54 protein-coding genes (1 of these 54 running past the window's edge) are annotated in these 57671 nt (G+C 57.0%); 36 read left to right on the forward strand and 18 right to left on the reverse strand.

From position 1 onward, the window contains the following. Window positions 1-329: 329 nt before the first annotated feature. Window positions 330-1733: a multidrug transporter subunit MdtD gene (gene mdtD / locus CBW22_RS04720; RefSeq protein WP_088516143.1), complete on the forward strand. Its 1404-nt coding sequence runs from the start codon at window positions 330-332 to the stop codon at window positions 1731-1733. Here mdtD and rbsR read toward each other — a convergent pair. The 7 genes from rbsR to CBW22_RS04755 form a co-directional block, all read right to left on the reverse strand. Further along, window positions 1730-2722 (reverse strand): ribose operon transcriptional repressor RbsR, encoded by a 993-nt coding sequence (gene rbsR / locus CBW22_RS04725; protein WP_369597187.1) that lies wholly within the window; start codon window positions 2720-2722, stop codon window positions 1730-1732. The two genes, mdtD and rbsR, sit on opposite strands and share 4 nt — an antisense overlap. Window positions 2723-2726: 4 nt before the next feature. Beyond that, window positions 2727-3656, reverse strand: a complete 930-nt coding sequence (gene rbsK / locus CBW22_RS04730) for a ribokinase (RefSeq protein WP_058770712.1) — start codon at window positions 3654-3656, stop codon at window positions 2727-2729. A 64-nt stretch (window positions 3657-3720) separates the two neighbouring features. Next, window positions 3721-4596, reverse strand: a complete 876-nt coding sequence (rbsB, locus tag CBW22_RS04735; RefSeq protein WP_021508171.1) for a ribose ABC transporter substrate-binding protein RbsB — start codon at window positions 4594-4596, stop codon at window positions 3721-3723. A 27-nt stretch (window positions 4597-4623) separates the two neighbouring features. Next, entirely contained in the window at window positions 4624-5595 is a 972-nt protein-coding gene (gene rbsC / locus CBW22_RS04740; protein WP_088516144.1) for a ribose ABC transporter permease, read from the reverse strand. Next, complete coding sequence (gene rbsA / locus CBW22_RS04745; RefSeq protein WP_058758228.1) at window positions 5592-7100, reverse strand: ribose ABC transporter ATP-binding protein RbsA; 1509 nt, start codon at window positions 7098-7100, stop codon at window positions 5592-5594. Before rbsA ends, rbsC begins: the two co-directional genes overlap by 4 nt. A gap of 7 nt (window positions 7101-7107) precedes the next feature. Next, the gene (gene rbsD / locus CBW22_RS04750) at window positions 7108-7527 is read right to left on the reverse strand and encodes a D-ribose pyranase (protein ID WP_088516145.1); all 420 of its coding nucleotides are present in this window, start codon (window positions 7525-7527) and stop codon (window positions 7108-7110) included. A gap of 172 nt (window positions 7528-7699) precedes the next feature. Continuing rightward, entirely contained in the window at window positions 7700-8095 is a 396-nt protein-coding gene (locus tag CBW22_RS04755) for a YgiW/YdeI family stress tolerance OB fold protein (RefSeq protein WP_058758226.1), read from the reverse strand. A 170-nt stretch (window positions 8096-8265) separates the two neighbouring features. Here CBW22_RS04755 and qseB point away from each other — a divergent pair, with 170 nt between their 5' ends. Both qseB and qseC read left to right on the forward strand, forming a co-directional pair. Further along, on the forward strand, window positions 8266-8928 hold the full coding sequence (qseB, locus tag CBW22_RS04760) for a quorum sensing response regulator transcription factor QseB (RefSeq protein ID WP_088516146.1): 663 nt from the start codon (window positions 8266-8268) through the stop codon (window positions 8926-8928). Continuing rightward, complete coding sequence (gene qseC / locus CBW22_RS04765) at window positions 8925-10256, forward strand: quorum sensing histidine kinase QseC (RefSeq protein WP_088516147.1); 1332 nt, start codon at window positions 8925-8927, stop codon at window positions 10254-10256. The genes qseB and qseC overlap by 4 nt, the downstream gene beginning before the upstream one ends. A gap of 11 nt (window positions 10257-10267) precedes the next feature. Here the strand turns inward: qseC and kup are convergent, their stop codons facing one another. Next, window positions 10268-12136, reverse strand: a complete 1869-nt coding sequence (gene kup, locus CBW22_RS04770) for a low affinity potassium transporter Kup (protein WP_021508177.1) — start codon at window positions 12134-12136, stop codon at window positions 10268-10270. A 299-nt stretch (window positions 12137-12435) separates the two neighbouring features. Here kup and ravA point away from each other — a divergent pair, with 299 nt between their 5' ends. From ravA to CBW22_RS04900, 27 genes are all read left to right on the forward strand, one after another. Further along, the gene (gene ravA / locus CBW22_RS04775) at window positions 12436-13932 is read left to right on the forward strand and encodes an ATPase RavA (protein WP_088516148.1); all 1497 of its coding nucleotides are present in this window, start codon (window positions 12436-12438) and stop codon (window positions 13930-13932) included. Further along, window positions 13929-15389 (forward strand): ATPase RavA stimulator ViaA, encoded by a 1461-nt coding sequence (gene viaA / locus CBW22_RS04780; protein WP_088516149.1) that lies wholly within the window; start codon window positions 13929-13931, stop codon window positions 15387-15389. Before ravA ends, viaA begins: the two co-directional genes overlap by 4 nt. Window positions 15390-15460: 71 nt before the next feature. Beyond that, the gene (ovoA, locus tag CBW22_RS04785; protein ID WP_088516199.1) at window positions 15461-17599 is read left to right on the forward strand and encodes a 5-histidylcysteine sulfoxide synthase; all 2139 of its coding nucleotides are present in this window, start codon (window positions 15461-15463) and stop codon (window positions 17597-17599) included. Between the two features lie 105 nt (window positions 17600-17704). Further along, window positions 17705-18166, forward strand: a complete 462-nt coding sequence (gene asnC / locus CBW22_RS04790; protein ID WP_007893613.1) for a transcriptional regulator AsnC — start codon at window positions 17705-17707, stop codon at window positions 18164-18166. Window positions 18167-18320: 154 nt separating this feature from the next. Further along, window positions 18321-18761 carry an FMN-binding protein MioC gene (mioC, locus tag CBW22_RS04795; protein ID WP_021508182.1) on the forward strand — a complete coding sequence of 147 codons (441 nt, stop codon included), beginning with the start codon at window positions 18321-18323 and terminating at the stop codon, window positions 18759-18761. 441 nt (window positions 18762-19202) lie between these two features. Then, window positions 19203-21092, forward strand: coding sequence for a tRNA uridine-5-carboxymethylaminomethyl(34) synthesis enzyme MnmG (gene mnmG, locus CBW22_RS04800; RefSeq protein WP_088516150.1), 1890 nt, complete (start codon window positions 19203-19205; stop codon window positions 21090-21092). A gap of 48 nt (window positions 21093-21140) precedes the next feature. Next, window positions 21141-21758, forward strand: a complete 618-nt coding sequence (gene rsmG, locus CBW22_RS04805; protein WP_021508184.1) for a 16S rRNA (guanine(527)-N(7))-methyltransferase RsmG — start codon at window positions 21141-21143, stop codon at window positions 21756-21758. Between the two features lie 713 nt (window positions 21759-22471). Continuing rightward, complete coding sequence (atpI, locus tag CBW22_RS04810) at window positions 22472-22852, forward strand: F0F1 ATP synthase subunit I (RefSeq protein ID WP_021508185.1); 381 nt, start codon at window positions 22472-22474, stop codon at window positions 22850-22852. Between the two features lie 8 nt (window positions 22853-22860). Next, complete coding sequence (gene atpB, locus CBW22_RS04815) at window positions 22861-23679, forward strand: F0F1 ATP synthase subunit A (RefSeq protein WP_031279833.1); 819 nt, start codon at window positions 22861-22863, stop codon at window positions 23677-23679. Window positions 23680-23728: 49 nt separating this feature from the next. Next, window positions 23729-23968, forward strand: coding sequence for a F0F1 ATP synthase subunit C (gene atpE / locus CBW22_RS04820; RefSeq protein ID WP_003849523.1), 240 nt, complete (start codon window positions 23729-23731; stop codon window positions 23966-23968). Between the two features lie 108 nt (window positions 23969-24076). Continuing rightward, window positions 24077-24547 (forward strand): F0F1 ATP synthase subunit B, encoded by a 471-nt coding sequence (gene atpF / locus CBW22_RS04825; RefSeq protein WP_021313757.1) that lies wholly within the window; start codon window positions 24077-24079, stop codon window positions 24545-24547. 14 nt (window positions 24548-24561) lie between these two features. Continuing rightward, the gene (gene atpH, locus CBW22_RS04830) at window positions 24562-25095 is read left to right on the forward strand and encodes a F0F1 ATP synthase subunit delta (RefSeq protein WP_021508187.1); all 534 of its coding nucleotides are present in this window, start codon (window positions 24562-24564) and stop codon (window positions 25093-25095) included. 14 nt (window positions 25096-25109) lie between these two features. After that, window positions 25110-26651 (forward strand): F0F1 ATP synthase subunit alpha, encoded by a 1542-nt coding sequence (gene atpA / locus CBW22_RS04835; protein ID WP_021508188.1) that lies wholly within the window; start codon window positions 25110-25112, stop codon window positions 26649-26651. A gap of 52 nt (window positions 26652-26703) precedes the next feature. Continuing rightward, window positions 26704-27570, forward strand: a complete 867-nt coding sequence (atpG, locus tag CBW22_RS04840; protein WP_021508189.1) for a F0F1 ATP synthase subunit gamma — start codon at window positions 26704-26706, stop codon at window positions 27568-27570. A gap of 63 nt (window positions 27571-27633) precedes the next feature. Continuing rightward, complete coding sequence (atpD, locus tag CBW22_RS04845) at window positions 27634-29031, forward strand: F0F1 ATP synthase subunit beta (RefSeq protein WP_021508190.1); 1398 nt, start codon at window positions 27634-27636, stop codon at window positions 29029-29031. A 24-nt stretch (window positions 29032-29055) separates the two neighbouring features. Then, the gene (locus tag CBW22_RS04850; RefSeq protein WP_021508191.1) at window positions 29056-29475 is read left to right on the forward strand and encodes a F0F1 ATP synthase subunit epsilon; all 420 of its coding nucleotides are present in this window, start codon (window positions 29056-29058) and stop codon (window positions 29473-29475) included. A 515-nt stretch (window positions 29476-29990) separates the two neighbouring features. Next, the gene (gene glmU, locus CBW22_RS04855) at window positions 29991-31361 is read left to right on the forward strand and encodes a bifunctional UDP-N-acetylglucosamine diphosphorylase/glucosamine-1-phosphate N-acetyltransferase GlmU (protein ID WP_088516151.1); all 1371 of its coding nucleotides are present in this window, start codon (window positions 29991-29993) and stop codon (window positions 31359-31361) included. Between the two features lie 180 nt (window positions 31362-31541). Continuing rightward, window positions 31542-33371: a glutamine--fructose-6-phosphate transaminase (isomerizing) gene (gene glmS / locus CBW22_RS04860; RefSeq protein WP_058775624.1), complete on the forward strand. Its 1830-nt coding sequence runs from the start codon at window positions 31542-31544 to the stop codon at window positions 33369-33371. Between the two features lie 218 nt (window positions 33372-33589). Continuing rightward, window positions 33590-34081: a fimbrial protein gene (locus CBW22_RS04865; RefSeq protein WP_088516152.1), complete on the forward strand. Its 492-nt coding sequence runs from the start codon at window positions 33590-33592 to the stop codon at window positions 34079-34081. A 28-nt stretch (window positions 34082-34109) separates the two neighbouring features. Next, window positions 34110-34604 carry a fimbrial protein gene (locus CBW22_RS04870; protein WP_176428084.1) on the forward strand — a complete coding sequence of 165 codons (495 nt, stop codon included), beginning with the start codon at window positions 34110-34112 and terminating at the stop codon, window positions 34602-34604. Between the two features lie 47 nt (window positions 34605-34651). Next, window positions 34652-35584, forward strand: a complete 933-nt coding sequence (locus tag CBW22_RS25940) for a hypothetical protein (RefSeq protein ID WP_141097290.1) — start codon at window positions 34652-34654, stop codon at window positions 35582-35584. Between the two features lie 289 nt (window positions 35585-35873). Further along, window positions 35874-36917: a phosphate ABC transporter substrate-binding protein PstS gene (gene pstS / locus CBW22_RS04875; RefSeq protein ID WP_021506928.1), complete on the forward strand. Its 1044-nt coding sequence runs from the start codon at window positions 35874-35876 to the stop codon at window positions 36915-36917. Window positions 36918-37003: 86 nt separating this feature from the next. After that, window positions 37004-37966 carry a phosphate ABC transporter permease PstC gene (gene pstC / locus CBW22_RS04880; RefSeq protein WP_031279603.1) on the forward strand — a complete coding sequence of 321 codons (963 nt, stop codon included), beginning with the start codon at window positions 37004-37006 and terminating at the stop codon, window positions 37964-37966. Then, on the forward strand, window positions 37963-38850 hold the full coding sequence (gene pstA / locus CBW22_RS04885; RefSeq protein ID WP_021506926.1) for a phosphate ABC transporter permease PstA: 888 nt from the start codon (window positions 37963-37965) through the stop codon (window positions 38848-38850). Before pstC ends, pstA begins: the two co-directional genes overlap by 4 nt. A 44-nt stretch (window positions 38851-38894) precedes the next feature. Further along, window positions 38895-39668 carry a phosphate ABC transporter ATP-binding protein PstB gene (gene pstB, locus CBW22_RS04890; protein ID WP_021506925.1) on the forward strand — a complete coding sequence of 258 codons (774 nt, stop codon included), beginning with the start codon at window positions 38895-38897 and terminating at the stop codon, window positions 39666-39668. A 14-nt stretch (window positions 39669-39682) separates the two neighbouring features. Beyond that, window positions 39683-40417, forward strand: a complete 735-nt coding sequence (gene phoU / locus CBW22_RS04895; RefSeq protein ID WP_021506924.1) for a phosphate signaling complex protein PhoU — start codon at window positions 39683-39685, stop codon at window positions 40415-40417. Between the two features lie 119 nt (window positions 40418-40536). Beyond that, on the forward strand, window positions 40537-41775 hold the full coding sequence (locus CBW22_RS04900) for an MFS transporter (RefSeq protein WP_088516154.1): 1239 nt from the start codon (window positions 40537-40539) through the stop codon (window positions 41773-41775). 231 nt (window positions 41776-42006) lie between these two features. On the opposite strand, the gene yieH is transcribed toward CBW22_RS04900, so the two are convergent. Beyond that, window positions 42007-42669: a 6-phosphogluconate phosphatase gene (gene yieH, locus CBW22_RS04905; protein ID WP_021506922.1), complete on the reverse strand. Its 663-nt coding sequence runs from the start codon at window positions 42667-42669 to the stop codon at window positions 42007-42009. Between the two features lie 151 nt (window positions 42670-42820). Between yieH and CBW22_RS04910 the strand changes: the two genes are divergently transcribed. Next, on the forward strand, window positions 42821-44134 hold the full coding sequence (locus CBW22_RS04910) for an NCS2 family permease (protein ID WP_058770726.1): 1314 nt from the start codon (window positions 42821-42823) through the stop codon (window positions 44132-44134). 27 nt (window positions 44135-44161) lie between these two features. Here CBW22_RS04910 and CBW22_RS04915 read toward each other — a convergent pair whose 3' ends face one another. Next, complete coding sequence (locus tag CBW22_RS04915) at window positions 44162-44926, reverse strand: 4'-phosphopantetheinyl transferase family protein (RefSeq protein WP_058775620.1); 765 nt, start codon at window positions 44924-44926, stop codon at window positions 44162-44164. Window positions 44927-45219: 293 nt separating this feature from the next. Here CBW22_RS04915 and CBW22_RS04920 point away from each other — a divergent pair, with 293 nt between their 5' ends. Then, window positions 45220-45729, forward strand: coding sequence for a flavin reductase family protein (locus CBW22_RS04920; protein ID WP_031279601.1), 510 nt, complete (start codon window positions 45220-45222; stop codon window positions 45727-45729). Window positions 45730-45770: 41 nt separating this feature from the next. Here the strand turns inward: CBW22_RS04920 and CBW22_RS04925 are convergent, their stop codons facing one another. The 6 genes from CBW22_RS04925 to rpmH all read right to left on the reverse strand — a co-directional run bounded on the left by CBW22_RS04925 (window position 45771) and on the right by rpmH (window position 50418). Then, entirely contained in the window at window positions 45771-46361 is a 591-nt protein-coding gene (locus tag CBW22_RS04925; RefSeq protein WP_021506918.1) for a malonic semialdehyde reductase, read from the reverse strand. 226 nt (window positions 46362-46587) lie between these two features. Then, window positions 46588-47952, reverse strand: a complete 1365-nt coding sequence (mnmE, locus tag CBW22_RS04930) for a tRNA uridine-5-carboxymethylaminomethyl(34) synthesis GTPase MnmE (protein WP_088516155.1) — start codon at window positions 47950-47952, stop codon at window positions 46588-46590. 80 nt (window positions 47953-48032) lie between these two features. Beyond that, window positions 48033-49679 (reverse strand): membrane protein insertase YidC, encoded by a 1647-nt coding sequence (yidC, locus tag CBW22_RS04935; RefSeq protein WP_021506916.1) that lies wholly within the window; start codon window positions 49677-49679, stop codon window positions 48033-48035. A 2-nt stretch (window positions 49680-49681) separates the two neighbouring features. Further along, window positions 49682-49939, reverse strand: coding sequence for a membrane protein insertion efficiency factor YidD (yidD, locus tag CBW22_RS04940; RefSeq protein WP_071813586.1), 258 nt, complete (start codon window positions 49937-49939; stop codon window positions 49682-49684). Continuing rightward, on the reverse strand, window positions 49903-50262 hold the full coding sequence (gene rnpA, locus CBW22_RS04945; protein WP_040679622.1) for a ribonuclease P protein component: 360 nt from the start codon (window positions 50260-50262) through the stop codon (window positions 49903-49905). Before rnpA ends, yidD begins: the two co-directional genes overlap by 37 nt. Before the next feature lie 15 nt (window positions 50263-50277). Next, window positions 50278-50418 (reverse strand): 50S ribosomal protein L34, encoded by a 141-nt coding sequence (gene rpmH, locus CBW22_RS04950; RefSeq protein WP_000831330.1) that lies wholly within the window; start codon window positions 50416-50418, stop codon window positions 50278-50280. Between the two features lie 601 nt (window positions 50419-51019). Between rpmH and dnaA the strand changes: the two genes are divergently transcribed. From dnaA to gyrB, 4 genes are all read left to right on the forward strand, one after another. Further along, window positions 51020-52423, forward strand: a complete 1404-nt coding sequence (dnaA, locus tag CBW22_RS04955) for a chromosomal replication initiator protein DnaA (protein WP_031279599.1) — start codon at window positions 51020-51022, stop codon at window positions 52421-52423. A gap of 5 nt (window positions 52424-52428) precedes the next feature. Then, window positions 52429-53529: a DNA polymerase III subunit beta gene (gene dnaN, locus CBW22_RS04960; RefSeq protein WP_010617831.1), complete on the forward strand. Its 1101-nt coding sequence runs from the start codon at window positions 52429-52431 to the stop codon at window positions 53527-53529. Between the two features lie 171 nt (window positions 53530-53700). Continuing rightward, the gene (gene recF, locus CBW22_RS04965; RefSeq protein WP_058758201.1) at window positions 53701-54786 is read left to right on the forward strand and encodes a DNA replication/repair protein RecF; all 1086 of its coding nucleotides are present in this window, start codon (window positions 53701-53703) and stop codon (window positions 54784-54786) included. 17 nt (window positions 54787-54803) lie between these two features. After that, entirely contained in the window at window positions 54804-57212 is a 2409-nt protein-coding gene (gene gyrB, locus CBW22_RS04970; protein ID WP_058758200.1) for a DNA topoisomerase (ATP-hydrolyzing) subunit B, read from the forward strand. Between the two features lie 42 nt (window positions 57213-57254). On the opposite strand, the gene CBW22_RS04975 is transcribed toward gyrB, so the two are convergent. After that, window positions 57255-57560 (reverse strand): helix-turn-helix domain-containing protein, encoded by a 306-nt coding sequence (locus CBW22_RS04975; protein WP_058758199.1) that lies wholly within the window; start codon window positions 57558-57560, stop codon window positions 57255-57257. Continuing rightward, window positions 57557-57671 carry the 3' end of a type II toxin-antitoxin system RelE/ParE family toxin gene (locus CBW22_RS04980; protein WP_088516156.1) on the reverse strand. 239 nt of this gene lie beyond the right edge of the window, so only the last 115 of its 354 coding nucleotides appear in the window; its start codon lies beyond the right edge, outside the window; its stop codon occupies window positions 57557-57559. Before CBW22_RS04980 ends, CBW22_RS04975 begins: the two co-directional genes overlap by 4 nt.

Raw genomic sequence — 57671 nt, forward strand, 5'->3', positions numbered from 1 at the left:
TCCTCCTTCAGAGTCAAACACTTTTTTCAGCGTTTTTCTCCGGCGGGGTGAATCGCTTCACGCCCTGCTGAGCCGCCTGCGTTGCCGCTTTGCCGTCTCAGTGGTGGCGCATTATAGGGAGTTAATCTGAAGTGACAAGCATTTCCTGAAAAAAATTGACCGAAAGCTACTTTTTTATACGAACGCGGTAAAAACAGACATTTCCCGGCCAATAATCAGGCAAATCAGCTCTCCCGGCGGCACAAATCAGCGCCATCGTCGCAGCGACCGATGCTATCCTGTTTAACTTACGCTCTTTGCTGACCGATTTTCTTCAAGAAGGATTTTCAATGATTCGCTCCGCGCGCAGTATGGCCGGCCTGCCCTGGATCGCCGCCATGGCGTTTTTTATGCAGGCTCTCGACGCCACCATCCTGAATACCGCGCTTCCCGCCATTGCCACCAGCCTTGAACGTTCCCCACTCGCCATGCAGTCCGCCGTCATCAGTTATACGCTCACGGTCGCGATGTTGATTCCGGTCAGCGGCTGGCTGGCCGATCGCTTTGGCACGCGTAAGGTATTTATTGTGGCGGTTTCCCTGTTCACGCTTGGCTCACTGGCCTGTGCGCTGTCCGGATCGCTGAGCATGCTGGTGGTTTCGCGCGTGGTGCAAGGCGTTGGCGGAGCAATGATGATGCCGGTAGCGCGTCTGGCGCTGCTGCGCGCCTATCCGCGCAGCGAACTGCTGCCGGTACTCAACTTTGTCACCATGCCCGGCCTGGTCGGACCGATTCTTGGCCCTATGCTCGGCGGTCTGCTGGTCACCTACGCCAGCTGGCACTGGATCTTCCTGATTAATATTCCTATCGGCATCGCCGGCATCTTCTATGCGCGCAAATATATGCCGGACTTCACCACGCCAAAACGCCGCTTCGATTTCGGCGGCTTTATGCTGTTTGGTTTTGGCCTGGTGCTGATCTCCATCGGCATCGAGCTGTTTGGCGAGCGTATCGTATCGCCGTGGCAGGCGGTGCTGGTGCTGGTCAGCGGCGTGATATTGCTGCTGCTCTATATTATGCATGCGCGCCGCCATCCGGCTCCGCTGATTAGTCTGCCGATGTTTAAGACACGCACGTTCTCCGTCGGGATTATCGGTAGTATTGCCGCGCGTCTCGGTACTGGCTGTATTCCGTTCCTGATGCCGCTGATGTTACAGGTAGGATTTGGCTATCCGGCGATCATCGCCGGCTGCATGATGGGCCCCACGGCGATTGGCTCGCTGCTGGCTAAATCCACCGTGACTCAGGTGCTGCGCCGCTTTGGCTATCGTAAAACGCTGGTGGGCATTACGGTTATCATCGGCGTGCTGGTCGCCAGCTTCGCGCTGCAGTCGCCGGACGGAAGCATCATCATGCTGCTGGTGGCGCTGTTTGTACTGGGCATGGCGATGTCGACCCAGTTTACCGCCATGAATACCATCACACTGGCGGATTTGAATGATGAGAACGCCAGCGGCGGCAATAGCGTGCTGGCGGTAACGCAGCAGGTGTCGATCAGTTTTGGCGTGGCGGTCAGCGCCGCCGTGCTGCGCTTTTACCAGGATTTTGAGAGCACCACGGTGCAGCAGTTCCACGCCACCTTCTTTACCATGGGTGTGATTACCGTGCTGTCGGCGCTGGCGTTTCTGATGTTACGGCCGGGGGATGGCCGTAACCTGATCGCCAACCGCGAGAAAACGCGTAAAAGCAGTTAAACCGAACCGCGCTCCACCAGCTCCGGCGTCAGCACCAGCGTTTGCTGGCTGGCGTCGGGATCGCTCATACGATGAATCAGCGTATCAATGGCCAGCTCGCCCAGCTCATCTTTCGGCTGATGAATGGTACTGAGCGGCGGCGTCAGATAGCGCGCCAGCTCAATGTTGTCATAGCCCATCACCGCCATATCCTGCGGCACGCGCAGTCCCGCCTGATACAGGGCGTGATAGACGCCTACCGCCATCGCATCGTTGCTGGTAAACACCGCCTGCGGTGGCGGATCGAGCGCCAGCAGCTGATTCATGGCGTTAAAACCGCCCTGAAACTCGAAATCGCCGTCCACCACATAGCCCGGCGGCACCGCCAGCCCACTGGCGGCCATCGCCTGATGAAAACCGTCCAGACGCAGGCGCGCCGGGGTTTTATCCAGCGGCCCGGCAATACAGGCGATACGGGTGTAACCGCGGTCAATCAGATACTGCGTGGCCAGTTCGCCGCCCAGCAGCGCATTGTCCTGAATAATATCGCCGCGCCCTTCAAATGGCGCCCAGTCCATCATCACCATCGGCACCGAAGGATAGCGATTAAGGATGTCGGCGGAGGGCAGATGGGTTTCCGTGCACATCATCAGCAGGCCATCCACGCGCTTCTGCATCAGCGTTTCAAGGCTGCGATTCATGCGCTCTTCATCGCCTTCGGTATTGCACAGAATCAGGCTGTAGCCGCGTTCATAGCAGCTGTTCTCTACACCGCGCACCACTTCCGAGTAGAACGGGTTGCTGCTGGCGGTCAGTAACATGCCAATGGTGCGCGTTTGCTTGATCTTCAGGCTGCGCGCCAGCGCCGACGGCGCGTAGTTTAATTCGCGAATCGCCTGTTCCACTCTGTCGCGCACCTGTTCACTAACAAAACGGTTGTTGTTGATAACGTGCGAAACGGTGGAGGTGGAGACGCCCGCCAGACGGGCGACATCTTTCATGGTAGCCAAGCGCTTAACCCTGTTGCTGCAGGAATGCGTCAATCTCAGTGCGCCATGGCACTGAGGGCTGTGCGCCCGGGCGCGTCACGGCAATGGCTGCCGCCGCATGGGCAAAACGAACCGCATCCTGCATCGCCACGCCTTCCAGCCGCGCGGTAATGAAGGCCCCGTTGAAGGTATCACCGGCAGCGATGGTATCCACCGCCTGCACGCTGAAGCCGGGAATACGCTGTCCCTGGCCCTGCTCGCTGAGCCATACGCCGCGCCGGCCCAGCGTAATCAATACGGTATCGATGCCTTTGGCGTGCAGCGCCTGGGCTGCCCGCGCCGCGTCGTCGTCATCATTGACGGCGATGCCGGTGAGGATTTCCGCTTCGGTTTCATTCGGCGTAATAATGTCGATCAGCGCCAGCAGCTCATCAGAGAGCTGGGTCGCCGGTGCCGGATTGAGGATCACCTGAGTGTGACTGGCGCGCGCGATGCGGGCCGCGGCCAGCACGCTGTCCAGCGGCGACTCCAGCTGCATCAGCAGCGCATCGGCCGAACGAATCACCTGCTGGTGGCGCTCCACACAGGCTGGCGTCAGCGCCGCGTTCGCGCCTGAGTAGATGCCAATGTTATTTTCGCCTTCGCCATTCACGAAGATCATCGCCACGCCGGTGGCTTCCTGCGCCACGGTTTCCACCGGAGCGGTATCAATCTGGTCCTGCTGCAGCTGCTGGCGAATACGTTCGCCGATGTCATCTGCACCCACGCAGGCAATAAAAGCAATGTCAGCGCCGGCCCGGCCAGCCGCGACGGCCTGGTTGGCCCCTTTACCGCCAAAGGCAACCTGATACTGTTTCCCGATCACCGTTTCACCCGGACGGGGAAAATGGGCGAGGTTGAGGATGTGGTCGGCGTTGATGCTGCCGAGTACCGCCAGTTTTGCGCTTTTGCTCATAGGGAGTTATCCAGGAAGTTGCGCCACCGCGAGGGTGGCGCGTTGCCATGCTTTTCTTTGGGTTTTATTTAGTAACCAGTTTCAGGTCAACCGGGTTGATCGCCTGCACTTTTTCGCCCTTCAGAACTTTATCTGCGGTATCGACGCCAATCATACCAATCTTGTCTGGCATCTGTGCAACGGTCGCGCTGAGTTTACCGGATTCTACCGCCTTCACGCCGTCCGCGGTGCCGTCAAAGCCCACCACCAGCACGTCGGTTTTGCCTGCGGTCTGCAGCGCACGCAGCGCGCCCAGCGCCATTTCGTCGTTCTGGGCAAAGACTGCCTGCACATCCGGATGCGCCTGCAGCAGGTTCTGCATCACGTTCAGGCCTTTAGTACGATCAAAATCGGCCGGCTGGCTGGCCAGCACGTTGAATTTGTGCGCATCGGCGGCCTGCTTAAAGCCTTCACCACGCTCGCGGGCAGCGGAAGTGCCGGCAATGCCCTGCAGCTCGATGATTTTCGCACCGTCGCCCAGTTTCTTCGCGATGAAATCGCCGGCCATTTTGCCGCCGAAGCGGTTATCAGACGCCACGTGGCTGACAACTTTACCCTGCGCCGCCATACGGTCCAGCGTAATCACCGGGATGTTTGCCTGGTTAGCCATTTTCACGGCGTTACCGACCGCGTCAGAATCCGTTGGGTTGATCAGCAGCAGTTTGGTGCCGCGCACGGTGAGATCCTGCACGTTTGCCAGCTCTTTTGCCGGGTTGTTCTGTGAGTCGAGCACCACCAGGTTATAGCCCAGCTTATCGGCTTCTTTCTGTGCGCCATCTTTCAGCGACACAAAGAACGGGTTATTCAGGGTTGAGACCACCAGCGCAATCGTATCCTTAGCCATCGCGCCAGCACTGAGGGTGGCGCCAAGGATGACGGCCAATGCAGTTAACTTTTTCATTTCTTTAATCCTGTGTGAAGGTCAGAGTTACTTACTGCTTTTGTTATCCACCAGCACCGCCAGCAGAATGACGACGGCTTTGACAATCATCTGGTAGTAAGACGATACGCCCATCAGGTTGAGGCCGTTATTGAGGAAGCCGAGAATCAGCGCACCAATCAGCGTGCCCATAATGCGCCCTTTACCGCCCGCGAGGCTGGTCCCGCCCAGCACTACTGCAGCAATCGCATCCAGTTCATAACCGGTGCCCGCCGTCGGCTGCGCGGAAGAGAGACGCGCCACTTCGATGGTGCCCGCCAGCGCCGCCAGCAGGCCGCACAGCGAATAGACGATGACTTTAACGCGGTTAACGTTGATGCCGGACAGGCGCGTGGCCGCCTCGTTACCGCCCAGCGCATAGATATAGCGGCCGAGGCGGGTGTGATGCAGCATGTACCACGCCAGCGCGAATACTACCGCCATCAGCCATACCGGTGTCGGAATGCCCAGCGGGCGACCAATGCCGAACCAGCCAAACAGATCGGCGTTATCGCTGAAGCCGGTGTTGATCGGACTGCCGTTGGTGTAAACCATGGTGACGCCGCGCAGCAGCAGCATCATCACCAGCGTAGCGATAAACGCCTGCACCTTGCCGCGCGCCACAATCACACCGGTAATGGCACCAATAAAGGCACCGAGCGCCAGCGATGCCGCCACGGCCACCAGCGCATTAACTTCCAGCCCGACAATCGATGCCGCTACCGCGCCGGTCAGCGCCAGCAGCGAGCCGACCGAAAGGTCGATACCTGAGGTCAGAATCACCAGCGTCATGCCCACCGCCATGATGGCGTTGACCGACGTCTGCTGCAGGATGTTGAACATGTTGGGCAGCGTGAAGAAGTTCGGGCTCTGGCTGGCGACCACGGCGATCAGCACAATCAGCGCGATCAGCGATTTCTGCTCCAGCAGCCAGGCTTTGCTGAACCAGCGACGGCTGGCAGGTAAGGTTTGGATACTCATACAACTAACTCCTCGCTGTGTTGCTTACCGACCGCCGCTGCCATCAGGGATTCCTGGGTAGCCTGCTCACGGGAAAATTCGCCACTCAGATGGCCTTCATGCATCACCAGAATGCGGTCGCTCATGCCCAGCACTTCCGGCATTTCCGACGACACCAGGATGATGCTCAGCCCTTCGGCTTTAAACTGGTTAATTAACTGATAGATCTCTTTTTTCGCCCCGACATCGACGCCGCGCGTCGGCTCGTCGAGGATCAGCACATCCGGGCGCGTCATCAGGCCACGCGCAATCGCCACTTTTTGCTGATTACCGCCGGACAGCAGACCGATCGGCTGCATCATTGACGGCGTTTTCACATTGAACAGGCGGATAAAATCGCCCACCGCCAGCTGCTCTTCGGCGTGCTTCAGGCCGCCATCGGCGCGGCTGAAGTAGCGCAGCGCGGTCAGCGACATGTTCTCTTTGACCGACATCCCGAGCACCAGCCCGTCACGCTTACGGTCTTCCGAGATATAGACGATGCCGTTGGCCAGGCCGTCCTGCGGCGAGCGGGTGACAATCTCGCGGCCGTTAAGCGTCACTTTGCCGTGCGTACGCGGCAGCGCGCCGTACAGCACCTTCATTAATTCGGTGCGGCCCGCGCCCATCAGACCGGAGATGCCCAGAATCTCGCCCTTACGCAGGGTAAAGCTGACATCTTCTACGCCCGGTCCGCTAACGTGCTCGACCCGCAGCCGCACCTCGCCCGGTGTCTGATCGAGATGCGGATACTGATCCTCAAGCTTGCGGCCAACCATCATTTCGATCAGGCCCTCTTCGCTGAGATCGCCCACCGCGCGCTCGGCAATAAACTGGCCGTCGCGGAACACGGTGACATCGTCGCAAATCTCAAAGATCTCTTTCATGCGGTGGGAGATATAAACAATGCCGCAGCCCTGCGCTTTCAGCTCATTGATGACGCGGAACAGCGACAGGGTTTCGGTATCGGTCAGCGCATCGGTCGGTTCATCCATAATGATGACCTGCGACTCGAAGCTGAGCACTTTGGCGATCTCCACCATTTGCTGGTCGCCAATCGACAGATCGCCCACCAGCTTGTGGCTGCTGAAGCGCAGATTGAGGCGCTTTAACAGCGCATCCGCCGCGGCATACATCTGTTTCCAGTCGATGCGGCCAAAGCGGTTAACGAATTCACGGCCGAGGAAAATATTTTCCGCGACGGTCAGCTGCGGGATCAGGTTCAGCTCCTGATGGATGATGCCGATGCCGGCTTCCTGAGACGCTTTCGGCCCGGAGAACGTCACTTCTTTGCCCAGCCAGTGCAGCGAACCGGCGTCCATGCTGTAGATGCCAGTCAGCACCTTCATCATGGTGGATTTGCCCGCGCCGTTTTCTCCGACCAGCGCCATCACGCGCCCGGGATAGACCGCCAGCGACGCGCCGTTGAGCGCCTTCACGCCGGGAAATGATTTTTCAATTCCCCTGAGTTGCAATAACGGTTGCATAGCGGCCTCAGAAAGTGACGCCCGCGCTCAGGATGACATTCGCATACGGAGAGCACTCTCCGCTGCGAATGACCGCCTGACTGCGCTGAGTGTGTTGTTTGAACTGTTCATGGCTGGTGTAACGAACGCTAATCACATTCCCCTGGTGCTGTTGCAAGGCTTCGAGCACGGCGATCAGCTGGCTGTGGAGTTGCGGATTGTGTTGTTGGATCTCTTCCGCTATCAGGGCGCTCTCAACCTGCATCTCCTCCGTGATGACCTCCACCACCTGTAAAAAATCGGGCGTACCGGGCGTCAGCGCCAGATCGATGCGCTGTGGACCGGCCGGGATCGGCAAGCCCGCATCGGCAATCGTCAGCGTATCGGTATGCCCGAGGCGGGCAATCACATGAGAGACTTCAGCGTTTAACAGGCGACCTTTTTTCATTTATTCCACTCCACAGCGAAACGTTTCGCTGTCTGGCAGTGTATTAAATGTACATGGCAACTCAATGACGGCATCACGGAAATGTGATCGCCATCGAAACGTTTCGCTTGCGCCGGGGAAAATTTGAGTTTGGCGGGATGGCGGAGCCCGCGACGTGGCTCCGCAGGGGAGGTTACGGCAGTTTACGCACCTGTTTAACGTCCAGTTCAATCGAATTGAAATCCTTATCCAGCTCGCCGGTCAGCTCGACCTGATCCTTCGGCGTAATGGTCTGGCCGTTCCAGCGTTTGTGGTCGATCTCCACTTTCATGCTGCCGCTGCTGTCGCGGAACAGATAATCTTCATCGCCGATCTGCTTATCAAGCTGGCCGCGCACGGTGATCCAGCTGTCATCCTTCATCTCTTCGGCCTGCTTGACCGTCACCACACTGCTGTTATCGGCCTTAAAACCGCCGGCTTTAGCCTGAGCGGCTGGCGCGTTCGGGTCGACAAAGCCACCCTGCTGGGCGGCTAACACCGGGGTTGCCGCCAGGGCGATAATGGCGAACAGCGCTGCACTCTTTTTCATTTTTCACCTCATTTCCATGTCTGTGCGGATTACGGGAGCTATTTCACCACAGGGTTCTTAACAGGATCTTAAGGGAAAAAAAGAGGGGAAAAATAAGCTAAAACGGGCGAATGACGCTGTACAAGCGCGCATCTGCTTCGTATAACCCCCCAGGTAACCGGGAGAAACGCATGCGCATTTTATTAATTGAAGACGATACGCTGATTGGCGATGGCCTGAAGGTCGGCCTGACCAAACTGGGTTTCAGCGTCGACTGGTTTGTCAGCGGCGAAGCCGGATTTCAGGCGCTCAACGCGGCGCCATGGGATGCCGTGGTGCTGGATCTGTCGCTGCCGCAACGTGACGGGCTGGACATCCTGCGCCAGTGGCGTGAGCAGGGCGCGGATGTCCCGGTGCTGATCCTCACCGCACGCGATGCGCTGGACCAGCGCGTGCAGGGCCTGCAACTCGGTGCCGATGATTATCTGTGTAAGCCGTTTGCGCTGACGGAGGTGGCCGCGCGTCTGCAGGCGCTGATTCGTCGCCGTCACGGTCAGCTGCAGCCGGAGCTGCGTCACGGCAGGCTGGTGATGGCTCCCGGCAGCCACAGCGTGACGTTGGATGGCGAACCGCTCAGCCTGAAAAGCCGTGAGCTGGCGCTGCTGGAGCTGTTCCTGCGCAATCCCGGTCGCGTACTGACGCGCGCGCAGCTTGAGGAGAAGCTGTACAGCTGGGACGACGACGTCTCCAGTAATGCAGTCGAAGTGCACATCCACCATCTGCGTAAAAAGCTCGGCAGTCAGTTCATCCGCACCGTGCACGGTATTGGCTACACGCTGGGAGCGGCAGAATGAGTCTGTTCCTGCGGCTGGCCATCGGCTCTCTGCTGTTTATTATTCTGTGTGGTGCCAGTGCCACCTTTAGCGCATGGCAGCAGACGCGCGACACCGTTAATGAACTGTTTGATACCCAGCAGATGCTGTTCGCCAAACGCCTGCTGGCGCTGGATGCCAGCCGTCTGCAGGCCGCCTCGCTGCCAAAAACCAAAGCGATTTTGCGCCACCATCGCGGCGATCAGGATGACGACGCGCTGGCCTTTGCGCTGTTCAGCGCCGACGGCAAACCGCTGCTGAACGACGGCGAAAACGGCCGCGATTTGCTGTTTACAGCGGATCGTGACGGCTTCCACGATGGTCGCCTGCGTGGCGATGACGATCGCTGGCGGCTGCTGTGGCTGACGTCAGCCGATAAGCAGTGGCGCGTGGTGGTCGGACAGGAGTGGGAATATCGTGATGATATGACGCGCGATCTGGCACTGAGCAGTCTGCTGCCGTGGCTGGTAGCCATGCCGCTGATGCTGCTGTTGCTGCTGGCGCTGATGTGGTTTGAGCTGCGTCCGCTGAAACGCCTGACTGCATCGCTGCAGCAGCGCGCGCCGGATGATGCAACCCCGTTGACGCCGCAGCGCCTGCCGCTGGAGGTGAAGCCGCTGGTAGCGGCGCTTAATGGCCTGTTTGCCCGCATGGCACAGCTGGTCCAGCGCGAGCGACGGTTTACCTCCGATGCGGCGCACGAGCTGCGCAGCCCGCTGGCGGCGCTGCGCGTGCAGAGTGAGGTGATTCAGCTGGCCGGCGATGACGAGGCGATGCGTAACCATGCGCTGCAGCAGCTCGACAGCGGCATCCTGCGCGCCACGCGGCTGGTCGATCAGCTGCTGACGCTGTCGCGCGTCGAAGCAGACGATCTGCGCAGCGAATTTCAGCCGGTCCCCCTCGCGCCGTTGCTGCACCAGCTGGTGACCGAACATCAGGTACAGGCGACAGCGCAGCACACCAGGCTGACGCTGACGGCTGACGCGGAACCGGTGATGAACGGTCATCCACTGCTGCTGGGTTTACTGCTGCGCAATCTGCTGGATAACGCGCTGCGCTACACGCCGTCCGGCAGTGAGATTCAGCTGCAGCTCAGCGCGCGCAGGCTGGAGATCGCGGATAACGGACCGGGCGTCAGCGCAGAGCAGCTGGCGCGGCTGGGCGAACGCTTCTGGCGACCGCCGGGGCAGGCGCAAACCGGCAGCGGGCTTGGCTTGTCGATTGTGAAAAATGTGGCTCAGCTGCACGGCATCCGGCTGACCTTCAGCGCGGTGCAGCCGCAGGGGCTGCGCGTCACCCTCAGTTGGTGACGCGCGATGCGTCAGATTTCGACCTGAGTACCGAGCTCGATTACCCGGTTAGGCGGAATTTCAAACTGATCCGGCGCGCGCAGGGCGTTGCGCTGCAGCGCAAGGAACAGCTTGCCGCGCAGACGCAGATACCACGGGCGTTTGCCGATAATCAGCGACTCGTGTGACATAAAGAACGAGGTTTCCATCATACGGCAGTTAAGCCCTTCGAGACCGCAGCGGTGGAAAATCTCCTCGACGTTCGGCGTTTCACGCCAGCCGTAGCTTGCCACCACGCGCCAGAAGGTGGGCGACAGCTGCTCAATGGTCACGCGACGCACGTTGTGCACATAAGGCGCATCTTCGGTACGCAGCGTCAGCAGCACCACGCGCTCGTGCAGCACCTTGTTGTGCTTCAGGTTATGCAGCATGGCAAAGGGGATGACATTGAGCGCCCGCGACATGTAGACCGCCGTGCCCGGCACGCGCACCGGCGGCGACTTCTCCAGCGAGGCGATCATCGCCTCCAGCGAATTGCCATGCTCATGCATACGACGCAACAGGCGGAAGCGCTCGCTCTTCCACGTGGTCATCACGATAAACATCATCAGCGCCAGCGTCAGCGGCAGCCAGCCGCCGGAGAACACTTTGACCAGGTTAGCGGAGAACAGCGAAACGTCGATGCACAGCATCGCGATGAGAATCAGCACCACCAGGTAGCGATTCCAGTGCCAGTTCTGAATCGCCACCGTTGAACACAGAATGGCGGTCAGCACCATGGTACCGGTCACCGCAATCCCGTAGGCGGCCGCCAGATTACTGGAGTGCTCAAAGCCGACGATCACAATCACCACAGAGAAATAGAGCAGCCAGTTGATCACCGGAATATAAATCTGGCCGGATTCCTCTTCGGACGTGTGCACGATGCGCATCGGCGGCAGATAGCCAAGACGCACCGCCTGGCGCGTCAGCGAGAATACGCCGGAGATCACCGCCTGCGAGGCGATCACCGTGGCCAGCGTCGCGAGAATCAGCATCGGAATCAGCGCCCAGTCCGGCGCCAGCAGGAAGAACGGGTTTTTGATGGCCTCCGGATGCTCCAGTAGCAGCGCACCCTGGCCGAAATAGTTGAGCACCAGCGACGGCAGCACCACCACAAACCATGCCAGGCGAATCGGAAACTTACCAAAGTGGCCCATATCGGCATACAGCGCTTCAACGCCGGTGATCGCCAGCACCACCGCGCCCAGCGCGAAGAACGATACCGTTTTGTACTGAATAAAGAAGTGCAGCGCCCAGTACGGGTTCATGGCGTGCAGCACCTCAGGATTATTGATGATACTGCGCGCACCCAGCACCGCCAGAATGATGAACCACAGCAGCATCACCGGCGCAAACAGCTTACCGACAATGCCGGTGCCGTGTTTCTGAATCACAAACAGCAGCGTCAGTACCGCAATCGCCAGCGGCACAATGTAGCTATCGAGGCTCGGCGCGGCGATCTCCAGCCCTTCGATGGCCGAAAGCACGGATACTGCCGGTGTGATCACCACTTCCCCGTAGAAGAAGCTGCCGCCAATCAGCCCCATAATCACCAGAATCGCCGTGGCGCGTGCGCCGGTATTGCGGCCCGCCAGTGACATCAGCGTCAGGATCCCGCCTTCACCGGCGTTGTCGGCGCGCATCACATAACTGATGTATTTAAGCGAAACCACCAGAATCAGCAGCCAGAAGATCAGCGACAGAAAGCCAAACACCGCCTCGCGTTCCACGCCAAAGCCGAACTGACCAGAGAGACACTCGCGCAGGGTATAGAGCGGGCTGGTGCCGATATCGCCATACACCACGCCGATCGCCGCCAGAGTGACTGCGCCAAGGGACTGTTTCTTATCCGAGCTCATAAGTTGTCTTTTGTTGGAGCCGCGCAGGCCTCAGCCCGGCGCTCAGATCATCAAAAAGCGCACAGTATGCACATATTCCCGAAAAAACCTACTTTTACCGTCTGGCATTACGCCGTCTGTGCAGCGTTTTTTCGCCGAAAATCGGCGCGAAATGCGCTGAAAACCCGCGATTTGCCTCACCTCAACCTTCTGAAACAAAAAAGCTGACGGCTATCAACGCTTTCACGCATGATAAACAGTAGAGTATTGCGCTCGCCAGAATATGACGGCACCAGGATCAGAAGGACAATGATGTGATTATGGCTCAACCCCATCTTTTGGCAGAAAGAATTTCTCGCCTCAGCAATGCCCTGGAGAAAGGGCTGTATGAACGGCATCATGCCATTCGTCTCTGCCTGCTGGCAGCGCTGAGCGGCGAAAGCGTGTTTCTGCTTGGGCCACCGGGCATCGCCAAGAGCCTGATTGCCCGCCGCCTGAAATACGCCTTCCAGCACGCCCGTGCCTTTGAATACCTGATGACCCGTTTTTCCACGCCTGAAGAGGTGTTTGGACCACTGTCGATCCAGGCGCTGAAAGATGAAGGACGCTATCAGCGTCTGACCAAAGGCTATCTGCCGGATGCCGAAATTGTCTTTCTGGATGAGATCTGGAAAGCCGGTCCGGCGATTCTCAATACGCTGCTCACCGCCATCAACGAACGTCGCTTCCGCAACGGCGACAGCGAAGAGCCGATCCCGATGCGTCTGCTGGTCACCGCCTCCAACGAACTGCCGGAGGCCGACAGCGGTCTGGAAGCGCTGTACGACCGTATGCTGATCCGGCTGTGGCTCGACAATGTGCATGAAAAACAGAACTTCCGCAGCATGCTGACCCACCAGCAGGATGAAAACGCTAACCCGGTGGCGGAATCGCTGTGCATCAGCGATGAAGAGTATCAGCAGTGGCAGAAAGGCATCAGCCAGGTCAGCCTGCCCGATCATGTGTTTGAACTGATCTATCAGCTGCGCCAGCAGCTGGAGAACCTGCCAGAGGCGCCGTATATCTCCGATCGCCGCTGGAAAAAAGCCATCCATCTGCTGCAGGCCAGCGCGTTTTACAGCGGCCGCGTGGCGATTGCCCCGCTTGATCTGATCCTGCTGAAAGATTGCCTGTGGCACGACGTGGCGTCGATGCAGCTGCTGGATCGTGAAATCGATGCGCTGATGACGCAGCACGCGTGGCAGCAGCAGGCGATGCTGCACACGCTGCAGCAGATCAAAGCGCGCCGGCTGGCGCTGCAACAGCAGCAGAGCGTGGCGCAGGCGCTGACGCTGGAGAAGCACAGCGGCATGTTCAGCCGCAAACCGCACTATGAATTACCGGCCTCGATCACGGACGAACAGCTGACTCTGATGCTGCAGCAGCCGCTGACGCTGCACGACATGCAGGTCACGCACGTGGTGGTGGCACGCGATGCGCTCAATCAGTGGCTGCTGAAAGCAGGCGAGATCCGCGGCAAGCTCAACGGCATCGGCTTTGGCCAGGCGCTCGACCTGCTGGTGGATGCGCACCACTGTCTGACGCTGCGCGACGTCAGCCTGCAGTCCACGCGCCTGACGCTGCCGGGTGCCGCCAGCAGCAGCGACGTGCCGCAGGAAATCATTGAAGAGTACGACGCGCTGGAGGCCCAGCTGCGCGCGCAGCGCACGCTGTTTAGCCAGCATCAGCGCTGCCTGTTTATCAGCGACGACTGGCTGGCACGCGTCGAAACCAGCCTGCAGGATGTGGCGGAACAGCTGAAACAGGCGAGAAAATGATCTCGCTGGAGATGCTCAGCACGCTGTTGTCGATTGGCGAAACCGAGCTGATCGAAGAGCTGATCGTGGCACTGCTGGCCTCGCCACAGCTGGCGCTGTTCTTTGAAAAATTTCCGCGCCTGAAACAGGCGATGATGGGCGAGCTGCCGCGCTGGCGCGCCGAGATTGCCGCCCAGATGAAAACCACGCCGGTGCCGGACGCGCTGGCACGCGAATTTCAGCTGTTCCAGCAGATGCAGCTGCTTAGCAGCCACGCCTTCAGTGAGCAACTGCCTGCCATCATGACGCAGCTGAAAGCGCTGCCGTCCCCGTTTATCGAAGAAGCCAGCAAACTGCTGCTGCATACCGACAGCGCCCAGCTGAGCAATGCGCAGCACACGCTGTTCCTGCAGCGCTGGCGCCTGAGCCTGACGCTGCAAACCCTGACGCTGAACGAAACCCTGCTGGAAGAGCAGCGGGAACGCCTGATGGCCGAGCTGCAGCAGCGCATGGCCATCAGCGGCCAGCTGGCGCCGATTCTGACCGATGACGACGAAGCCGCCGCCGGACGCTTGTGGGATCTGAGCAAGGCACCGCTGCAGCATGGCGACTATGAGTTGATTGTGCAGTACGGCGATTTCCTCGCCCAGCAGCCGGAACTGATGAAACTGGCGCAGCAGCTGGGACGCAGCCGCGAAGCGAAATCGGTACCGTCACAGGATGCGCCGCTGGAAGCGTTTCATCAGCTGGTGCGCGAGCCGGACAACGTGCCGGAAGAGGTCAGCGGCATCCATCAGAGCGACGATGTGCTGCGTCTGTTGCCGCCGGAGCTGGCGGCGCTGAGCATCAGCGAACTGGAGCTGGAGTTTTATCGCCGGCTGGTGGAGAAACGCCTGCTGACCTACCGGTTACAGGGCGATGCCTGGCATGAGAAAGTGACGCTGCGCCCGGCCAGCCATCAGCAGCACGAAGCGCAGCCGCGCGGCCCGTTCATCGTCTGCGTGGATACCTCTGGTTCGATGGGCGGTTTCAATGAACGCTGCGCCAAAGCGTTTTGTCTGGCGCTGCTGAAGGTGGCGCTGGCCGACAGGCGGCGCTGCTACATCATGCTGTTTGCTCACGAAGTGATTGGCTACGAGCTGACCGCGGATAACGGCATTGAGCAGGCAATCCGTTTTCTCAGCCAGCGTTTTCGCGGCGGCACCGATCTGGCCGCCTGCCTGTCTGCGGTGGTCACGCGTATGGAGGGCAGTCAGTGGCAGGAAGCCGATGCGGTGATCGTTTCCGATTTTATCGCCCAGCGTCTGCCGGACGACATCGTCAGCACCATTAAACAGCGCCAGCGTCACCACCAGCAACGCTTCCACGCCGTGGCGATGTCGGCGCACGGCAAACCCGGCATTCTGCGCATTTTCGATCACATCTGGCGCTTCGATACCGGCCTGAAAAGCCGCCTGCTGCGCCGCTGGAAACGCTAATTCATCAGGCAGAAATGCTAATTTGCTATAGTGAATTACCCGCTGTGTTTAATCAGCTTACGGAGTTCACTGTGACAACCGCTCATCTTCACGATCAATTGCCTGCGCCCACCCGCACCGTCCGGCTTTCCGGCAGCAGCAGCGACGCCAAACGCGCCGAACTGCTGGCCTATTTCACCCAGACCTGGGAGCTGTATGAAAGCCTGTTCGACTGCCTCGCCGATGAGCGCGCGTACTTTAATAAAGCCATCACCCTGCGCCATCCGCTGATCTTCTACTTTGGCCATACCGCTACTTTCTACATTAATAAGCTGATGGCGGGCGGTTATCTGCAGCAGCGCATTAACGATCGCATCGAGGCGATGATGGCGATCGGCGTGGATGAGATGAGCTGGGACGATCTCGACGACAGCCATTACAGCTGGCCGGACGTGGCCGAGGTGCGCGACTACCGCGGCAAAGTGAAAACCGTGGTAAGTGAATTCATCCGCACCATGCCGCTGGAGCTGCCGATTGACTGGGACAGCCCGGCGTGGGTGATTCTGATGGGCATTGAGCATGAGCGAATTCACCTTGAAACCTCCAGCGTGCTGATCCGCCAGCTGCCGCTTGAGTGGGTAAAACCGCAGCCGCACTGGCCGGCGTGTCCGCAGGCGCGCCACAATCGTGCCTCGGTACCGGCCAATACATTGGTGGCGATGCCTGGCGGGCGCGTCACGCAGGGTAAAACCGATGACACCTACGGCTGGGACAACGAATACGGCAGCCTTTCAACGGAGCTGAAACCGTTCAAAGCCAGCAAAATGCTGGTGAGCAACGCCGAGTTCTTTCATTTTATTGCTGCTAACGGCTACAACGAACGCCGCTGGTGGGATGACGAAGGCTGGGGCTGGCGCGAATTTGCCCAGGCGCAGATGCCGACTTTCTGGGTCGGTGACATCGCGCAACCTGACGATCTCCGGCTGCGCCTGATGACCGAAGAAGTGGCGATGCCGTGGGACTGGCCCGCCGAAGTGAATCAGCTGGAAGCGGCGGCATTCTGCCGCTGGCTGGCAGAAGAGAGTGGCAAAGCGATCCAGCTGCCATGCGAAGCCGAGTGGATGCAGCTGCGCGAGCAGGTTGCCGGCGATCAGCCGGACTGGATCGACGCGCCGGGCAACATCAATCTTGCCCGCTGGGCCTCTTCCTGTCCGGTAGACCACTTTGCCCAGGGTGACTTCTTCGACATCGTCGGTAACGTCTGGCAGTGGACCACCACGCCGACCAACGGCTTTGAAGGCTTCAGGGTACATCCGCTGTATGACGATTTCTCCACGCCCACCTTTGACGGCAAACATGCGCTGATCAAAGGCGGCAGCTGGATCTCCACCGGCAACGAAGCGCTGAAATCCTCACGCTACGCCTTCCGGCGCCACTTCTTCCAGCATGCCGGTTTCCGCTACGTGGTTTCCTCGCATCAGGAGAGCATGGCGCTGAATCCGTATGAAACCGACAGCATGGTGTCGCAGTACCTCGACTTCCAGTACGGCCCCGGCTATTACGGTGTGCCGAACTACGCGGCGGCGCTGGTCGATATCGTGCTGCCGCACTGCGCACAGCGCGGCCACGCGCTGGATATCGGCTGCGCCACCGGCCGTGCCAGCTTTGAACTGGCGCGCCATTTTGCTGCGGTCACCGGCATGGATTACTCGGCGCGCTTTATCGACGTGGCGCTGCAGCTGACCTCGGGTGAGGATTTCCGTTACGTGGTGCCGGAAGAGGGAGAGCTGGTGGAGTATCGCCAGGTGCGGCTAAAAGAGTTTGGTTTCGATGAGACCCTGGCGCAGCGCATTCAGTTTGTGCAGGGCGATGCCTGTAACCTGAAACCGCAGCCCGATGGCTACGATCTGGTACTGGCCTCTAACCTGATCGATCGCCTGCGCCAGCCGAAGCGCTTCCTGCAGGACATCACGCCGATGATCCGCTCCGGCGGTTTGCTGGCTATCTCCTCACCTTACACCTGGCTGGAAGAGTTCACGCCGAAGGAGAACTGGCTGGGCGGTTTCCGTGAAAACGGTGAAGCGCTCACCACCTGGCAGGCGCTGCAACGACTGCTGCGCGATGCCTTTGAGGAGGTTGCGCCGCCGCAGGACGTGCCGTTTGTGATTCGCGAAACCGCACGTAAGTTCCAGCACACACAGGCCCAGCTGACGCTGTGGCGTAAGCGCTAAAAAGCGTGCAGACAGCGGCAGCTCCGCTGTCTGCGCCTTGCCTGTCCCGCTAATTTGCTGCACATTCTCCCTGTTCAGAGAAGAAGAACCTAATGAGGATGGATGATGGCGGAACACCTGCAACTGGATAATCTCGACCGCGGCATTTTAAATGCGCTGCTGCAAAACGCGCGCACCGCGTACGCCGAACTCGCCAAGCAGTTCAACGTCAGCCCCGGCACGATTCACGTGCGCGTCGAGAAGATGCGTCAGGCGGGGATTATTCTGGGTACGCGCGTGGAGATCGATCCACGGCAGCTCGGATTTGATGTCTGCTGTTTTATCGGCATCATTTTGAAAAGCGCGCGCGACTATCCGGCCGCGCTCAGCAAGCTGGAAGCGCTGGACGAAGTGGTGGAAGCCTGGTACACCACCGGCCACTACAGCATTTTTATTAAAGTGATGTGCCGCTCCATTGACGCGCTGCAGCAGGTGCTGATCAACAAGATCCAGACCATTGATGAAATCCAGTCCACCGAAACGCTGATCTCCCTGCAAAACCCGATCATGCGCACCATCAAGCCGTGATCGGCTTCCCCGCTGTGCATAACCTTATCCCAGGCGGATCGCTTTTGTGATGCGCCTTGTCGCCTGATGCTATCGGCGATTAACCCTGTTTTCCACAGGTGGATCACCGCTTGATCACAGCGTACAATGCTCGCCTTTAGTGCGGGAGAGCATCATGGCCGATATTACCTTAATCAGTGGCAGTACCCTTGGCAGCGCCGAATATGTCGCTGAACATCTGGAAGAGAAACTGCAGGAAGCGGGCTTTTCAACCGAACTGCTGCACGGACCCGAGCTGGATGAGGTGCCGCAGGAGGGCGTCTGGCTGATTGTCAGTTCAACGCACGGTGCCGGCGAACTGCCGGACAACCTGCTGCCGTTTTATGAAGCGCTGCAGGAGAGCCAGCCGGATCTGTCAGGCGTACGCTTTGGCGCAGTGGGTATCGGTAATCATGAATACGATCTGTTCTGCGGTGCGATCAAACTGCTGGAGACGACGTTAACGCAGCTGGGCGCCAAACGTATTGGCGATCGGCTGGAGATCGACGTGCTGGAACATGAGATTCCGGAAGATCCGGCGGAAGTGTGGGTTGCCAGCTGGCACCCGCAGATTTAAGACGATCTTTGCTGGTCGGGGATCGGGTATTTGTGTCGATCCCCAGTTGATTCCGCTGTTTTATCGCCTTTTACCTGCGTCGCTCTGTGGATAAGATCCGTTATTTCATGCGTATAACCAGTAGTTATCCAAAGAACAACCGCTGATGCTTTTTTACGCTGTGCATAAGTAGCAAAGTTGATCTCAGCTTATACGGATCAGGATCACCGATCATTCACAGTAAACGATCCTCACTAATCCCCTGTTGCCACAACGCTTTTCCGGGTTATCAACAGCCAGGGGCGATCCTAATAAGAGATCTAACAGAGAGATCATATAAAAGACTTAAGATCCTTTCTTTTAAACCGCAGGATCCCGCGACTTTCGCCCTGAACAGAATTTCAGTAGAATCCACCGCCCAGGGCAACGATCCCTGTCCGAACACTAACGAGGACCCACTTCATGTTTTATCCAGATCCTTTTGACGTCATCGTAATCGGTGGTGGTCATGCGGGCACAGAAGCCGCGATGGCCGCTGCCCGAATGGGTCAGCAAACCCTGTTACTCACCCATAATATTGATACGCTGGGACAAATGTCCTGTAACCCGGCGATCGGTGGCATCGGGAAAGGACACCTGGTTAAGGAAGTGGATGCCTTAGGCGGTTTGATGGCCGGCGCGATCGATCAGGCCGGTATTCAGTTTAGGATACTAAACGCCAGCAAAGGCCCGGCGGTGCGTGCTACGCGTGCACAGGCAGACCGGGTACTGTATCGCCAGGCGGTACGCACTGCGCTGGAAAACCAGCCGAACCTGATGATTTTCCAGCAGGCGGTTGATGATCTGATTGTGGAGAACGATCGCGTTGTCGGCGCCGTGACCCAGATGGGCCTGAAGTTCCGGGCGAAAACCGTCGTTCTGACGGTGGGCACTTTCCTGGACGGCAAAATCCACATCGGTCTCGATAACTACAGCGGTGGCCGTGCAGGCGATCCGCCGTCGATTCCGCTGGCTAAACGTCTGCGTGCGCTGCCGCTGCGCGTAAACCGCCTGAAAACCGGTACGCCACCGCGTATCGATGCCCGCACCATCGACTTTTCAGTGCTCACGCCGCAGCACGGGGATGACCCGATGCCGGTGTTCTCGTTTATGGGCCATGCCGGACAGCATCCGCAGCAGGTGCCATGCTGGATCACCCACACCAACGAGCAGACACATGAAGTGATCCGCAATAACCTCGATCGCAGCCCGATGTATGCCGGGATCATCGAGGGGATCGGGCCACGCTACTGCCCGTCGATTGAAGACAAAGTGATGCGCTTTGCCGATCGTAACGCGCATCAGATTTTCCTTGAGCCGGAAGGGCTGACCAGCAACGAAATCTACCCGAACGGTATCTCCACCAGCCTGCCGTTTGATGTGCAGATGCAGATCGTGCGCTCGATGAAAGGTCTGGAGAACGCGAAGATCGTGCGTCCGGGCTACGCCATCGAGTATGACTTCTTCGATCCGCGCGATCTCAAGCCGACGCTGGAGAGTAAATTTATCCACGGCCTGTTCTTCGCCGGCCAGATCAACGGCACCACCGGTTATGAAGAAGCGGCAGCGCAGGGACTGCTGGCCGGCCTTAACGCTGCGCGTCAGTCTGCGGACAAAGAGGGCTGGGCGCCGCGTCGCGATCAGGCCTATCTTGGCGTGCTGGTCGACGATCTGTGTACGCTGGGCACCAAAGAGCCGTATCGCATGTTTACCTCGCGTGCCGAGTATCGTCTGATGCTGCGTGAAGACAACGCCGATCTGCGCCTGACCGAAACCGGACGTGAACTCGGCCTGGTCGATGATGCGCGCTGGGCTCGCTATAACCAGAAGCTGGAAGCGATTGAGCAGGAGCGTCAGCGTCTGCGTGACCTGTGGGTGCATCCGAAGTCTGAAAACGTCAGCGAAGTGAACACGGTAATCAGCGCGCCGCTCACCAAAGAGGCCAGCGCGGAAGATCTGCTGCGTCGTCCGGAGATGACCTACGAACTGCTGATGTCGCTGCCGAGCTACGGTCCGGCGCTGGCGGATGAGCAGGCCGCAGAGCAGGTAGAGATTCAGGTGAAGTATGAAGGTTACATCGCGCGTCAGCAGGAGGAGATCGATCGCCAGCAGCGCAATGAAAACACCTTACTTCCGGCCGGCCTCGACTATCGCCAGGTGAATGGACTGTCGAATGAAGTGATCGCCAAACTCAACGACCACAAACCGACTTCCATTGGCCAGGCATCGCGTATTTCCGGCATCACGCCGGCGGCGATTTCAATTCTGCTGATTTACCTGAAAAAACAGGGCCTGCTGCGTAAAAGCGCCTGATTGACCCCCGGGGCGGGCATGCTCGCCCCTGTTAATGGAATTCTCGTCGTGATTAATAAACTCTCCCGGCTGCTGCAAGCGGCAAACATTTCCCTCTCCGATCAGCAAAAACAGCAGCTGGTGGGTTATGTCGAACTGCTGCACAAGTGGAATAAAGCCTACAACCTGACCTCGGTGCGCGATCCGCAGCAGATGCTGGTGCGCCACATTCTCGACAGCATCGTGGTAGAACCCCACCTGCAGGGTGAGCGCTTTATTGATGTCGGTACCGGACCGGGCCTGCCGGGGATCCCGCTGGCGATTGTCCGCCCGCAGGCGCACTTTACGCTGCTGGACAGCCTCGGAAAACGCGTGCGTTTCCTGCGTCAGGTGCAACATGAGTTAGGACTCACTAACGTCACGCCGGTTCAGAGCCGGGTGGAAGAGTTCCCGGCTGAGCCGCCGTTTGACGGGGTGATCAGCCGCGCCTTTGCATCGCTCGAAGACATGCTGAACTGGTGCCACCATCTGCCGGGGGCGACAGGCCACTTTTATGCGCTGAAAGGCGTCAGGCCGGATGACGAAATTGCCGCGCTGCCTGCCGGCTTCGCCATCGAAAAAATTGCGCCACTGCGGGTGCCGGAACTGGAAGGTGAGCGTCATCTGGTGGTGATCAGGCGGCAATAGTCGCGCAAACGGTGTGGATTTATCGCGATTCATGCCGTTTGGCTTAGCGCAGCAGCCGGCTAAAAAAACAGCGGTTGAACGCGTCACGATAAACGCTTTTATTCAATAGGGCAGGGGAAGCGGGTTAACATCCGCCGCGGAAATTATCCGAAAACCTCTGTTACATTTAACGAATAATTCACATTTCATTATCAGTTACATCACTTTAACCGCTGTATTTACTGTGCCGAATAGTCACGGCGGAAAATATAACCCTGCAATAAATTGGCGGACGTAATATCAGTTTTACGTTTTTATTGCGGTGGGTGATGTCAATAGAGTGTTTTTATCGAAAATCTGGCGCTAATCCTGGAGCAATAATTCTATCTTACTGATAGAAAAGTAAATTACGGGTTTCATTAATTGCGCGGCAGGGGTTAAAAAGCAAATTATCGCTGCCGGGGGTGCTTATAATGTGATCTGAAGCACGCTTTAAAAGCAAGTCTGACGGGCAATTTCAAGCCTGTTTCGCCAGGCTGGCCGAAGCGGATGTTTTGAAAAATAGCCCTCCAGAAAGAAATTTAAATAATTGTTCACCTTTTCGCTACTTACCGATTGAAATCGCAGGTGCGGCCCGTATAATTTGCACGGCTTTTGCTGCTTGACTCAAAAGAGTAAAGGCAGTCTTATACGACACGCGACATACCCCGTTCGGGGCAGGAGAGTTAAGCGTCATGTCAGTGTCTCTTTACAGTGTGAAATTAGCCCGAACCGTGCTGGTGATCCAGCTGGTGACCTTTGTCGTAATCGGTGCGCTGTTTGCCCTGAAAGATGTCACCTGGGGCGCCTCTGCCATCGCGGGTGGTGCGGCAGCCTGGCTGCCAAACGTACTGTTTATGTTTTTAGCCTGGCGCCTGCAGGATCAAACTCCGGCAAAAGGGCGTGTCGCCTGGAGCTTCGCCTTTGGTGAAGTGCTCAAGGTGTTTGCCACCGTTGTTTTTCTCGTTGTGGCGTTAGGTGGATTTGGAGCGGTCTTCTGGCCACTCGCAATCACCTGGTTATCGGTGCTGGTGGTACAAATCGTCGCGCCGGCTGTAATTAACAACAAAGGGTAAGAGGCATCATGGCCGCAGGAGAGATCTCAACGCCGCAGGAATACATAGGTCATCATCTGACACATCTTCAGATGGACCTGCGTACTTTCGAGCTGGTGAATGCACACGACGCGCCAGCAACGTTCTGGACGTTAAACCTGGACTCCATGTTTTTCTCTGTTGTACTGGGACTGGTGTTCCTGGTGCTGTTCCGTAAAGTGGCGAAAAGCGCCACCAGCGGTGTGCCAGGGAAAATGCAGGCGGCTATCGAGCTGGTCGTTGGCTTTGTTGATAGCAACGTCCGCGACATGTACCACGGTAAGAGTAAAGTTATCGCCCCGCTGGCTCTGACGATTTTCGTCTGGGTCTTCCTGATGAACTTCATGGATCTGCTGCCTATCGATTTGCTGCCGTTTATCGGCGAGCACTATCTGGGCCTGCCGGCGCTGCGCGTCGTGCCGTCTGCAGACGTGAACATCACGCTGTCTATGGCGCTGGGCGTATTTATTTTGATTCTGTTCTACAGCATCAAAATGAAAGGTGTAGGTGGCTTCGCCAAAGAGCTGACGCTGCAGCCTTTTAATCACCCGATCTTCATCCCCATCAACCTGATTCTTGAAGGTGTTAGCCTGCTGTCTAAACCGGTTTCGCTCGGTCTGCGACTGTTCGGCAACATGTATGCGGGTGAGCTGATCTTTATCCTGATTGCCGGTCTGCTGCCGTGGTGGTCGCAGTGGGTGCTGAATGTGCCATGGGCCATTTTCCACATCCTGATTATTTCGCTGCAGGCTTTCATTTTCATGGTCCTCACGATTGTCTATCTGTCGATGGCATCTGAAGAGCATTGATTTTTATCTCAACAACTTAGCTTTTAACTGAAACAAACTGGAGACTGTCATGGAAAACCTGAATATGGATCTGCTGTACATGGCTGCCGCTGTGATGATGGGTCTGGCGGCAATCGGTGCTGCGATCGGTATCGGCATCCTCGGAGGTAAATTCCTGGAAGGCGCAGCGCGTCAGCCGGATCTGATTCCTCTGCTGCGTACGCAGTTCTTTGTTGTAATGGGTCTGGTGGATGCAATCCCAATGATCGCTGTTGGTCTGGGTCTCTACGTGATGTTTGCTGTCGCCTAAAGCCTGTAGCCGTGGTTCACTCATGGCACGCAGTGTGATGAGGAACGGATTCTGCCGTTTATCGCTGATAGCGGCAGAGCAAGTTAACTTAATAAGAGGCATTGTGCTGTGAACATTAATGCAACAATCCTCGGCCAGGCCATCGCGTTCATCCTGTTTGTCGCGTTCTGCATGAAGTACGTATGGCCGCCGATTATGGCTGCCATCGAAAAGCGCCAGAAAGAAATTGCTGAAGGCCTTGCTTCTGCTGAACGCGCGAAGAAAGATTTGGATCTCGCGCAGGCCAATGCGACCGACCAGCTGAAAAAAGCCAAAGAAGAAGCTCAGGTCATTATCGAGCAGGCGAACAAACGCCGTGCCCAGATTCTGGACGAAGCCAAAACTGAAGCTGAGACTGAACGTAACCGCATCGTGTCTCAGGCGCAGGCAGAAATCGAAGCCGAGCGCTCACGTGCACGTGAAGAGCTGCGTAAGCAAGTCGCGCTGCTGGCCTTAGCTGGCGCCGAGAAGATCATCGAACGTTCCGTGGATGAAGCTGCTAACAGCGACATCGTTGATAAACTGGTCGCTGAACTGTAAGGAGGGAGGGGCTGATGTCTGATCTGATTACTGTAGCTCGCCCCTACGCCAAAGCAGCTTTTGACTTTGCTGTTGAGCATCAAAGTATCGACCGCTGGCAGACCATGCTGGCGTTTGCCGCAGAAGTGGCTCGCAACGAACAGATGGCAGAACTCCTTTCCGGTGCATTGGCACCGGAAGCCTTGTCTGCTTCTTTCAACGCAGTCTGTGGTGATCAACTTGATGAACACGCTCAGAACCTGATTAAGGTTATGGCGGAGAACGGACGTTTGACAGCGCTTCCAGCGGTACTGGAACAGTTCATTCAACTGCGTGACGCTTATGAAGCGACAGCCGAAGTTGATGTGATCTCCGCCAGTGCGCTGAGTGACAGCCAGCTGAGTAAAATCAGCGCCGCGATGGAAAAACGTCTGTCACGCAAAGTTAAGCTGAATTGCAAAATTGATAAGTCTGTAATGGCAGGTGTGGTTATCCGTGCGGGTGACCTGGTGATTGATGGCAGCGTGCGCGGCCGTCTTGACCGTCTGGCAGACGTCTTGCAGTCTTAAGGGGACTGGAGCATATGCAACTGAATTCCACCGAAATCAGCGAACTGATCAAGCAGCGCATTGCTCAGTTCAATGTCGTGAGCGAAGCTCACAACGAAGGTACTATTGTTTCTGTAAGTGACGGTATCATCCGCGTACACGGCCTGGCCGATGTGATGCAGGGTGAGATGATTGCTCTGCCGGGCAACCGTTACGCTATCGCACTGAACCTCGAGCGTGACTCTGTAGGTGCAGTAGTGATGGGTCCGTACGCTGACCTCGCCGAAGGCATGAAGGTGAAGTGTACTGGCCGTATCCTGGAAGTGCCGGTTGGCCGTGGCCTGCTGGGCCGCGTGGTTAACACCCTGGGTGCACCGATCGACGGTAAAGGCGCTATCGACAACGATGGCTTCTCACCGGTTGAAGTGATTGCACCAGGCGTTATCGACCGTCAGTCAGTCGACCAGCCTGTTCAGACCGGTTACAAATCTGTCGATGCGATGATTCCAATCGGCCGTGGCCAGCGTGAGCTGATCATCGGTGACCGTCAGACCGGTAAAACTGCGATGGCCATCGACGCCATCATCAACCAGCGCGATTCTGGCATCAAGTGTGTCTACGTCGCGATCGGTCAGAAAGCCTCTACCATCTCTAACGTGGTACGTAAGCTGGAAGAGCACGGTGCGCTGTCTAACACCATCGTGGTTGTCGCTTCCGCTTCTGAATCCGCTGCGCTGCAGTACCTGGCTCCGTATGCCGGTTGCGCGATGGGTGAATACTTCCGTGACCGCGGTGAAGATGCGCTGATCGTGTATGATGACCTGTCTAAGCAGGCTGTTGCTTACCGTCAGATTTCTCTGCTGCTGCGCCGTCCGCCGGGTCGTGAAGCATTCCCGGGCGACGTGTTCTACCTCCACTCTCGTCTGCTGGAGCGTGCATCACGCGTTAGCGCTGACTACGTTGAGCGTTTCACCAACGGTGAAGTGAAAGGCCAGACCGGTTCTCTGACTGCGCTGCCGATCATCGAAACCCAGGCGGGTGACGTTTCTGCGTTCGTTCCGACCAACGTAATCTCGATTACCGATGGTCAGATCTTCCTGGAATCGAACCTGTTCAACTCCGGTATCCGTCCAGCCGTTAACCCGGGTATTTCGGTATCCCGTGTTGGTGGTGCTGCACAGACCAAGATCATCAAGAAACTGTCCGGTGGTATCCGTACCGCGCTGGCACAGTATCGTGAACTGGCAGCGTTCTCTCAGTTCGCTTCCGATCTGGACGATGCAACGCGCAAACAGCTGAGCCACGGTCAGAAAGTGACCGAACTACTGAAGCAGAAACAGTATGCACCGATGTCTGTTGCACAACAGGGTCTGGTACTGTTCGCTGCCGAGCGCGGCTTCCTGAACGACGTTGAACTGGCGAAAATCGGCAGCTTCGAAGCCGCTCTGCTGGCGTTCGCCGATCGCGAACACGCGGAGCTGATGGCTGAAATCAACCAGGCGGGTAACTACAACAACGAAATCGAAGAGAAGCTGAAAGGCCTCCTCGAAACGTTTAAAGCAACCCAGTCCTGGTAATGTCTGGCGGCTTGTCTGAAAAGGCAGGCCGCAAGGCTTTGAGGAGAAGCTAATGGCCGGCGCAAAAGAAATACGTACCAAGATCGGAAGCGTGAAAAACACGCAGAAGATCACCAAAGCGATGGAAATGGTCGCCGCCTCCAAAATGCGTAAAACGCAGGAACGCATGGCGGCCAGCCGTCCGTATGCAGATACCATGCGCAAAGTGATTGGTCACCTTGCTCTGGGTAATCTGGAATACAAGCACCCTTACCTGGATGAGCGCGACGTTAAGCGCGTCGGCTACCTGGTCGTTTCGACTGACCGCGGGCTTTGTGGTGGTTTGAACGTTAACCTGTTCAAAAAATTGCTGGCAGAAATGAAAGGCTGGTCTGATAAAGGCGTGCAGAGCGATCTGGCGATTATCGGTTCCAAAGGCGTTTCTTTCTTCGGCTCTGTAGGTGGCAACGTCGTGGCTCAGGTTACCGGCATGGGCGATAAGCCTGCGCTGTCCGACCTGATCGGCCCGGTAAAAGTGATGTTGCAGGCTTATGATGAAGGCCGCATCGACAAGCTGTATATCGTCAGCAATAAGTTTAATAACACCATGTCTCAGACTCCGACCATTACCCAACTGCTGCCGTTACCGCCAGCGGAAGGTGAAGAAGAGATGAAGGCGAAGACCTGGGATTACCTGTACGAACCCGATCCGAAAGCGCTGCTGGATACCCTGCTGCGTCGTTATGTCGAATCGCAGGTTTATCAGGGTGTGGTGGAAAACCTGGCCAGTGAGCAGGCTGCACGTATGGTGGCCATGAAAGCGGCAACCGATAACGGCGGAAACCTGATCAAAGAGCTGCAGTTGGTGTACAACAAAGCTCGTCAGGCCAGCATCACTCAGGAACTTACCGAGATCGTCTCGGGAGCCTCCGCGGTTTAACCAGGCATATATCCCGTCGCGCGAGCGCGGCCGGATATTCTCGTATTAGGTAGAGGATTCAAGATGGCAGCTGGAAAGATTGTCCAGATTATCGGCGCCGTAGTTGACGTCGAATTCCCTCAGGACGCGGTACCGCAGGTATACAGCGCTCTCGAGGTAAAAAATGGTGATGCTCGTTTGGTGCTGGAAGTTCAGCAGCAGCTGGGCGGTGGCGTGGTGCGTACCATCGCCATGGGTTCTTCTGACGGCCTGAAGCGCGGTCTGGAAGTCACCGACCTGAAAAAACCTATCCAGGTTCCGGTTGGTAAAGCAACACTCGGCCGTATCATGAACGTGCTGGGTGAGCCAATCGACATGAAAGGCGACCTGAAAGAAGAAGACGGCAGCGCTGTAGAGGTTTCCTCTATTCACCGCGCAGCGCCTTCTTATGAAGATCAGTCAAACTCGCAGGAACTGCTGGAAACCGGTATCAAGGTTATCGACCTGATGTGTCCGTTCGCGAAGGGCGGTAAAGTCGGTCTGTTCGGTGGTGCGGGTGTGGGTAAAACCGTAAACATGATGGAGCTGATCCGTAACATCGCGGCTGAGCACTCAGGTTATTCGGTCTTTGCCGGCGTGGGTGAGCGTACTCGTGAGGGTAACGACTTCTACCACGAAATGACGGACTCCAACGTTATCGATAAAGTAGCGCTGGTGTATGGCCAGATGAACGAGCCGCCGGGTAACCGTCTGCGCGTAGCACTGACCGGTCTGACCATGGCGGAAAAATTCCGTGATGAAGGCCGTGACGTTCTGCTGTTCATCGACAACATCTACCGTTACACCCTGGCCGGTACAGAGGTTTCTGCACTGCTGGGTCGTATGCCATCGGCGGTAGGTTATCAGCCAACGCTGGCTGAAGAGATGGGTGTGCTGCAGGAGCGTATTACCTCCACCAAGACCGGTTCAATCACCTCCGTACAGGCCGTTTACGTTCCTGCGGATGACCTGACTGACCCGTCACCAGCAACCACCTTTGCTCACTTAGACTCAACCGTTACGCTGAGCCGTCAGATCGCGTCACTGGGTATCTACCCGGCCGTTGACCCGCTGGACTCTACCAGCCGTCAGCTGGATCCGCTGATCGTCGGTCAGGAGCACTACGACGTCGCGCGTGGCGTTCAGTCGCTGCTGCAGCGTTACCAGGAGCTGAAAGACATCATCGCCATCCTCGGTATGGACGAGCTGTCTGAAGAAGACAAACTGCTGGTGGCACGTGCGCGTAAGATTCAGCGCTTCCTGTCTCAGCCGTTCTTCGTAGCAGAAGTCTTCACCGGTTCTCCGGGTAAATACGTGACGCTGAAAGACACCATCCGTGGCTTCAAAGGCATCATGGAAGGCGAATTCGACCACCTGCCAGAGCAGGCGTTCTACATGGTCGGCGCGATCGAAGAAGCTGTCGAAAAAGCGAAGAAACTGTAATAACGGTTTCCCAGGAGGAGTGGTATGGCTATGACTTATCATCTGGACGTGGTCAGCGCGGAGCAGCAAATGTTCTCCGGTCTGGTGCAGCGTATCCAGGTGTCAGGTAGCGAAGGTGAGCTGGGTATTTACCCGGGCCACGCCCCGCTGCTGACTGCCATCAAGCCTGGTATGATTCGCATCGTTAAACAGCACGGCGAAGAGGAGTATATCTACCTCTCTGGCGGCGTGCTGGAAGTACAGCCGGGCAGCACGACCGTTCTGGCCGACACTGCAATTCGCGGTGAAGACCTCGACGAAGCGCGCGCGCTGGAAGCGAAACGTAAAGCAGAAGAGCACATGAACAGCAGCCACGGCGACGTGGACTATGCTCAGGCCTCTGCGGAGCTGGCGAAAGCTATCGCGAAACTGCGCGTCATCGAGCTGACCAAAAAAGCGATGTAATCAGGCTTTATGCGTCACGAAATGCCAGCCCCCGGGCTGGCATTTTTTTTGCCTGCTGCCGGTGCGCATAAATGCGCGCCCTGTAAAAACCTGTGCAATTACCCGGCATGATCGCCATTTATGGCGACGAATCTGCCGGTGCGCATAAATGCGCACCCTACGAATAGCTATGCTGGTGCCCTGTATGAACGCCATTCATGGCGACCAAATGTCGGTACGCATAAATGCGCATGCTGTCCAAAACCGCACAATTACCCCGTAGGGGCGCCATTTATGGCGACCAAATGTCGGTGCGCATAAATACGCACCTGTCCAAAACCGCACAATTACCCCGCAGGGGCGCCATTGATGGCGACCGAACATGGCACAACGCCCTTACCTTATGCCCTCCCCGGCGACCCGTGCTGGCCACTCACCGCCGCTCATCCTCTTCCGCTAATTTCGCACGGAGAAAAATGTAGTAATCTCAGGGGTAAACCTTACACTTTCGAAAGCTAAATTGAGTCAGGATAGTTATGTCGACAAGCGCAATGAGCGTGGTGATCCTCGCCGCTGGCAAAGGCACCCGCATGTATTCCGATCTGCCCAAGGTGCTGCACAGCCTGGCAGGTAAACCGATGGTGCAACACGTTATTGATGCCGCTACCGGCCTCGGCGCACAGCAGGTGCATCTGGTCTACGGCCACGGCGGTGAATTGCTGCGGGAGAAACTGGCGCATAACCCGCTGAACTGGGTGTTGCAGGCGGAACAGCTCGGCACCGGCCATGCCATGCAGCAGGCGGCACCGTTCTTCGCCGATGACGAAGATATCCTGATGCTGTACGGCGATGTCCCGCTGATCGCCCAGGAAACCCTGCAGCGTCTGCGCGACGCCAAACCTGCTGGCGGCATCGGGCTGCTCACCGTGGTGCTGGATAACCCCACCGGCTACGGACGCATCGTGCGTGAAAACGGCACCATCACCGGCATCGTCGAGCAAAAAGATGCGTCAGCCGAACAGCTGAAGATTCAGGAGATCAACACCGGCATCCTGATTGCCAACGGTGCCGACCTGAAGCGCTGGCTGGCGCAGCTCAACAACCACAATGCGCAGGGTGAATTCTACATCACCGATATCATCGCCATGGCGCATCAGGAAGGCCGCGTGATCAACGCAGTGCACCCGACGCGTATCAGCGAAACCGACGGCGTGAACAATCGTCTGCAGCTTTCCACCCTGGAGCGCACTTATCAACGCGAGCAGGCAGAAAAGCTGCTGCTGGCTGGCGTCATGCTGCGCGATCCGGCGCGCTTCGATCTGCGCGGTACGCTGCAGCACGGTCGTGATGTCGATATTGATACCAACGTGATCATTGAAGGCAACGTCACGCTGGGCCATCGGGTAAAAATCGGCGCTGGCTGCATCATCAAAAACAGCGTGATTGCCGATGACTGCGAAATCAGTCCTTATTCGGTGATTGAAGATGCCACGCTGGCCGCCGCCTGCACCGTCGGGCCGTTTGCGCGCCTGCGTCCGGGCAGCGAACTGGCTGAACAGGCGCACGTCGGCAACTTCGTCGAGATGAAGAAAGCGACGCTGGGCAAAGGCTCAAAGGCCGGCCATCTGTCGTATCTCGGGGATGCGGAGATTGGCGCGGGCGTGAATATCGGTGCCGGCACCATTACCTGCAACTACGACGGTGCCAATAAGTTTAAAACCATTATCGGCGACAACGTGTTTGTCGGCTCGGACACCCAGCTGGTGGCTCCGGTCAGCGTGGCGGCGGGCGCCACCATCGCCGCCGGCACGACGGTGATGAAAGACGTTACCGCTGCCGATCTGGTCTATAACCGCAAAGAGCAAAATCAGAAGTCTGGCTGGCAGCGTCCGGTTAAGAAAAAATAAATGTCAGGGCCGGCAAAGATCGGCCCGGTATTAAAAACCCGACATATTTCGGTTTTCAGGCAGCTAACGCACCTGCAACCTGGAATAGGAAGGGATCTCCCCCACTCTCTACAAGGCTCGGGGAACAATCAGGTCAGATGACAACGCAATGGCCGAAAGCCATGACGTCAGGAAATTACTATGTGTGGAATTGTTGGTGCAGTAGCGCAGCGTGATATCGCAGAAATTCTGCTGGAAGGGCTGCGTCGTCTTGAGTATCGCGGTTATGACTCTGCCGGTCTGGCGGTTGTCGATCGCCAGGGCCACATGACGCGGTTGCGTCGTCTGGGTAAAGTGGCCAATCTGGCAGAAGCGGCGGAACAGCAGCCGCTTATTGGCGGAACCGGCATCGCGCACACCCGCTGGGCGACGCACGGTGAGCCGTCGGAAGCCAATGCGCATCCGCACGTCTCAGAGCACATTATTATTGTGCACAACGGCATCATTGAGAACCACGAACCGCTGCGTGAACAGATGATCGCACGCGGTTATCGCTTTGCCTCCGAAACCGACACCGAAGTGGTGGCACACCTGGTGCACTGGGAGCAGAAACAGGGCGGTACGCTGCGCGAAGTGGTACTGCGGGTGATCCCGCAGCTGCGCGGGGCGTATGGCATGGTGATCATGGATAGCCGCGATCCGTCGGTGCTGGTGGCTGCACGTTCCGGCAGCCCGCTGGTGATTGGCCGCGGCGTGGGCGAAAACTTTATCGCTTCCGATCAGCTGGCGCTGCTGCCGGTGACCCGCCGCTTTATCTACCTCGAAGAAGGGGATATTGCCGAAATTACCCGCCGCGAAGTGACGATTATCGATCGCCACGGTAACCAGGCACAGCGCGCGGAGATCGAATCCAATGCGCAGTACGATGCCGGCGACAAAGGCGTTTACCGTCATTACATGCAGAAAGAGATCTACGAACAGCCGAACGCCATCAAAAATACGCTGGCCGGCCGCTTCCATGACGGCATTGTTGATCTCAGCGAGCTGGGCGCTAATGCGGAAACGCTGCTGAGCCAGGTGGAACATATCCAGATCATCGCCTGCGGCACCTCTTACAACTCCGGCATGGTGTCGCGTTACTGGTTTGAGTCGCTGGCCAACATCCCGTGTGACGTGGAGATCGCCTCCGAATTTCGCTATCGCAAATCGGCGGTGCGTAAAAACAGCCTGCTGATTACCCTGTCGCAATCCGGTGAAACCGCCGATACGCTGGCAGCGCTGCGCCTGTCCAAAGAGCTGGGCTATCTCGGTTCGCTGGCCATCTGCAACGTGGCGGGTTCGTCACTGGTGCGTGAGTCAGATCTGGCGCTGATGACCAAAGCCGGCACCGAAATCGGCGTGGCCTCGACCAAAGCGTTCACCACCCAGCTGACGGTACTGCTGATGCTGGTGGCGAAGCTGGGCCGTCTGCACGGCATGCGCGCTGACACCGAGCACGAGATCGTCCATGCGCTGCAGGCACTGCCGAGCCGCATTGAACAGATGCTGGCGCAGGATAAAGTGATCGAGAACCTGGCCGAAGGCTTCTCTGACAAGCACCACGCGCTGTTCCTTGGCCGTGGCGATCAGTATCCGATTGCCATGGAAGGGGCGCTGAAGCTGAAAGAGATATCCTACATCCACGCCGAAGCCTATGCGGCGGGCGAACTGAAGCACGGTCCGCTGGCGCTGATTGATGCCGATATGCCGGTGATTGTGGTGGCACCGAACAACGAACTGCTGGAGAAGCTGAAATCCAACATCGAAGAGGTACGCGCGCGCGGCGGTTTGCTGTACGTGTTTGCCGACCAGGATGCCGGTTTCAGCGACAGCGAAGGCATGAAAATCATCCCGCTGCCGCACGTTGAAGAGGTGATTGCCCCAATCTTCTACACCGTGCCGCTGCAGTTGCTCTCCTACCACGTGGCGCTGATCAAAGGCACCGACGTCGACCAGCCGCGTAACCTGGCGAAATCGGTGACGGTTGAGTAATTAATAACGTTGTTTTTGTCATTAAAAAGGGTTGGTGCAAATGTGAATTGGCGCTAACCCTTTTTCTCAATAACTTATTGAATTTAAAAGATTAATGATTTGTGAATTGCTGAGTGATAATAATTCACAAAGAATGACTTCGTCTCCACCCCCTTTTCCCGTTTAATATCATTCTGCTTCCTTACCTTGTGTTGCTATTATTAATTTCCGGATGAACTATGAAAACTCATAGTGCCAGTTGGCTACTCATTTCATGTTTGTTTTTTGCATGCTTAGCAAACGCAGCAAGCAACACTATTTTAAATATTACAGGTATAGTTCAGGCCACGGCAAACTGCAGCGTTAATAATGGAAATCCTGTAAGTATAAAATTCGATAATGTCGCGACCGACCAGATTAACGGAGTGAATTATTCGAGGCCAGTAAATTTTACATTAAAATGTGTCAACTTACCATCACCCTCCCTGAAAGTTCGGTTGACCGGTACCGGTGCTGCCTTTGATAGCACTTCATTAAAGACGTCGGTTGATGACCTTGGAATCGCTTTCACTGACAGGAATGGTGATCGTATGGCTCTCAATGCTACCTGGCAAAATTTTAATTACGCTACACAACCGACAATAAACGCGGTACCGGTAATGCGTGCTGGAGCGACTCTGACTACGGGAGGATTTACTGCATCGGCCACCCTGGTTATAGAGCTGCAATAATCCTGATTAAAAAATGAGGGTGTACCTTGTGTCCCGATATATAAATATATCTCTGACTTTTTTAATAACCCTTGCAAGTCATCCATTAGCATTGGCCTGGAATGCACAAGTGAACTTTAGCGGTACTTTGGTAAGGCCTCCGTCCTGTATCATTAACAACGATACACCAATTGATTTGGATTTCGGCGATAATTTATTAACTACCCGAATTGATGGAATTCACTATCGTCAGCCGCTTAACTGGACATTAGTTTGTCGTGATAACCCATCCAACAGCATGCACCTGCGTATTACTGGCAGTGGCGCTAGTTTTGACGCTACAGCTTTGGCTACAAATGTTAATGGACTGGGTATACGTTTCTCCCAGGGGGCTGCTAATACAACGTTAAAACTAAATGACTGGTTAGACTTCACCTATCCAACTCTTCCGGTTTTAACTGCGATACCCGTAAAAGACCCATCGGTGAAGTTATCTGGCGGTACTTTTACTGCCGGGGCTACGCTGATTACTGAATTTCTTTAAAGTAGCTGAATGATGAATTGTTGAAAGTAAGATGAAAAGGATAATGAATGCCAGCCAGAATAACTCCTCTGGGTAGGAGAAATTTAGTAGCGACACCCTTGTTTTTATTGACTGGCGACGGAATAGCAAAGATAAAAGATAAGATGAAATTCATTTTTTTTACTGATTTTATTAAAGCTAGCCTTGGCTTAATAACTTTGGTGTTAATTTTTCAATTATCTTTTATCTCGGCTGCGCATGCAAAAATATATCTATCGATTACCAAAGTCACGGCTAATGCTGACTGTAATAAACGCTGCTACGAAGTCAAGGGAGATATGATTTGGACCCCTGAAGAGGATGGTCATGCCGTTCCTCAGGAGGGGCGCTTCCCTACATGGACTCTGCAATCCGTAGTGAATGGGGTGGTTCAACCATTGGTTGGAGCTGGTTTTCCATTTTGTACATATCAGGGTTATGCAACTGTTGGTGAGGTTCGTAGGGCATGCAACAGAACCCACTTTTCACAAATGAATAATAATCAGACCGGGCAGCCTCCTGTAGGAGCGAAGTTCTGTTTTAGGATTCTGGACGGCAACGATATGCCGTTGCCAGAGAATGTCATTACCTGGGAGTGTGCTCCCCTTCCGCCGCCAGATATTACTTGTGATATTGGAGGGCCTTATACCATCGATTTTGGGACAATTGATGTTACCTCTCTCAGTGGTCGTGCTGGATCTATTTATGTCCGGGCAAGCTGTACCAGTAACGTGAGTGCGACGATTAAGCTTATTCCTTCTGATGGAAAGAATACCGTAACACTGTTACCCGGACTTTTTGGTACGCTCAGTGTAGATGGTCAGCCTGGCGCGACTGGTTCTCGCAAAACGGTGGGACCAGCGGGGGCAAATTTCGAGCTGACAACTACTTTACAAACAAGTGGAACCGTAGCGCCAGGAATCATGAGAGGTTCGGCTATTGTTCGTATTGAGGTTAACTGAGTACGGGATGTCTTCAGCTATACCAGGCGTATAATGGAGTTTGCCTGAAAACTGCAAACCACCGGTACGCCGCAGGTTGGCACCTTTGACAAGGTTTACCTGCTGCAGGCCACCATTCAGTAATCCGCTTCCTTTATAGTGATGACAATCGCCGCGCCGGTGATTGTCATATTACTGTCACAATTCGTACATTTCACTGTCATCAAACTGTCCTATTTTGCCTCCAGCAGCAATCACTGACTCTTACTAAAACGGCGTCAAGCCTGATTTTTAATCCCCTGGAGGGAACATGACACTGATGCGTAGCACCGTAGCCCGAATTCTCGCCGCCACCTTCGCAGTAAGCGCGGTTTCTGCTTTTGCAGCCACCGACCTGACAGGCGCAGGCGGGACGTTCCCGGCACCGGTTTATGCCAAGTGGGCAGCAGAGTATCAGCAAGCCACCGGTAGCAAAATCAACTATCAGGGTATTGGTTCCTCGGGTGGCGTGAAGCAAATCATCGCCAAAACCGTGGATTTCGGTGCGTCCGATGCGCCGATGAAAGAGGAAGATCTGCAGAAAAATGGCCTGTTCCAGTTCCCGACGGTGATCGGTGGCGTGGTGCTGGCGGTGAACATTCCCGGCGTTAAATCTGGTGAGCTGACGCTCGACGGTAAAACGGTCGGCGACATCTATCTCGGCACCATCAAAAAGTGGAACGATCCGGCGATCACCAAACTGAACCCGGGCGTGAAGCTGCCAGACACCAACATCAACGTGGTGCGCCGCGCGGATGGTTCCGGCACCTCTTTCGTCTTCACCAGCTACCTGTCTAAAGTGAACGAGACCTGGAACAGCAAAATCGGTAAAGGCAACACCGTCAACTGGCCAACCGGTCTGGGCGGTAAAGGTAACGACGGCGTGGCCGCGTTTGTACAGCGTCTGCCGGGCTCGATTGGCTATGTAGAGTATGCCTACGCCAAACAGAACAACCTGACTTACACCAAACTGGTTGATGCCGACGGCAAGCCAGTGGCACCGAGCGAAGCCAGCTTTGCGAACGCCGCCAAAGGCGCTGACTGGAGCAAATCCTTTGCCCAGGATCTGACCTTCCAGAAAGGCAACGATGCATGGCCGATCACCTCAACCACCTTCATCCTGATCTACAAAGAGCAGGCGAATGCGGAGAAGGGCAGTGAAGTGCTGAAGTTCTTTGACTGGGCGTACAAAGGCGGCAGCAAAACCGCTACGGCGCTGGATTACGCTGCGCTGCCAGAGAGCGTAGCGAATCAGATTCGTGCTGCCTGGAAAGCCAACATCAAAGACAGTTCCGGTAAAGCGCTGTACCAGTAAGTGTATGACCCGGCCAGCGCCCGCGCTGGCCAGCCTGATGGGCGGCCTCGTTGCCGCCCTGATTACCCTCTGAGATCGAGAATTCTATGGCTGCCACTAAGCCGACGTTTAAAGCACCGGGCAAGCAAGGCGACATGATATTCGGCGCGCTGGTGAAGCTCTCCGCGCTGATCGTGTTACTGCTGCTGGGTGGCATTATCGTCTCCCTGATTTTCTCCTCCTGGCCGAGCATTCAGAAATTTGGCTTCTCCTTTCTGTGGACCAAAACCTGGGATGCGCCAAACGAAGAATTTGGTGCGCTGGTGCCGATTTACGGCACCCTCGTAACCTCACTGATTGCCTTAATCATCGCGGTGCCGGTGAGTTTCGGTATCGCCCTGTTTCTGACCGAACTGGCGCCAAACTGGCTGCGCCGTCCGCTGGGTACCGCGATTGAGCTGCTGGCGGCCATTCCCAGCATCGTGTACGGCATGTGGGGTCTGTTTATCTTTGCTCCGCTGTTCGCGGAGTATTTCCAGACGCCGGTTGGCGACGTGCTGGCAAATATCCCGATCGTCGGCGCGCTGTTCTCCGGTCCGGCCTTCGGCATCGGCATTCTGGCGGCGGGCGTGATCCTCGCCATCATGATCATCCCTTACATCGCCTCGGTGATGCGCGATGTGTTCGAACAGACGCCGGTGATGATGAAAGAGTCGGCCTACGGCATCGGCTGCACCACCTGGGAAGTGATCTGGCGCATCGTGCTGCCGTTCACCAAAAACGGCGTAATCGGCGGCGTGATGCTGGGTCTCGGCCGCGCGCTGGGCGAAACCATGGCGGTCACCTTTATCATCGGTAATACCTACCAGCTGGACAGCGCGTCGCTGTTTATGCCCGGCAACAGTATCACCTCGGCGCTGGCGAACGAGTTCGCTGAAGCCGAATCCGGCGTGCACGTGGCGGCGCTGATGGAGCTGGGCCTGATTCTGTTCGTGATTACCTTTATCGTTCTGGCGATCTCCAAACTGATGATCCTGCGTCTGGCGAAAAGTGAAGGAGCCCGTTCATGACAGCAATTGAAATGCAGGCGCGCGCCGAGCTGGAAGCCTCGCGCCGTAAAATGCAGGCGTGGCGCAGCACCAAAAACAAAATTGCCCTGACGCTCTCGCTGCTGACCATGGCGTTCGGCCTGTTCTGGCTGATCTGGATTTTGTTCACCACCGTCACGAAAGGGATCGATGGCCTGAGCTGGACGCTGTTTACCGAATCCACGCCGCCGCCCAACACCGCGGGCGGTGGTCTGGCGAACGCCCTGGCGGGCAGCGGCCTGCTGATCTTCTGGTCCACCTTCTTTGGCACGCCGCTGGGCATTCTGGCGGGTATCTACCTGGCAGAATATGGCCGCAAGCACTGGCTGGCGGAAGTGATTCGCTTCATTAACGACATCCTGCTGTCCGCGCCCTCGATTGTGGTCGGCCTGTTCGTGTACACCATCGTGGTGGCGCAGATGCAGCACTTCTCCGGCTGGGCCGGTGTGATAGCGCTGGCGCTGCTGCAGGTGCCCATCGTGATTCGTACCACCGAGAACATGCTGCGGCTGGTGCCGGACAGCATGCGTGAAGCGGCTTATGCGCTGGGCACGCCGAAGTGGAAGATGATCTCGGCGATTACGCTGAAAGCCTCGGTCTCCGGCATCATTACCGGTGTGCTGCTGGCGATTGCGCGCATTGCCGGTGAAACCGCACCGCTGCTGTTCACCGCGCTGTCGAACCAGTTCTGGAGCACCGACATGATGCAGCCGCTGGCCAACCTGCCAGTGACCATCTTCAAATTCGCCATGAGCCCGTTTGCCGAATGGCAGAGCCTGGCGTGGGCGGGTGTGCTGATTATTACGCTGTGCGTGCTGCTGCTGAACATCGTGGCGCGCGTGATTTTCGCCAAAGGCAAACACTAATTTTCCGGCGCGGCTTCGGCGGCGCTGCACATGAGAGATGAGCAATGAGTATGGCAACTCCTTCTGCCGGTAAAATTCAGGTGCGCAATCTGAACTTCCACTACGGTAAGTTCCACGCGCTGAAGAACATTAATCTGGATATCGCCAAAAACCAGGTGACGGCGTTTATCGGTCCGTCGGGCTGCGGCAAATCCACCCTGCTGCGCACCTTCAACAAAATGTACTCGCTCTATCCGGAGCAGCGTGCTGAGGGTGAAATTCTGCTGGATGGCGACAACATTCTGGCATCGCATCAGGATATCGCCCTGCTGCGCGCGCGCGTCGGCATGGTGTTCCAGAAGCCGACGCCGTTCCCGATGTCGATTTATGACAACATCGCCTTTGGCGTGCGACTGTTTGAGAAGCTGTCGCGTGCCGATATGGATGAGCGCGTGCAGTGGGCGCTGAGCAAAGCCGCGCTGTGGAATGAAACCAAAGACAAGCTGCACCAGAGCGGTTACAGTCTCTCCGGCGGTCAGCAACAGCGCCTGTGCATCGCGCGCGGCATCGCGATTCGCCCGGAAGTGCTGCTGCTGGATGAGCCATGTTCGGCGCTGGACCCGATCTCCACCGGACGCATCGAAGAGCTGATCACCGAGCTGAAGCAGGATTACACCGTGGTCATCGTGACCCACAACATGCAGCAGGCGGCGCGCTGTTCCGATCACACGGCGTTTATGTATCTGGGCGAGCTGATTGAGTTCAGCGACACCGACACGCTGTTTACCAAGCCAGCGCAGAAGCAGACAGAAGATTACATCACCGGTCGTTACGGCTGATTCAGGAGAGAAACATGGATAATTTAAATCTGAACAAACATATCTCCGGTCAGTTCAACGCGGAGCTGGAGCACATTCGTACCCAGGTGATGATCATGGGTGGCATGGTGGAGCAGCAGCTTACCGACGCCATCACCGCGATGCATAACCAGGATGGCGAACTGGCACGCCGGGTGATTGACGGTGACCAGAAGGTCAACATGATGGAAGTGGAGATTGATGAAGCCTGTGTGCGCATCATCGCCAAGCGTCAGCCTACCGCCAGCGACCTGCGTCTGGTGATGGCGATCATCAAAACCATTTCGGAGCTGGAACGCATCGGCGACGTGGCGGAGAAGATCAGCCGTACCGCGCTGGAGAAGTTCGGTCAGCAGCATCTGCCGCTGCTGGTGAGCCTTGAGTCGCTCGGGCATCACACCGTGCAGATGCTGCACGACGTGCTGGATGCCTTCGCGCGCATGGATCTCAACGAAGCCATTAAGATCTACCGCGAAGACAAAAAGGTGGATAAAGAGTACGAAGGTATTGTGCGCCAGCTGATGACCTACATGATGGAAGATCCGCGCACCATTCCCAGCGTGCTCACCGCGCTGTTCTGCGCGCGCGCCATCGAGCGCATCGGTGACCGCTGCCAGAACATCTGCGAAATTATCTTCTATTTCGTGAAAGGTCAGGATTTCCGTCACGTGGGCGGTGACAAGCTGGATGAACTGCTGTCGGGCGACGACGGCAGCAATAAACCCTCCTGATTGACGTGATGACTGCCTGTTAGCGCTGAGGCTGACAGGCAGTGTGCTTGATTTCTGCCTGTTCTCAACCTGCCGCTCTCTTTATACTTGGCGCACATTTTTCTGCCAGGTGCTGTTTTATGTCCTCTGCAAATAACAACAAAACCGCCGTTACGCCGGCGAAAGCGATGGTGGCTGCCGTTAGCGGCTATGCCATGGATGGATTTGATCTGCTGATTCTGGGCTTTATGCTGCCGGCGATCAGCGTGTCTCTGGCGCTGGATGCGTCGCAGGCCGGTTCGCTGGTGACCTGGACGCTGATCGGCGCGGTGGTCGGCGGCATTGTGTTTGGTCATCTGAGCGATCGCTACGGCCGCATCCGCATTCTGACCGTGACGATCCTGATGTTCTCGCTGTTCACCGGGCTGTGCGCCGTGGCGCAGGGCTACTGGGATCTGCTGGCGTATCGTACGCTGGCCGGCATGGGGTTGGGCGGTGAGTTTGGCATCGGCATGGCGCTGATTGCCGAAGCCTGGCCGAAGGAGAAGCGCAACCGCGCCTCGGCGTGGGTCGGTATCGGCTGGCAGCTCGGCGTATTGCTGGCGGCCTTTATCACGCCGCCGCTGCTGAGCGTGATTGGCTGGCGCGGTATGTTCCTGGTTGGCCTGCTGCCGGCACTGGTGTCGTTTGTGATTCGCCGCAGTATGGGCGAGCCGGAAGCCTTCACCCGCCATGTGGAAAAAGCCCCACAGCTCTCCTTTTCCGCGCGCATTAAACTGCTGTTTGCCGATCGCGCCACCAGCAAAGCCAGCCTCGGCATTTTGATTCTTTGTTCGGTGCAGAATTTTGGCTATTACGGCCTGATGATCTGGATGCCAAGCTATCTCTCTTCCAGCTTCGGCTTCAGCCTGACCAAATCCGGCCTGTGGACGGCCGTTACGGTGGTGGGCATGACGTTCGGCATCTGGCTGTTCGGCGTACTGGCGGACCGCTTTGCGCGCTGGAAGATTTTCCTGCTGTACCAGTTTGGCGCCGTGGCGATGGTGGTGGTTTACGCCCAGCTGCGCGACCCGACGGTGATGCTGTTTACCGGTGCCATCATGGGGATGTTTGTTAACGGCATGATTGGCGGCTACGGCGCGCTGATCTCGGACACTTTCCCACCGCAGGCGCGCGCCACTGCGCAGAATGTGCTGTTCAACCTTGGCCGCGGCGTCGGCGGTTTTGGCCCGCTGGTGATCGGCATGCTGGCCACGCATATTTCGTTCACCGCTGCGATTACGTTGCTGGCGCTGATTTACCTGCTGGATATTGTCGCCACGCTGTTCCTGCTGCCAAAAAGCCAGGGCAATGAGGATTCGCTGGGCGCGATTGGGTGATTTTTTCCCTCACCCTAACCCTCTCCCGCAAACGGGAGAGGGAACCGCTCAGTGCGGTTTCATAAACCTGTTCTTCACTTTTAACACCCGCTCGATCGGCGCTTTCTCCCACAAACGGGAGAGGGAACCGCTCATTGCGGTTTCACAAACCTGTGCTTCACCTTAACACCCGCTCGATCGGCCCCTTCTCCCGCTGGCGGGAGAAGGCTGGGATGAGGGGGCTGCGCGCACTTACCTGACCACATCCCAGCCACGCGCACGCCACAGCGCTGGCAGCTGCGCCATATCGTCAAAACGCGTCACCAGCGGGTGATCAATCACCGGATTGTGTGCATCGGCACAATAGTAAAACACCGGTATGCCAGCGGCGATGCCAGCCCGCGCGCCAGCCTCTGAATCATCCACCAGAATGCACTTTTCAATCGGCACCTGCATCTGTTCCGCCGCGTGATACATCAGCTCCGGATCCGGCTTCCAGTGATTAATGTCATAGCCGCTGTACAGGCGTCCGCTCAGATACGGCAGCATGCCGGTCAGCCCCAGTGAATGCTCCATCTTCTTCACCGTACCGTTCGACACCACGCACATCGGCACCTTCACGCGCTCCACCAGCGCTCTGGCGCCGGCAATCGGCTGCAGATCAAGATCAAACAGGCGCGCCACTTCCGCGCGGTAGGCACTCTCCACCTCAGCCAGCGGCAGCGTCACCTGATGCTGTGCCGTCACATCGCGGATGATGTCGTAAAGCTTCACCCCTTTGTACTGCTCAAACATCTGCTGTAGCGAGAGTTCGATACCGTAACGGGCAAAGGTGTTGACGTAGGACTGCGTGCAGATCACTTCGCTGTCGACCAGCGTGCCGTCGCAATCAAAAAAGATACATTCAACTGACATCGCGCCTCATCCTTTTAGTAAACAATAAGCTGTCACTCTAGCGCACTCAGCGCAGAAAGCGACCCCAGGCAACCGGTTGCGAAAAATCAGTGTTTTGCGGCGCTAAAGGCTATAGGATACGCGGCGATAAATTTTTCATCGGAACAGCGAAATGAACGAGCAGGGCCTTTTGCAGCGTATTTTCAGGCTGCAGGAACACGGAACCACCGCGCGCACCGAAGTGATTGCCGGTTTCACTACTTTCCTGACGATGGTGTACATCGTCTTCGTTAACCCGCAGATTCTTGGTGCCGCAGGCATGGACACCCAGGCGGTGTTTGTCACCACCTGCGTGATTGCTGCGTTCGGCAGCATCCTGATGGGGCTGGTGGCCAATCTGCCGGTGGCGCTGGCACCGGCCATGGGCCTCAACGCCTTCTTTGCCTTTGTGGTGGTGGGTGCGATGGGCTACTCGTGGCAGGTTGGCATGGGTGCAATCTTCTGGGGCGCGCTGGGGCTGCTGATCCTGACGCTGCTGCGCGTACGCTACTGGATGATCGCCAATATTCCGCTCAGCCTGCGCGTGGGCATCACCGCCGGTATTGGTCTGTTCATCGCCATGATGGGGCTGAAAAACGCCGGCATTATTGTGCCCAACGCGGACACCATCGTGACCGTCGGCAACCTGGCCTCGCACAACGTGCTGCTCGGCGCGCTCGGCTTCTTTATCATTGCGATTCTGGCGTCGCGCAATATCCACGCGGCGGTGCTGGTTTCTATTGTAGTGACCACCGCGATCGGTCTGCTGCTGGGCGACGTGAAGTTTACCGGGCTGTTCGCCGCGCCGCCGGCCATCACCTCGGTGGTCGGCCAGGTCGATATCAAAGGCGCGTTCAACGTGAGCATGGCGGGTGTGATCTTCGCCTTCATGCTGGTCAATCTGTTTGACTCATCCGGTACGCTGATTGGCGTAACCGATAAAGCGGGCCTGACCGATGAGAAAGGTACTTTTCCGCGCATGAAACAGGCGCTGTACGTGGATAGCATCAGCTCCGTCACCGGTTCGCTGATCGGCACCTCTTCGGTGACGGCGTACATCGAAAGCTCATCCGGCGTGGCGATTGGTGGCCGTACCGGCCTGATGGCGGTAGTGACCGGCATCCTGTTCCTGCTGGTGATGTTCCTGTCGCCGCTGGCAGCCATGGTGCCCGCCTATGCGGCGGCCGGCGCGCTGATTTATGTCGGCGTACTGATGACGGCTTCGCTGGCGCGCGTGCGCTGGGACGATCTCACCGAAGCGGTGCCGGCGTTTGTCACGGCGGCGATGATGCCGTTCAGCTTCTCGATTACCGAAGGTATTGCGCTCGGTTTTATCTCTTACTGCGTGATGAAACTCGGTACCGGACGCTGGCGTGAAATCAGCCCGTGCGTAGTGGTGGTGGCGCTGCTGTTTGTGCTGAAAATCGCTTTTATCGACGCGCACTAAACGCAACAGGCCGCGGGTGCGGCCTGGTTATCCGGGATGCCTGACTTCCGGCTGACTGGCGACACGCTCGCCGGGCAGACTGGTGAGGCGCAGGGTGCGCGGCCCGATGTTGGGTTTGCTCATCTCCACATCGCGCAGCGACTGCCACTGCTGCTGCGCATCAATCTCCCACAGCCGTAAACGCTCAGTGCCGGGCGACAGCGCGCAGGACCACACCAGCGTCGGCTCGGCATCACACACCGCCTGAATATCGGGATAGACGCTGGATCGCAGCCGGCCGGCCGCCGGATGCAGCCGCAGCGCATCAATACCGCTGTTGGCTTCGCCGGTCAGTTTGAGGATGCTCTGGCGTAGCGTCCAGATCTGCGTCACCGCTTCCATAAAATCCTGCTGGGCGTTAATCCACGCCTTTTCACCCGATGACAGCCCCTGCGTGAGGGCATCCTGCGCCTGACGGCTATGCGCCCGGACGATTTCCATATCCAGGCCCGCGCGCCCGCCTTCTTCCGCCAGCAGCACGCCGACCATATTACCGGCATAGGAGATACTGAAGTCAGGCAGATTAGGATCGGCAAAGCAGGGACGACCGCTGCTGCTGGCGATCAGCGGCGGCAGGTCACGAATACCATAGACGCGCAGCATCAGCTGGGCCAGCAGCGCGCGTGCGGCAAGAAAGCGGCCGCGGCGCTTATCAGGCAGGTGCCCGGCGCTGGTCATCACATCCTGTGGAACCCGCATGGTATCTGGGGTGAGGGGCGGGTTAACCACCCAACGAACAAAATGACTAGCCATCTGTCGCTCCGTGAAAATGGTCGGATAATCATCAGGGCTATTGTAAGAATTTTCTCATGGGTTTGCATCCGGCTTACGCTGGATAGCCAGTAAATTCAGATAAGGACGAGGCGAATCTCATTGCCATGAGCTGCAATTGAATATGAGGCTTTTGCACATTGGTGTCGGATGGGGTGCCGAAGCGGCGGATGTGGTGTAGGATTTGGACAGGAAAGAGCTGCACAATGAAGTGCTTAAATTATTCACCTATCTGCCAATCGTGCGCATCGCAAACCATGCACGTCGGAGTTGTTATGTCTGTTACCTCTCTTGCTCGCCAGGAATCGATCTCGCTGGATGAATTTCGTCACGGCATGCGCCGTCTCACTGCCGGTGTCTCGCTGGTGACCACCTCATCCAGCGGAGAAAAGTTCGGGCTGATCGCCACCTCGGTCAGTTCACTGGCGGCGGAACCGCCCAGCCTGCTGGTCTGCGTTAACCGCAGCGCATCAAGCCACGATGCCATTCTGCAGGCGGGCTACTTTGCCGTGAACGTTCTGCGCGAGCAGCACGATGACCTGTGCGCGCAGTTCAGCTCGCCGACGCGCCGTGCTGAGCGTTTCCAGAGCGGTGAATGGCAAACCCTTAATACGGGCGCGCCCGTGCTGGCTGATGCGCTGGTGAGCTTCGATTGTCAGCTGGAAAAAACGGTGGAGTGGAACACCCACAGCGTGCTGCTGGCGCGTATCGTGGGTATTGCGCTGCCGGGCGAAGCGACAGCGCCGATGGTCTACTTCAACAGCGGTTTTCACTCGCTGGGCTAAGTCATGGCGCAGCGCGTCGTGCGGCTGCGCTGCTTAACGCATCAGGCAAATTTGCTGGCTTCGTCAAAGCTCAGACGCGGCAGGCGCGGATGCAGTTTGCTGGCTTCGCCATAGCCGAGGTTGATCAGTAAGTTGACCTGCCAGTTATTTTCGCTGAAGAACGCGGCGTTAACTTTAGCCGGATCAAAACCGGACATCGGGCCGGCATCGAGTCCCAGCGAGCGGGCCGCCAGAATCAGATAGCCCGCCTGCAGGCTGCTGTTGCGAAACGCGGTCTCTTTGGCCAAATCCGGGCTGCTGGTAAACCAGCTGCGTGCATCGCCATGCGGGAACAGTTTTGGCAGTGCTTCATAAAAGGTCGGATCCCACGCCACAATCACCGTCACCGGTGCCGCCATGGTCTTATCCACATTGCCTGAGGAGAGCGCCGGTTTCAGCTTCTCTTTACCTTCCTGAGACGTCACGAACACAAAGCGGCCTGGCGAGCAGTTGGCTGAGGTCGGCCCCAGCGCCGTCAGCGCATAGAGCTGCTTCAGCACCTCCTGCGAAATCGGTTTATCCTGCCAGTAGCTATGGGTGCGGGCTTCAGTAAACAGCGCGTTCAGCGCCACGCTGTCGAGCGGTGTACTCATGTTTCTCTCCTGTTCAGGCAACAACCTGCGCCTGATTTTTAGCATGAATAATGGATGTGGCCGCTGCGTTTACGCGGCGACCCTCAACCGTTATACGACAAAGGCGAGGGCGCGCCAAATAACAAAGATGTATGTTGGTAGCGATTCCGGTGCGCCTAAATGCGCACCCTGCAGCATCGTATGAATCCCCTGTAGGGGCGCCATTTATGGCGACCTGTGACGGCGACTATTTACCAATACAAAAGCTGGAGAAAATCCGGCCCAGCAGATCGTCGGAGGTAAACTCGCCGGTGATTTCGCTCAGCGCCTGCTGCGCCAGCCGTAGCTCTTCGGCCAGCAGTTCGCCCGCCCAGGCTCCCAGCAGCTGCTCTTTGCCCTGCTGTAAGTGAGTGGCTGCTAACTCCAGCGCCTGCAGATGGCGGCGACGCGCGAGGAAGCCGCCTTCCATATTGCCGGCGAAGCCCATGCTCTGTTTCAGGTGCTCGCGCAGCGTATCGACGCCAGCACCGGTGCGCGCCGACAGGCGAATAAGTGAGTGGCCATTTACTTCTGTCAGGCCCAGCGTTTCACCGGTCATGTCCGCTTTATTACGTACCACGGTAATCGGCAACGCAGCCGGTAAGCGCGCTACGAAATCAGGCCAGATGGCGGCGGCTTCAGTGGCGTCAGTCGTGGTGCCATCCACCATGAACAGGACGCGATCCGCCTGCTCAATCTCCTGCCAGGCGCGTTCAATGCCGATACGTTCCACTTCGTCGCTGGCTTCACGCAAACCGGCGGTATCGATGATGTGCAGCGGCATGCCGTCGATGTGGATGTGCTCGCGCAGCACGTCACGCGTGGTGCCGGCGATATCCGTCACAATCGCTGCTTCGCGTCCGGCCAGTGCGTTGAGCAGGCTCGATTTTCCGGCGTTGGGACGACCGGCAATCACCACCTTCATCCCTTCACGCAGCAGGCTGCCCTGGCGCGCTTCGGCGCGGACGCCGTTGAGATCGCCGATCACCGCATTCAGCTGCGCTTCGATTTTGCCGTCGGAAAGGAAGTCGATCTCCTCATCCGGAAAATCAATCGCTGCTTCCACATAGATGCGCAGGTGAGTAAGTGCTTCCACTAACGCATTAACGCGCAGTGAAAAGGCACCCTGCAGCGAGTTGACGGCGGAGCGGGCGGCCTGCTCGGAGCTGGCATCAATCAGATCGGCAATCGCTTCTGCCTGCGCCAGGTCGAGCTTGTCATTCAGAAAGGCGCGTTCCGAGAACTCGCCCGGCTGCGCAATGCGCACACCCGGCAGCGCCACAATGCGCTTCAGCAGCAGATCGAGAATCACCGGACCGCCGTGGCCCTGCAGTTCCAGCACATCTTCGCCAGTAAAGGAGTTCGGACCCGGGAACCACAGCGCGATGCCCTGATCCAGCACGCTGCCATCAGCATCGTTAAAGGGCAGATAGTCGGCGTAGCGCGGCTTTGGCAGCTTGCCCAGCACGGCCTGCGCCACCTCAGCGGCTTTGCCACCGGAAATACGCAGAATACCGACGCCACCACGGCCGGGAGGCGTCGCCTGGGCAACAATAGTGTCACTGTGGCTCATAAGTACCTTCTTCCAAAAAAAACAGGGAGGCATAAATGCCGCCCCTGGAGATGTTGCGTCCTGCTCAGCGTTGCCGGGCGTTACGCTTTCTTCTTGTCGCGGCTGTGTAAACCACGCTTTTCCAGCCCGCGATAAATCAGCTGCTGCTGGAGAATGGTTACCAGGTTGCTGACGATGTAGTACAGCACCAGACCTGACGGGAACCACAGGAAGAACACGGTAAAGATAACCGGCATGTAAGTCATGATCTTCTGCTGCATCGGATCGGTCACGGTGGTCGGTGACATCTTCTGAATGAAGAACATGGTGATACCCATGATGACCGGCAGAATGTAGTACGGGTCCTGCGCGGACAGGTCATGGATCCACAGTACAAACGGAGCATGACGCAGTTCAACGGAACCGGACAGCATGTAGTACAGCGCCAGGAAGATTGGCATCTGGATAACCAGTGGCAGACAGCCGCCCAGCGGGTTCACTTTCTCCGCCTTATACAGCGCCATCATCTCCTGGCTCTGCTTCTGCTTATCGTCACCCAGACGCTCACGCATGGCCTGAATCTTCGGCTGCAGCATACGCATCTTGGCCATCGAGGTGTACTGCGCTTTGGTCAGCGGGTACATGATGCCACGCACGATGAAGGTGATAACGATAATGGAGAAGCCCCAGTTACCGATAAAGCTGTGCAGGAATTTCAGCAGCTTAAACAGCGGCTGAGAGATGAACCACAGCCAGCCGTAATCCACGGTCAGATCGAGGTGCGGCGCGATAGCGGCCATTTTGTCCTGGATTTCCGGACCGACCCACAGAGTGGCACCGAGATCCTGCTGCGCGCCGGCGGCGATGGTCACAGGCGCCGACTTATAGCCGATTGCCGCCACACCGTTGCCGAGATTGCTGGTGTACAGCGTATTGTTACCCTGAGTGCGCGGCACCCATGCGGTCGCAAAGTACTGCTGCAGCATCGCCACCCAGCCGTTGCTGGTGGTGGTGTTCAGGTTCTCGTTATCGGCGATGGTATCGAATTTGTATTTTTCATACTTCGCATCGCTGGTCGAGTAAGCGGCACCACGGAAAGTGTGCAGCGCAAAGTTATTGCTGCCGGTATCGCGATGCTTCGGCAGATCGATCGTCTGCTTCAGCTGACCAAACATCGCCACTTCCAGCGGCTGCTGCGAGGCGTTATTGATGTTGTAGTCGACGTTAACCGCGAATTCGCCACGTTTGAACACGAAGGTTTTGGTGTAAACCACGCCGTTCTCACCGGTCCAGCTCAGCGGCACGCGCAGCTCGGTCTGGCCATCGGCCATCTCGAAGTGATCCTGGGAAGCGGTATACAGCGGACGTGCGCCGTTGTTCGGGTTATCCGGACCGTTACGGCCGGTTAAGCCGCTCTGCGCCTGATAAACGAAGGCCGGAGTGGTTTCCAGCAGCTGGAACGGTGCGTCTGAACCCAGTTTGTCCGGGTAAGTCAGCAGCTGTGCCTGCTCGATATCACCGCCGCGGGTATTAATGTTGAGTGACAGGACATCAGTCTTAACGGTGATCGTTTTGCCCTGGCCGCTAGCCGGCACGCCGGAAGAGGCGGCATCACCCGCTGCGCTGCTTGTGTTCTGCGTGGTCTGGGTCTGCTGTGGCTGCGGAGCGTGGTCCGTCTGCCAGGCTTGCCAGATCATAAAAGACACGAACAGAAAAGCGATGAGAAAGAGATTGCGTTGCGAATCCATCGTTAATGTTCTCTGGTATCAAAGGTTTTTGGCGGCACCGGATCGTCGCCACCCGGGTTCAAAGGGTGGCATTTTAATACGCGTTTAATCGTCAACCAACTGCCTTTTAACATGCCGAAGCGGCGTACAGCTTCCACCCCATACTGCGAGCAGGTGGGATGGAACCGGCAATGAGGTCCCAGCAGTGGGCTGATGGCGCGTTGATAAACGCGTATCAGGGCGATCAGGAGCCGCGCGCCAGGCGACAGTGACGACGCCATAATTTCTCCAACGCTTCCGTCAGTGCACGGTTATCGAGGTCAGCAATCCCTTTTTTCGCCACGATGACAAAATCCATCGGCGGCAGCTCGTGTTGACGCAAACGAAAGCTTTCACGGGTCAATCGCTTGATCCGGTTGCGTTCATGGGCGCGTTTCACGTGCTTCTTGGCGACGGTAAGACCGATGCGGGGATGCCCCAGCGAATTAAGGCGGCCGAGGATGGTGATTTGCGGCGTGCCAGCCCGAAGAGGTTGCTGGAAGACGAAAGTGAAATGAGCGGGAGTTAACAAACGTAACTCCCTGGGAAATGCGAGCTTAACCACGAGGGTTAGCTTTTATTACTTAGAAACGGTCAGACGAGCACGGCCTTTAGCACGACGACGTGCCAGAACCTGACGACCATTTTTAGTAGCCATACGAGCACGGAAGCCGTGAGAACGGTTGCGCTTCAGTACGGACGGTTGAAAAGTGCGTTTCATGGCGATTTCTACCTAAACTTGAAAAATTTCACTGGGTGACGCGTTTTCGGGCCAGTAAAACGACCGACGCCTCAATGTGTCTTTAATAAAGAGGCGGGATTGTAATAATTGTACAGTCCGGAGTCAATTTACTTCGCTGGGCGCGAGACCTGAAAACTCTGATACAGCCCGCTAATTCCGGGCATCAAAGCTTCACGCGCCAATGCCGGGTGGGGAATTATACGGGCTATAAAGGAAAGCGCAAGGATCGTCCAGGATCTTCTTGCGATCGCCGCGCCGATCGTAACGGCAAAAATGCGAGCGCGGTGGAAAATTTCTCGCTTTCAGCCTGATCCCCGCTCGCTTTTTCCGCAGACGGCGTAAACTGATGCATGCCTGGACACCCTGTGGATAAAATGGATCAAAACTGTGTAGAAAGGGAAGATCTCTGAGGCGCTTTGCGCTATGATCCGCCCTTCCGCTGACGATCCTCCTTGCGATCGCCGGGGATGACTACCGCGGATAGCGGTCGCAGGCGCTTTCTGACCGCCTGTGTCAAAAAAGACAGTTTCTATTATTAGCGCCTGAAATTCTTATCGATTTTGTACGAGTGGAGTCCGCCGTGTCACTTACGCTTTGGCAACAGTGTCTTGCCCGTTTGCAGGATGAGCTTCCTGCCACCGAATTCAGCATGTGGATTCGTCCGCTGCAGGCTGAATTGAACGACAATACGCTGGCCTTGTATGCACCAAATCGGTTTGTACTCGACTGGGTTCGGGATAAATATCTCAATAGTATCAATGGGCTGCTGAATGAATTCTGCGGTGCGAACGTGCCGCTGCTGCGTTTTGAGGTCGGCACGCGCCCGGTTGCGCCGGTGGCTGCTACGCAACCCGCCATGGCCAGCAGCGTCAGCGCGCCCGCACCGGCTGAGAATCGTCCGGCACCGGCACAGCCGCTGCGCCCGAGCTGGGATTCGGTTCCGGCACCGGCTGATGTGACCTACCGCTCGAACGTGAATAACCGCCACAACTTCGACAACTTCGTTGAGGGTAAGTCCAACCAGCTGGCGCGCGCGGCGGCACGTCAGGTGGCGGATAATCCTGGTGGCGCTTATAACCCGCTGTTCCTGTATGGCGGCACCGGCCTCGGCAAAACGCACCTGCTGCACGCGGTGGGCAACGGCATCATCGCGCGCAAGCCGAATGCCAAAGTGGTTTATATGCACTCTGAACGCTTCGTGCAGGATATGGTGAAAGCGCTGCAGAACAACGCCATCGAGGAGTTTAAGCGCTACTACCGTTCGGTGGACGCGCTGCTGATCGATGATATTCAGTTCTTTGCCAATAAAGAGCGCTCGCAGGAAGAGTTTTTCCACACCTTCAACGCGCTGCTGGAAGGTAATCAGCAGATCATCCTGACCTCGGATCGTTACCCGAAAGAGATCAACGGGGTGGAAGATCGTCTGAAATCACGCTTTGGCTGGGGATTAACCGTGGCGATCGAGCCGCCTGAGCTGGAGACGCGTGTCGCGATCCTGATGAAAAAGGCGGACGAAAACGACATCCGTCTGCCGGGCGAAGTGGCCTTCTTTATTGCCAAGCGTCTGCGCTCTAACGTGCGTGAGCTGGAAGGGGCACTGAATCGCGTGATTGCCAATGCCAACTTTACCGGGCGTGCCATCACCATCGATTTTGTGCGCGAAGCGCTGCGCGACCTGCTGGCACTACAGGAAAAGCTGGTGACCATCGACAACATCCAGAAGACGGTGGCCGAGTACTACAAAATTAAAGTGGCGGATTTGCTGTCGAAGCGCCGTTCGCGCTCGGTGGCGCGTCCGCGTCAAATGGCGATGGCGATGGCCAAAGAGCTCACCAACCACAGCCTGCCGGAAATTGGCGATGCGTTTGGTGGCCGTGACCATACCACCGTGCTTCATGCCTGCCGTAAAATTGAGCAGCTGCGTGAAGAGAGCCACGACATCAAAGAAGATTTCTCTAACCTCATTCGAACATTATCTTCCTGACGCATATGAAATTTATTGTTGAACGTGAGCAGTTGCTGAAGCCACTGCAACAGGTGAGTGGCCCGCTTGGCGGACGCCCGACGCTGCCGATCCTCGGAAATTTACTGCTGCAGGTGAATGAAGGCACGCTGCTGCTGACCGGTACCGATCTTGAGATGGAGATGGTGGCGCGCGTGGCGCTGACCCAGCCGCACGAACCGGGCGCGACCACCGTCCCGGCGCGTAAGTTTCTTGATATCTGCCGTGGTCTGCCTGAAGGCGCAGAGATCAGTCTGACGCTGGAAGGTGACCGCATGCTGGTGCGCTCCGGCCGCAGCCGCTTTTCGCTGTCGACGCTGCCAGCCAGCGACTTCCCGAATCTCGACGACTGGCAGAGCGAAGTGGAATTCACGTTGCCGCAGGCCACGCTCAAACGCCTGATTGAAGCCACGCAGTTCTCCATGGCGCATCAGGATGTACGTTACTATCTCAACGGCATGCTGTTTGAGACCGAAGGCGAAGAGTTGCGCACCGTTGCCACTGACGGTCACCGTCTGGCGGTCTGTTCGATGCCTGTCGGCCAGGCGCTGCCGAACCATTCGGTGATCGTACCGCGTAAAGGTGTGATTGAGCTGGTTCGTCTGCTGGACGGCGGTGAAACGCCGCTGCAGGTGCAGATTGGCAGCAGCAACATTCGCGCGCACGTCGGCGACTTCATCTTTACGTCGAAGCTGGTTGATGGCCGTTTCCCGGATTATCGCCGCGTGTTGCCGAAGAATCCTGACAAAGCGCTGGAAGCGGGCTGCGATCTGCTGAAACAGGCTTTTGCCCGCGCGGCAATCCTGTCGAACGAGAAATTCCGCGGCGTTCGCATCTATATCACTGAAAATCAGCTGCGCATCACCGCCAATAACCCGGAGCAGGAAGAGGCAGAAGAGATGCTGGATGTGTCGTACAGCGGCACCGAGCTGGAGATTGGTTTTAACGTCAGCTACGTGCTGGATGTGCTGAACGCGCTGAAGTGCGAAAACGTGCGTCTGCTGCTGACGGATTCGGTTTCCAGCGTGCAGATTGAAGATGTAGCCAGTCCGGCTGCGGCCTACGTCGTGATGCCCATGCGTTTGTAATAGAAAATATCGGCCTGGCTTACTTGCCATTCTGGTCCCGGGCAGTGCTCGCCCCTGGTCACATACTTCAGTATGCTCCCATGGCCTGCGCGCTGGCCGTGGCCAGACTGCCTGCGCCGCCAACGGCCTGGATTGTTAATGTTAGGCAACCCCTTCTGGCTGGATTGATTCATGGCTTTAACCCGCCTCCTGATTAAAGATTTTCGTAATATCGAGCAGGCCGATCTCACGCTGGCGCCGGGCTTTAATTTTCTCGTGGGTGCCAACGGCAGCGGTAAAACCAGCGTGCTGGAGGCGATTTATACGCTGGGCCACGGCCGCGCATTCCGCAGTTTGCAGGCCGGACGCGTAATTCGTCACGATCAGGACGCGTTTGTGTTGCACGGGCGGATTGAAGGCAGCGAGCGCGAGCTGGCGGTCGGCCTGAGTAAAAACCGCGCCGGCGACAGCAAAGTCCGCATCGACGGCAGCGACGGCCATAAAGTTGCCGAGCTGGCGCAGCTGCTGCCGATGCAGCTGATTACGCCAGAGGGGTTTACTTTGCTCAACGGCGGCCCCAAATACCGTAGAGCCTACATCGACTGGGGCTGCTTTCATGCTTATCCCGGTTTCTTTCTGGCCTGGAGCAATCTGCGTCGCCTGCTGAAACAGCGCAACGCGGCGCTGCGCCAGGTCGCGCGCTACAGCCAGATCCGGCCATGGGATCAGGAGCTGGTGCCGCTGGCAGAACAGATCAGCGCCTGGCGCGCGGAATACAGCGCAGCCATTGCCAGCGAAATCACCGCCACCTGCAGCCAGTTTTTACCGGAGTTTGCGCTGAGCTTCTCCTTCCAGCGCGGCTGGGACAAAGAGAGCGACTTCGGCGAGCTGCTGGAGCGCAACTTCGAGCGCGATCGTGCGCTCACCTACACCGCCAGCGGTCCGCACAAAGCCGATTTTCGGATTCGTGCTGAAGGCACGCCGGTGGAAGATTTACTCTCACGCGGTCAGTTAAAGCTGCTGATGTGTGCGTTGCGGTTAGCGCAGGGCGAGTACCTGACGCGCAGCAGCGGACGTCGCTGTTTATACCTGATTGACGACTTCGCCTCCGAGCTGGATGACACCCGTCGTCGCCTGCTGGCGGAACGCCTGAAAGCCACGCAGGCTCAGGTGTTTGTCAGCGCCATTGGTGTCGAGCATGTAATCGATATGAGTGACGAAAAGGGCAAGATGTTCCGCGTGGAACAGGGTAAAATAGCGGTTCAACCTGAAGATTAAATGAGCGAGAAACGTTGATGTCGAATTCTTATGACTCCTCAAGTATCAAAGTCCTGAAGGGGCTTGATGCGGTACGCAAACGCCCGGGTATGTACATCGGCGATACGGATGACGGCACCGGTCTGCATCACATGGTATTCGAGGTCGTGGATAACGCCATCGACGAAGCGCTCGCCGGCCACTGTAGTGATATCGTGGTCACCATCCATGCCGACAACTCTGTCTCCGTGCAGGATGACGGCCGTGGTATTCCGACCGGTATCCACCCGGAAGAGGGCGTCTCTGCTGCCGAAGTGATCATGACCGTACTGCATGCCGGCGGTAAGTTTGATGACAACTCCTATAAAGTTTCCGGTGGTCTGCACGGCGTCGGCGTATCGGTGGTGAACGCCCTGTCGCAGAAGCTGGAACTGACCATTCGTCGCGACGGCAAAGTGCATCAGCAAACCTACGTGCACGGTGTGCCGCAGGCGCCGCTGGCGGTGACCGGCGATACCGACGCTACCGGTACGCGCGTGCGTTTCTGGCCGAGCCACGATACGTTCACTAACGTCACCGATTTTGAATATGAAATCCTGGCGAAGCGTCTGCGCGAGCTGTCATTCCTTAACTCCGGCGTGTCGATTCGCCTGGAAGACAAGCGCGACGATAAAAACGACCATTACCACTATGAAGGTGGTATCAAAGCGTTCGTTGAATATCTCAACCGCAACAAGAACCCGATTCACCCGAATGTGTTCTACTTCTCCACCGAAAAAGACGGTATCGGCGTCGAAGTTGCGCTGCAGTGGAACGACGGTTTCCAGGAAAACATCTACTGCTTCACCAACAATATTCCGCAGCGCGACGGCGGAACGCACCTTGCCGGTTTCCGCGCGGCGATGACGCGTACGCTCAACGCCTACATGGATAAAGAAGGTTACAGCAAAAAAGCCAAAGTCAGCGCTACCGGTGACGACGCGCGTGAAGGGCTGGTGGCAGTGGTTTCGGTGAAGGTGCCGGATCCGAAATTCTCCTCTCAGACCAAAGACAAGCTGGTCTCTTCCGAGGTGAAATCGGCGGTGGAACAGCAGATGAACGAACTGCTGAGCGAATACCTGCTGGAAAATCCGTCTGACGCCAAAATCGTGGTCGGTAAAATCATCGATGCCGCGCGTGCGCGTGAAGCCGCACGTCGTGCACGTGAAATGACCCGCCGTAAAGGCGCGCTGGACCTGGCGGGCCTGCCGGGCAAGCTGGCAGACTGTCAGGAGCGCGATCCGGCGCTGTCTGAAATCTACCTGGTGGAGGGTGACTCTGCAGGCGGTTCCGCCAAGCAGGGACGTAACCGTAAGAACCAGGCGATTCTGCCGCTGAAAGGTAAAATCCTTAACGTGGAGAAAGCGCGTTTCGACAAAATGCTCTCTTCACAGGAAGTCGCCACGCTGATCACCGCACTGGGCTGCGGTATCGGCCGCGATGAGTACAACCCGGACAAGTTGCGCTATCACAGCATCATCATCATGACCGATGCGGACGTCGATGGTTCGCACATCCGTACGCTGCTGCTGACCTTCTTCTATCGCCAGATGCCGGAAATCATCGAGCGTGGCCACGTTTACATCGCGCAGCCACCGCTGTACAAGGTGAAGAAGGGCAAGCAGGAGCAGTACATTAAAGATGACGACGCGATGGACCAGTATCAGATTGCCATCGCGCTGGACGGCGCAACGCTGCACACCAACGCCAGCGCACCGGCGCTGGGCGGCGAGCCGCTGGAAAGCCTGGTGGCGGAATACAACAGCACCCAGAAGATGATCAAGCGTATGGAGCGCCGCTTCCCGTCTGCGCTGCTGCGCGCGCTGGTTTATCATCCAACCCTGAGCGATCTCAGCGATCAGACAGCAGTGACCGCATGGCTGGAGAGCCTGGTGGCTTACCTGAACGAGCGCGAAGCGCATGGCAGCAGCTATGTGGCACAGGTGCGGGAAAATCGCGAACAGCAACGCTTTGAGCCGGTTCTGCGCGTGCGTACTCACGGCGTTGATACTGATTATCCGCTGGACAGCGAGTTCATTGACGGCGCGGAATACCGCAAAATCTGTGCACTCGGCGCGCATCTGCGTGGTCTGATTGAAGAGGATGCCTACATCGAGCGCGGCGAGCGCCGTCAGCCGGTTGCCAGCTTCGAGCAGGCAATAGACTGGCTGGTGAAAGAGTCGCGCCGCGGTCTGTCAGTGCAGCGCTATAAAGGTCTGGGCGAGATGAACCCGGATCAGCTGTGGGAAACCACCATGGATCCGGACAGCCGCCGCATGCTGCGCGTCACCATCAAAGACGCCATCGCCGCCGACCAGCTGTTCACCACGCTGATGGGCGATGCGGTTGAACCGCGCCGCGCCTTCATCGAAGAGAACGCGCTGAAAGCCGCCAACATCGATATCTGATATCGCAAAACCCTTCCCAAACGGGAAGGGTTTTTTGTTTTATTAAACGCGCAGAATTCTTCCACCCGAGCCGTCCGGCATTTCAATCAGCAGGCTTAGCTTGCCGCCCATCGCTTCAATGTAGCGCTTAATGGTAATCAGACGCTGATCGGCGCCGCCCTGCTCAATTTGCGTGATACGCGGCTGCTTAACGCCCATCGCTTCCGCAACGGTTCTCTGCGATAACGCTAACTCTTCCCGCAGCAGTTGCAGGCCGGTTTCGAGAATCAGCTCATCTGCCATCAGCTGAATGTCAGCTTGCTCAGCTTCAGTAAACTCACTCTCGATAAATTTTTGTAAGTCGTTCATGAATGATTTTCCTCTGCGTTATTGAGGTAAGCCGTGAACAATTGATCTGCAAGGCATACCATCCGCGCATAAAATTGTTTGTCTCCGGATTTATTGCCAGCACACAAAATG

Source organism: Pantoea sp. VS1, from assembly GCF_002207995.1.
GTDB lineage: Bacteria > Pseudomonadota > Gammaproteobacteria > Enterobacterales > Enterobacteriaceae > Pantoea > Pantoea dispersa.

Coding starts and splice junctions, on each gene's coding strand:
- mdtD (WP_088516143.1), top strand. CDS start 330: ATGATTCGCTCCGCGCGCAGTATGGCCGGCCTGCCCTGGATCGCCGCC.
- rbsK (WP_058770712.1), bottom strand. CDS start 3,656: ATGAGCAAAAGCGCAAAACTGGCGGTACTCGGCAGCATCAACGCCGAC.
- rbsB (WP_021508171.1), bottom strand. CDS start 4,596: ATGAAAAAGTTAACTGCATTGGCCGTCATCCTTGGCGCCACCCTCAGT.
- rbsC (WP_088516144.1), bottom strand. CDS start 5,595: ATGAGTATCCAAACCTTACCTGCCAGCCGTCGCTGGTTCAGCAAAGCC.
- rbsA (WP_058758228.1), bottom strand. CDS start 7,100: ATGCAACCGTTATTGCAACTCAGGGGAATTGAAAAATCATTTCCCGGC.
- rbsD (WP_088516145.1), bottom strand. CDS start 7,527: ATGAAAAAAGGTCGCCTGTTAAACGCTGAAGTCTCTCATGTGATTGCC.
- CBW22_RS04755 (WP_058758226.1), bottom strand. CDS start 8,095: ATGAAAAAGAGTGCAGCGCTGTTCGCCATTATCGCCCTGGCGGCAACC.
- qseB (WP_088516146.1), top strand. CDS start 8,266: ATGCGCATTTTATTAATTGAAGACGATACGCTGATTGGCGATGGCCTG.
- qseC (WP_088516147.1), top strand. CDS start 8,925: ATGAGTCTGTTCCTGCGGCTGGCCATCGGCTCTCTGCTGTTTATTATT.
- kup (WP_021508177.1), bottom strand. CDS start 12,136: ATGAGCTCGGATAAGAAACAGTCCCTTGGCGCAGTCACTCTGGCGGCG.
- ravA (WP_088516148.1), top strand. CDS start 12,436: ATGGCTCAACCCCATCTTTTGGCAGAAAGAATTTCTCGCCTCAGCAAT.
- viaA (WP_088516149.1), top strand. CDS start 13,929: ATGATCTCGCTGGAGATGCTCAGCACGCTGTTGTCGATTGGCGAAACC.
- asnC (WP_007893613.1), top strand. CDS start 17,705: ATGGCGGAACACCTGCAACTGGATAATCTCGACCGCGGCATTTTAAAT.
- mioC (WP_021508182.1), top strand. CDS start 18,321: ATGGCCGATATTACCTTAATCAGTGGCAGTACCCTTGGCAGCGCCGAA.
- mnmG (WP_088516150.1), top strand. CDS start 19,203: ATGTTTTATCCAGATCCTTTTGACGTCATCGTAATCGGTGGTGGTCAT.
- atpI (WP_021508185.1), top strand. CDS start 22,472: ATGTCAGTGTCTCTTTACAGTGTGAAATTAGCCCGAACCGTGCTGGTG.
- atpB (WP_031279833.1), top strand. CDS start 22,861: ATGGCCGCAGGAGAGATCTCAACGCCGCAGGAATACATAGGTCATCAT.
- atpE (WP_003849523.1), top strand. CDS start 23,729: ATGGAAAACCTGAATATGGATCTGCTGTACATGGCTGCCGCTGTGATG.
- atpH (WP_021508187.1), top strand. CDS start 24,562: ATGTCTGATCTGATTACTGTAGCTCGCCCCTACGCCAAAGCAGCTTTT.
- atpA (WP_021508188.1), top strand. CDS start 25,110: ATGCAACTGAATTCCACCGAAATCAGCGAACTGATCAAGCAGCGCATT.
- atpG (WP_021508189.1), top strand. CDS start 26,704: ATGGCCGGCGCAAAAGAAATACGTACCAAGATCGGAAGCGTGAAAAAC.
- atpD (WP_021508190.1), top strand. CDS start 27,634: ATGGCAGCTGGAAAGATTGTCCAGATTATCGGCGCCGTAGTTGACGTC.
- CBW22_RS04850 (WP_021508191.1), top strand. CDS start 29,056: ATGGCTATGACTTATCATCTGGACGTGGTCAGCGCGGAGCAGCAAATG.
- glmU (WP_088516151.1), top strand. CDS start 29,991: ATGTCGACAAGCGCAATGAGCGTGGTGATCCTCGCCGCTGGCAAAGGC.
- glmS (WP_058775624.1), top strand. CDS start 31,542: ATGTGTGGAATTGTTGGTGCAGTAGCGCAGCGTGATATCGCAGAAATT.
- CBW22_RS04865 (WP_088516152.1), top strand. CDS start 33,590: ATGAAAACTCATAGTGCCAGTTGGCTACTCATTTCATGTTTGTTTTTT.
- CBW22_RS25940 (WP_141097290.1), top strand. CDS start 34,652: ATGCCAGCCAGAATAACTCCTCTGGGTAGGAGAAATTTAGTAGCGACA.
- pstS (WP_021506928.1), top strand. CDS start 35,874: ATGACACTGATGCGTAGCACCGTAGCCCGAATTCTCGCCGCCACCTTC.
- pstC (WP_031279603.1), top strand. CDS start 37,004: ATGGCTGCCACTAAGCCGACGTTTAAAGCACCGGGCAAGCAAGGCGAC.
- pstA (WP_021506926.1), top strand. CDS start 37,963: ATGACAGCAATTGAAATGCAGGCGCGCGCCGAGCTGGAAGCCTCGCGC.
- pstB (WP_021506925.1), top strand. CDS start 38,895: ATGAGTATGGCAACTCCTTCTGCCGGTAAAATTCAGGTGCGCAATCTG.
- phoU (WP_021506924.1), top strand. CDS start 39,683: ATGGATAATTTAAATCTGAACAAACATATCTCCGGTCAGTTCAACGCG.
- CBW22_RS04900 (WP_088516154.1), top strand. CDS start 40,537: ATGTCCTCTGCAAATAACAACAAAACCGCCGTTACGCCGGCGAAAGCG.
- yieH (WP_021506922.1), bottom strand. CDS start 42,669: ATGTCAGTTGAATGTATCTTTTTTGATTGCGACGGCACGCTGGTCGAC.
- CBW22_RS04910 (WP_058770726.1), top strand. CDS start 42,821: ATGAACGAGCAGGGCCTTTTGCAGCGTATTTTCAGGCTGCAGGAACAC.
- CBW22_RS04915 (WP_058775620.1), bottom strand. CDS start 44,926: ATGGCTAGTCATTTTGTTCGTTGGGTGGTTAACCCGCCCCTCACCCCA.
- CBW22_RS04920 (WP_031279601.1), top strand. CDS start 45,220: ATGTCTGTTACCTCTCTTGCTCGCCAGGAATCGATCTCGCTGGATGAA.
- CBW22_RS04925 (WP_021506918.1), bottom strand. CDS start 46,361: ATGAGTACACCGCTCGACAGCGTGGCGCTGAACGCGCTGTTTACTGAA.
- mnmE (WP_088516155.1), bottom strand. CDS start 47,952: ATGAGCCACAGTGACACTATTGTTGCCCAGGCGACGCCTCCCGGCCGT.
- yidC (WP_021506916.1), bottom strand. CDS start 49,679: ATGGATTCGCAACGCAATCTCTTTCTCATCGCTTTTCTGTTCGTGTCT.
- yidD (WP_071813586.1), bottom strand. CDS start 49,939: ATGGCGTCGTCACTGTCGCCTGGCGCGCGGCTCCTGATCGCCCTGATA.
- rpmH (WP_000831330.1), bottom strand. CDS start 50,418: ATGAAACGCACTTTTCAACCGTCCGTACTGAAGCGCAACCGTTCTCAC.
- dnaN (WP_010617831.1), top strand. CDS start 52,429: ATGAAATTTATTGTTGAACGTGAGCAGTTGCTGAAGCCACTGCAACAG.
- recF (WP_058758201.1), top strand. CDS start 53,701: ATGGCTTTAACCCGCCTCCTGATTAAAGATTTTCGTAATATCGAGCAG.
- gyrB (WP_058758200.1), top strand. CDS start 54,804: ATGTCGAATTCTTATGACTCCTCAAGTATCAAAGTCCTGAAGGGGCTT.
- CBW22_RS04975 (WP_058758199.1), bottom strand. CDS start 57,560: ATGAACGACTTACAAAAATTTATCGAGAGTGAGTTTACTGAAGCTGAG.